The sequence below is a fragment of the Sphingomonas floccifaciens genome (assembly GCF_042681125.1).
GTDB classification, from domain to species: domain Bacteria; phylum Pseudomonadota; class Alphaproteobacteria; order Sphingomonadales; family Sphingomonadaceae; genus Sphingomonas; species Sphingomonas floccifaciens.
Window position 1 is genome coordinate 281,007 of record NZ_JBHUFC010000002.1, and the last position, 57,671, is coordinate 338,677.

Here is a 57,671-nt window from a genome sequence, read left to right on the forward strand (position 1 = left end):
GCGCTGGTCGGTGCTGGGGCAATTGGTGACGCCGTGGGACAGCTTTACGCTCGATTCGACGATCTTCGCCCACCGCGGTACGCGCTACATCGCCTGGGCGCAGCAGGAGCCGGGGATCGCGACCAATTCGAACCTTTATCTCGCACCGCTGGCGACGCCGACGACGTTGGGCGCGAAGCCCGCGCGACTGACCGTGCCGACGCTGCCGTGGGAAGTGCAGGGGTTCAAGGTCGCGGAAGGACCGGCGCCGCTGATCCGCAACGGCCGCGTGTTCCTGACCTACTCCGCCAGTGCGACCGATGCGCGCTATTGCATGGGGATGCTGACCGCGCGCGACGACGCCGACCTGATGGACCCGGCAGTGTGGGTGAAGTCACCCGAGCCGGTGTTCCGCAGCGCGTCGGAACGCGGCATCTATGGCCCCGGCCACAACAGCTTCACCACCGACGCGCAGGGGCGGGACGTACTGGTCTATCATGCGCGCGACTATAAGAAGATTACTGGCGATCCGCTCTACGATCCCAACCGGCATACGCGGGTGCAGCGGCTGCGCTGGCGGTCGGATGGGACGCCGGACTTCGGCTTGCCCGCGGCGAATGGGTACGTGGTGATCTAGACACCGAAGGGGTCGCTTCACCCACAACCGTTCGCCCTGAGCGAAGTCGAAGGGCGGCTCTCCGCAAGGTGCTTCGACTGCGCTCACGAACGAAGGAGCGAAGATGTCGGCCTATCCGGCTCAGAACCGAAAGCTGATCCAGCCCGCCAGGAAGTCCGAACTTCGATAGCCCGCCTTCGTCAGCGACGGGCCGGCGGCGAGATGCTCGTAGCGGCCGGTGACCGACAGGCGCGGGGTCAGTGTCCACACCGCCTGCAACCGGGTCACATCGGCGATCTTGGCGTCGGGGACGCGCTGGGTTCCGGCAAAGGGCTGGCCGTTCGCGCGATAGACGGCGTCGCGTACGTCGTCGCGCCATGTCAGCATATATTCGGCGGTTACCCGCAGGTTCGACGCCGGCGACACGGTCACGTTCGGCGCGATGGCGATCAGGTTCGAGGGCGTCAGGAACAGCTGGTAGCTGTAATAGATGTTGTTGCCGAACGGCGCATAGGCGTTGCGCAGCTTGCCGTCGCCATATCCGCCGCCGCCGCTGGCATAGTTGAGGTGAACGCCGACGCGGGGGCCGCGCGGGGAGGGGCCGACGCGGTAGGTCTGGGCGAGAAAAACCTGCCACGCGTCGATCCGCTGGCCGATATAATAGCCCCATTGGTGGTTGACCGACCAGTCGACCGTCCACCGCCCGGCATCGCCCCACAGCCGCGTGCCGAGGTAGAAACGCTCCGCCGGCCCGATCCGGCCACCCCACGCGCCGACATCATTGCGGCGGCGCCAGAAGAAGGGGTCGAAATAGAGCTTCGACCCGCCCAGCCACGTCGACGGCACGACGAAGCCCGCGGTCATCCCCGAGAAGCGCCGGGCGGGGTCGATGACGTCGTCATCGGTGCCCAGATCGCCATATTGAGTCGGCTTCAGGTCGAACACGTCGATCCGCACCGTCCGCCCGCGCGCCCAGGCCCGCCAGCCGTTCAGCGTGTAGCGGATCGTATTGTTGTCGCGCGACGAGACGAGCAGGTTCGGCCCGTCCGCGAACTCCTGCCGGCCATAGCGGCCGCCGATTGCGACGGTGCCGATCGTTCCCGCCGCCTCGACGAAGCTCTGCTGTAAGACGACGTCGTTGCGTAGCGTCGCGGCAGGGGCGCCGAGCTGGACCCCGGAGATGCCGCCATGCGCCAGCTCGACGAACCCGCGCAGATGCGGGCCGACATGCACGTCGGCGGCGGCGACCAGACGGTTGATGTCTTGCCGCTGCGCCGGCCCCTCGCGAAGGTTGGGATTGGTCGTATGATTGACGCGCAACCGGACCTCGCCGGACAGGGTGACGTAGACGTCCCCGTCGCTGTCGATCGGCAGGAATTTCAGCCGATCTAGAAAATCGTCGCGGTTCTTCGGATCGCGCATCTTCCGCCAATCCTCGGCCCAGCGCGACAGATTATAGCCCGCGACCGTCGCCCCGTCGCCGTTGGCGGCGGCGGGATAGCCGATGACGGACGGCGTGGCGGGGGCAGGAACTTCCTTGCGTTCCGACGGCGGCGCGGTCTGGGCCGTGGCGGGCAGGGCAATGGTACAGGCCAGGAGGGGGAGGGCGGCGCGGATCATGCCGGGCTTATACAGGCGGTCGGTAATTCGGTGTATGTGTTGGGGCGGGGGGATGGGCTGCTGCGTTAAAACGCTGAAAGATAACGCTAATCTGATTTATGGTTGCGCCAAGCGACAAGACGGTTCAGCAATTTGCAAGGCTGCGTCAGGACCGCATCACACTGAGAATGTGCCACTTTTCGCACAGTCGCGAGGCGCCAAACCAGGATTCATCCGGCCGGAACCACCCTGTCCTTCTTCGCAGGCCGGAGCCGTCGCAATCAACGTCCTAGAGCTTGAAGCGATCAGCTTTGATCACTCCCGTTCGCCCTGAGCGAAGTCGAAGGGCAGCCCTCCACCAAGTGCTTCGACTTCGCTCAGCACGAACGGTTGAACGAAGCTGATCGAAATCGACTCTAACGCCCCCCAACGCTCCGGCCTGCGCCGGAGCACGGCTATGCATCAATTTAGTCGAAGCAGACGCCAGAAGGCCATCCGGAGCCTTCAGAAACGTAAACCGCCGCCCGGTCGCCCGGACGGCGGCTTTCAAAACAGGAAATGCTATGCCGTCGTACGTGACCGGTTGCGCCGGTCCCGCCATCCGCCTTGGCATCTCCCGGCGTTGCTCGCGCAACGCCGGGGTGCCCGCTTATTCCTGGTTCAGATACTCGCCGGCATCCGCATCGGTGCCCGAACCGCTGGGGACGACCGCCGCCAGCGGATCGTCGCCGGTGCCGACCTCTTCGCGCGGCGAACGGGCGGCTTCCGCTGCACGCTCTTCCGCGGCCGACTGCGGAACCATCGCCGCAGCGAGGGCACGCTGCTGCGCACGCAGCGCCGCGTCGCGCGACGTGGCCGCCACGCGCAGGCGGTTCATGCCCGCACCGGTACCCGCCGGGATCAGGCGGCCGACGATGACGTTCTCCTTCAGACCGTTCAGCGAGTCGATCTTGCCCTGCACCGAAGCCTCGGTGAGCACACGGGTCGTCTCCTGGAACGAGGCGGCCGAGATGAAGCTGCGGGTCTGCAGCGACGCCTTGGTGATGCCGAGCAGGATCGGCTTGCCCTGTGCGCGCGCCTGCTTCTTGTCGAGCTTGGCGTTCGCTTCGTCCATCTCGTCACGATCGACCTGCTCGCCGGCCAGCAGCGTGGTGTCGCCGCCGTCGGTGATCTCGACCTTCTGCAGCATCTGGCGAACGATCACCTCGATGTGCTTGTCGTTGATCTTCACGCCCTGGAGTCGATAGACTTCCTGGATTTCGCTGACCAGATATTCGGCCAACGGCTCGATGCCGAGCACTTCCAGGATGTCGTGCGGATCGGGCGAGCCGCCGATTAGGTTGTCGCCACGCTTGACGTAGTCGCCTTCCTGAACGTCGATCACCTTCGACTTCGGGATGAGGTACTCGACCACATCGCCGCCGTCCTCCGGCATGATCCCGATCTTGCGCTTCGCCTTATAGTCCTTGCCGAACACGACACGGCCCGAGACCTTCGCGATGATCGCGTTTTCCTTGGGCTTGCGCGCCTCGAACAGCTCGGCGACGCGCGGCAGACCGCCGGTGATGTCGCGGGTCTTGGCGGACTCGCGAGCGACACGGGCCAGAACGTCGCCGGCCTGGACGGTCGCATTGTCCTCGACCGACAGCACGGCACCCGGTGCCAGCATGTAGCGCGATCCTTCGCCTTCGCCTTCGCCGGTCAGGGTCAGGCGGGGACGCAGGTCCTCCTTCGTCTTGGACGAGGTGGCGCGATACTCGATGACGACGCGCTGGGTGATACCCGTCGCTTCGTCGGCCTGTTCGGTCATCGTCTTGTTGTCGATCAGGTCCTGGTACTTAACGGTACCGCCCGTCTCGGTGATGACCGGCATGGTGAACGGATCCCATTCCGCCATGCGATCGCCCTTCGACACGATGTGGCCGTCGTCGAACAGGACGTACGCACCGTACGGCACGCGGTCGGAAGACAGTTCGCGACCGTCCATGTCCTTGATGACGATCTCGCCCGAGCGGCCGAGCACCACGCGACGGCCACGCTGGTCGACGATGACGCGCAGGTCGCGGAACTCGACCGTACCGTCGGCATGCGCCTCCAGGTTCGACGTCTCGTTCAGCTGTGCCGCACCACCGATGTGGAAGGTACGCATGGTCAGCTGCGTGCCCGGCTCACCGATCGACTGCGCCGCGATGACGCCGACCGCTTCGCCGATGTTCACCGGCGTACCGCGGGCGAGGTCACGGCCGTAGCACTTGCCGCAGACGCCGACCTTGGCTTCGCAGACCAGCGGGCTGCGGATCTTCATGCCCTGGACGCCCAGCGCTTCGATCTGCGCGACCATCGGTTCGTCGAGCAGCGTGCCCGCCGGGATGACGACCTTGCCGTCCTTGTCGACCACGTCCTCGCCGGTGGTCCGGCCAAGGATACGCTCGCCGAGCGACGCGATGGTCGCGCCGCCCTGAACGATGGCCTTCATCTCGAGCATGCGCTCGGTACCGCAATCCTCCTCCATCACGACGCAATCCTGCGACACGTCGACGAGGCGGCGGGTGAGGTAACCCGAGTTGGCGGTCTTCAGCGCGGTGTCCGCGAGGCCCTTACGAGCGCCGTGGGTCGAGTTGAAGTATTCGAGGACGGTCAGACCTTCCTTGAAGTTCGAGATGATCGGCGTTTCGATGATCTCGCCCGACGGCTTGGCCATCAGGCCGCGCATGCCGGCCAGCTGCTTGATCTGGGCCTGCGAACCACGGGCACCGGAGTGGGCCATCATATAGATCGAGTTGATCGGCTTCTCACGGCCGGTCTCCTCGTCGCGCTTCACCGCCTTGATCTCGTCCATCATGGCCGACGCCACCTGGTCGCCGCAACGGCTCCAGGCGTCGATGACCTTATTGTACTTCTCCTGCTGCGTGATCAGGCCGTCCTGATACTGCTGCTCGAAGTCCTTCACGAGTGCCTTGGTCTCGTCGACCATGCCGGTCTTGGCGTCCGGGATGATCATGTCGTCCTTGCCGAACGAGATGCCGGCCTTGAACGCGTGACGGAAGCCCAGCGCCATGATGGCGTCGGCGAACAGCACCGTCTCCTTCTGACCGGTATGACGATAGACCTCGTCGATGACGTCGGTGACGTCCTTCTTGGTCAGCAGACGGTTGACGGTTTCGAAGGGCACCTTGTGGCTCTTCGGCAACGTCTCGCCGAGCAACATGCGGCCCGGGGTCGTCTCGAAGCGAACCATGCGCTCCACGCCATTCTCATCGACCTGCGGAACACGGCTGGTGATCTTGGTGTGCAGCGTCACGGCACCGGCGTGGAGCGCCTGGTGGACTTCGGTCATGTCCGACAGGAGCATGCCTTCGCCCGGCTCGCCGGTCTTTTCCATCGACAGATAGTAGAGACCCAGCACCATGTCCTGCGACGGCACGATGATCGGCTTGCCGTTGGCGGGCGACAGGATGTTGTTGGTCGACATCATCAGGACGCGCGCTTCCAGCTGCGCCTCGAGGCTCAGCGGAACGTGGACGGCCATCTGGTCGCCGTCGAAGTCGGCGTTGAACGCCGAGCAGACCAGCGGGTGCAGCTGGATCGCCTTGCCCTCGATGAGAACCGGCTCGAACGCCTGGATGCCCAGACGGTGAAGTGTCGGTGCACGGTTCAGCAGAACCGGGTGCTCGCGGATCACTTCGTCCAGGATGTCCCAAACTTCCTTGCGCTCCTTCTCGACCCACTTCTTCGCCTGCTTCAGCGTCATGCTGAGGCCCTTGGCGTCGAGGCGGGCGTAGATGAACGGCTTGAACAGCTCGAGCGCCATCTTCTTCGGCAAGCCGCACTGGTGCAGCTTGAGTTCCGGACCGGTCACGATGACCGAACGGCCCGAATAGTCGACGCGCTTGCCGAGAAGGTTCTGACGGAAGCGGCCCTGCTTGCCCTTCAGCATGTCGCTGAGCGACTTCAGCGGACGCTTGTTGGCGCCCGTGATCGTGCGGCCGCGACGACCGTTGTCGAACAGCGCGTCGACGGCTTCCTGCAACATGCGCTTTTCGTTGCGGACGATGATGTCCGGCGCACGCAGCTCCATGAGGCGCTTCAGGCGGTTGTTGCGGTTGATGACGCGGCGATACAGGTCGTTCAGGTCCGATGTCGCGAAGCGGCCGCCGTCCAGCGGCACGAGCGGACGCAGCTCGGGCGGGATGACCGGCACGACGTCCAGGATCATCCATTCCGGACGGTTGCCCGATTCCAGGAAGCTCTCGACGACTTTGAGGCGCTTGATGATCTTCTTGGGCTTCAGCTCCGACTTGGTCGTCGCCAGCTCCTCGAGCAGATCACGCTTCTCGCCCTCGAGGTCGAGATCCATGAGCATGATCTTGACCGCTTCCGCGCCGATCCCGGCGGTGAAGGCGTCCTCGCCATACTGGTCCTGCGCTTCGAGGAGCTCGTCCTCGGTCATCAGCTGGTACTTCTCCAGCGGCGTCAGGCCCGGCTCGGTGACGATGTAGCTCTCGAAATACAGCACGCGCTCGAGCTGCTTGAGCTGCATATCGAGCAGCAGGCCGATGCGCGACGGCAGCGACTTCAGGAACCAGATGTGCGCTACGGGCGCGGCGAGCTCGATGTGGCCCATCCGCTCGCGGCGGACCTTCGACACGGTGACTTCGACACCGCACTTTTCGCAGACGATGCCCTTGTACTTCATGCGCTTGTACTTGCCGCACAGGCACTCGTAATCCTTGATCGGACCGAAGATGCGCGCGCAGAACAGGCCGTCACGTTCCGGCTTGAACGTGCGATAGTTGATCGTCTCAGGCTTCTTGATTTCGCCGAACGACCACGAGCGGATGCGATCAGGCGACGCGATGCCGATCTGGATCTGGTCGAAGGTTTCCGGCTTCGCGAGCGGATTGGCGAAATTGGTCAGTTCGTTCATGGGGTCGAACCCTTCCTTGAAATCTCTTCTCCTCTCCCATCGGGAGAGGAAGGGGCCCGCCGGCGAAGCCGGTGGGAAGGTGAGGGCGATCGTACGGCGTCACCCTCACCCTTCCGCCGCTCTTGCGAGCGGCTCCCTCCCTCTCCCGACGGGAGAGGGAAGGGGGCGATCACATCATTCAGCCGCCTCGGCCAGCGGCTCGCCGTCCTCGTCCAGCTCCTGGTTCTTGAGCTCGACGTTCAGGCCCAGCGAGCGCATTTCCTTGACGAGCACGTTGAAGCTCTCCGGAATGCCGGCCTCGAAGGTGTCGTCGCCCTTGACGATCGCTTCGTAGACCTTGGTGCGGCCGACGACGTCGTCCGACTTCACCGTCAGCATTTCCTGCAAGGTATACGCCGCGCCGTAGGCCTGGAGTGCCCAGACCTCCATTTCGCCGAAGCGCTGGCCGCCGAACTGCGCCTTGCCGCCCAGCGGCTGCTGGGTGACGAGGCTGTACGGCCCGATCGAACGCGCGTGGATCTTGTCGTCGACCAGGTGGTGCAGCTTCAGCATGTAGATGATGCCGACGGTCACCTTGCGGTCGAACGCGTCGCCGGTGCGGCCGTCGTACAGCGTCGACTGACCCGACGTGTCGAGACCCGCCAGCTCCAGCATCTCTGACACGTCGCTTTCGCGCGCACCGTCGAACACCGGGGTGCCCATCGGAACGCCCGTGCGGATGTTGTGGACCAGCTCGGCGACCTGCTCCGGCGTCCGCGACTGGATGTCGTCGGCATAATGGTCGCCGTAGATCTCGACCAGGCGATCCTTGACCGCGGCCGGCATTTCGCCCGCCTTGGCGTCCGGGTTCGCCTCGCGCCAGTCTTCCAGTGCCGACGCGACCTGCATACCCAGGTTACGTGCGGCCCAGCCGAGGTGCGTTTCGAAGATCTGCCCGACGTTCATGCGCGACGGCACGCCCAGCGGGTTGAGCACCAGGTCGACCGGCGTCCCGTCGGCGAGGAACGGCATGTCCTCGGCCGGCAGGATGCGTGAGATGACGCCCTTGTTGCCGTGACGGCCGGCCATCTTGTCGCCCGGCTGCAGCTTGCGCTTCACCGCGACGAAGACCTTGACCATCTTGAGCACGCCCGGCGGCAACTCGTCGCCACGCTCCAGCTTCTCGCGGCGATCCTCGAACTTCTCGCGGATACGCTTGGCGGCTTCGTCATACTGCTGCTTGACGGCTTCCAGGTTCGCCTGGACGGCGTCGTCGGCAACGGCGAACTTCCACCATTCGTGGCGATCGACGCTGTCGAGCAGATCCTGATCGATCACTGCGCCCTTCTTCAGGCCCTTCGGCACGGCGGTCGCGGTCTGGCCGAGCAGCATGTCGCGCAGGCGCGACCAGGTTGCACGGTTCAGGATGGTGCGCTCGTCGTCCGAGTCCTTCTTAAGGCGCTCGATTTCCTCGCGTTCGATCGCCAGCGCGCGCTCGTCCTTGTCGATACCGTGACGGTTGAACACGCGCACATCGACGATCGTGCCCGACACGCCCGGCGGCAGGCGAAGCGAAGTGTCGCGGACGTCCGAGGCCTTTTCACCGAAGATGGCGCGGAGCAGCTTCTCTTCCGGCGTCATCGGGCTCTCGCCCTTCGGCGTGATCTTGCCGACCAGGATGTCGCCCGGCTCGACCTCGGCACCGACATAGACGATGCCCGCCTCGTCGAGGTTACGCAGCGCTTCCTCGCCGACGTTCGGAATGTCGCGGGTGATGTCCTCCGGCCCCAGCTTCGTGTCGCGGGCCATCACTTCGAACTCATCGATGTGGATCGACGTGAACACGTCGTCCTTCACGATCCGCTCGGAGATCAGGATCGAGTCTTCGTAGTTGTAGCCGTTCCAGGGCATGAACGCGACGAGCGCGTTGCGGCCGAGCGCGAGCTCGCCGAACTCGGTCGACGGACCGTCGGCCAGCACGTCGCCGACGTTGACCACGTCGCCGACCTTCACCAGCGGACGCTGGTTGATGCAGGTCGACTGGTTGGAGCGCTGGAACTTCATCAGCGTGTAGATGTCGACGCCCGATTCATTGGCATCGACGTCACCGGTCGCGCGGATGACGATACGGCTGGCATCGACCTGGTCGACGATGCCGGCCCGACGCGCCGAGATCGCGGCACCCGAGTCACGGGCGACGGTCTCTTCCATTCCGGTGCCGACGAACGGCGCCTCGGCACGCACCAGCGGTACGGCCTGACGCTGCATGTTCGAGCCCATCAGCGCGCGGTTGGCGTCGTCGTTTTCCAAGAACGGAATGAGCGACGCGGCGACCGACACGAGCTGCTTCGGCGAGACGTCCATCAGCGTGATGGTTTCCGGCAGCGCCATCAGGAATTCGCCAGCCTGACGGGCCGAGACGAGCTCTTCGGTGAAGCGGTTGCCCTCGTCGACTTCGGCCGAGGCCTGCGCGATCGTGTGCTTGGCCTCTTCCATCGCCGACAGGTACACGACCTCGTCGGTGACCACGCCGTCGATGACCTTGCGATACGGCGTCTCGATGAAGCCGTACTTGTTGACGCGGCTGAACGAGGCGAGGCTGTTGATCAGACCGATGTTCGGGCCTTCCGGCGTTTCGATCGGGCAGATACGGCCATAATGGGTCGGGTGAACGTCGCGGACTTCGAAGCCCGCACGCTCACGCGTCAGACCGCCCGGCCCGAGGGCCGAGACGCGACGCTTGTGAGTCACTTCGGAGAGCGGGTTGGTCTGGTCCATGAACTGCGACAGCTGCGACGAGCCGAAGAATTCGCGCACCGCGGCGACCGCCGGCTTCGCGTTGATCAGGTCGTTCGGCATGACGGTCGACACGTCGACCGACGACATGCGCTCCTTGACCGCACGCTCCATGCGCAGCAGGCCGACGCGATACTGGTTCTCCAGCAGCTCGCCCACCGAACGCACGCGACGGTTGCCCAGGTTGTCGATGTCGTCGACTTCGCCCTTGCCGTCCTTCAGATCCACCAGCGTCTTGACGACGGCCAGGATGTCCTCGGTGCGCAGCGTGGTGTGCGTGTCCGGCGCATCGAGGTCGAGGCGCATGTTCAGCTTCACGCGGCCCACGGCCGACAGGTCGTAGCGCTCCGGATCGAAGAACAGGCCGGCGAACAGCGACTCCGCCGTCTCCAGCGTCGGCGGCTCGCCAGGGCGCATGACGCGGTAGATGTCGCTGAGCGCCTGCTGGCGCTCCTCGGCCTTGTCCGCCTTCAGCGTGTTGCGGATCCACGGACCCGTCGAGATGTGGTCGATGTCGAGCAGTTCGATCCGCTCGATGCCCGCCTTGTCGAGCAGTTCGAGGTTCTCGGCCGACACTTCGTCACCGGCTTCGATATAGATCTCGCCGGTCTTCTCGTTGATCAGGTCGTACGCCGAATAGCGGCCGAAGATTTCCTCGGTCGGGATCAGCAGATCGGTCAGACCGTCCTTCGCCGCCTTGTTGGCAGCGCGCGGGCTGATCTTCTGGCCGGCCGGGAACACGATCTCGCCCGACTTGGCGTCGACGATGTCGAACATCGGCTTGGCGCCGCGCCAGTTTTCCGGCGCGAACGGGATCTGCCAGCCACCCTGACCGCGGACGAAGGTCACGCGGTTGTAGAAGTGGTTGAGGATCTCTTCCGAATTCAGGCCGAGCGCATAGAGCAGCGTGGTGACCGGAAGCTTGCGCTTGCGGTCGATACGGACGTTGACGATGTCCTTGGCGTCGAACTCGAAGTCGAGCCACGAACCACGATAGGGGATGACGCGCGCGGCGAAGAGGTACTTGCCGCTGGCGTGGGTCTTGCCGCGGTCATGGTCGAACAGCACGCCCGGTGAGCGGTGCATCTGGCTGACGATGACGCGCTCGGTACCGTTGATGAAGAAGGTGCCGTTTTCCGTCATCAGGGGCATGTCGCCCATGTAGACGTCCTGCTCCTTGATATCGATGACCGACTTGGCTTCGGTATCGGGATCGACCTCGAACGCGGTCAGGCGCAGCGTGACGCGCATCGGGGCAGCATAGGTAATGCCACGCTGACGGCATTCCTCAACGTCGAACTTCGGGTCTTCGAGGACATAGTCGTCGAAGTCGAGATAGGCGGTGCCGGCGAAGTCCTGGATCGGGAAGACGCTGCGCAGCGTCTTTTCGAGGCCCGAGACATGGCCCGTGCTCTTGTCGGAGCGCAGGAACTGTTCGTAGCTTTCGCGCTGAACCTCGATCAGGTTCGGCATCTGCACCACTTCGTGGATGTCGCCGAACACCTTGCGGATGCGGCGCTTGGTCGTGCCGCCGGTCGCGATCGCTTTGGTTGCCATGTCTGTGTCTTGCCTCGTCAGCCGTCAATTGCCCCGGTGGAACCCGCGGGGCGCGGACGCAGCAAAGGACGCATAAAAGGCCGCACGATAACCTCCTCGGAAATCGGCAGCCTCGAAGCGTCCTCTGTCAGAACCAAGCAGTTCCCATTCGTACGAAGCGCTGCGCGACGGCGCCCCATGTCCCGAAACTGTGGTAGGACACGGCATATAGGCTGACCGCCCGTCATAGTCAAATTCGCCGTTAACAACGGCCTGTCGATGAAATTGCACGTCTCGTCGTTAAAAATAACCGTTTCGGGGCCGGAATCGTCTCACCGCTCATTGAGCATGCGATATGAAAACGGAAAGCACCCCCGCTCGCCGCGCGGCCTGGCTGTTCCTCGCAGCCCCTGCGCTCCTTGTCACGCCTGCCCAAGCGCAGGATGCGACCACCCAGGCGCCGACGCCCCCTCCGCCGGTCACGACGACAGTGCCGCAGGCCGATGCGCCTGCGCCGCAGTCGAGTACGACGACCGTTCGCGGGACCGATCCCGCGTCGCGCACGACGATCGCGCCCGGTGCCGCCGATGTGGTCGACGATGCCCGCGTCGCCGCCCGTCCAGAACGCCGCGCCGCCGCTCCGCGCGAGGTGACGCGCCGGACGACGACCGTAACGCGCACGAGCGCCCCCGCTGCGGCTACGACCGCCGCTACGGCGACTGCGCCCGCCGCCACTACGCCGGTCGCGCCCGCCGCTGCTCCGGCGGCGCAGCCCGAGGCCGCGACCCCCGCTTCACCCGCGGCAGAGGCTCCTGCCGCTACCACGTCCGAGACGACCACGACACAGACGACGCCGGACGACGGCGCGCCGCTGTGGCCGCTGGCCGCGATCGCTGCGGTGATCGTCGCCATCGGCGCTTTCTTCCTGATGCGCGGTCGCAAGCGCGATGCCTATGAGGAAGAGGTCTATTACGAAGAGCCAGCCCATGCCGAGCCGGTCGCTGTCGTTGAGCCGACGGTCGTCGACCGCGCGCCTGTCGCGGCATCCGCCGCCGTCGCTCCTCTGGCGGCGGCGCCGATCGCGGCCGCCGCGATGTCGCGCCATGACGAGCATCGGAGCGACGAGCCCGTCGCGGCGGGCCTCGCCGAAGACGCGACCGTCACCGACGCCCCGGCTGAGGATGTTGTGGCGCTGACCGCCGGAACGCCGGCGGTTCGCGATCGCCCATGGCTCGAACTCGCGATGCGTCCGGTCCGTGCCGGCACCAGCGCGGACGAAGCGATGGTCGAGATCGAACTGACCGTCGCCAATTCCGGCAGCGTCGCGGCACGGGACGTTCGCGTCTCGACCTTCATGCTGACCGACGCCCATGCCAGCGAAATGGAAAATATGCTGGTCGATACGCCCGCCGATGCTGCGATCGACCCGGTGACGATCGAACCCGGCGAGGGCACCCGCATCGATGCGACGTTGGCGGCATTGAAAGCCGACCTGGGCGGGGAAGGGCGCTTTACGCCGGTCGTCGTCGCCGATGCGCGCTATCGCCTCCCGGACGGCAGCGAGGGGCGCACGTCCGCCTCGTTCGTGGTTGGCGTGTCGGATGAGGAAGGCGGCACGCTGATACCGATCGACCTCGCCGACCGGGTGATGCGCGATGACGTCGAGGCTCGTTTGCACGGGGCGCCTGAGCACGCCTGATCTATCTCAGAATATCTTGATCGCGCCCGTCTCCACTTCGGTGGGGGCGGGCTTTTTTTTCGCACAAAGGCACGAAGACACGAAGTGCAAGTTGCGAAGGCGCGATGCGCGCTCCCGGAAATCCGTTCGCCCTGAGCTTGTCGAAGGGCTGCCCTTTTACCCCGGGTGAAAAGAAGGACGGTGCTTCGACAAGCTCAGCACGAACGGAAGGAGAGGCAACCGTCATGCCTTCGTGCCTTCGTGTGAAACCAAAAGCCTCCCCTCATGCCGCCCAAAGCGCAACTCGTGCCGCCACCCATTGCCGCGGCCCGGCACCCCCGCTTAGCATCGCCGCCATTCCTCCCACGGAGCGCCTCATGACGAAGCTGATCCTTCTCGCCGCCGCCGCCCTCGCCATCACGCCGCTTGCCGCGCAGCAGGCCGCGCCCGCCGGCGACATTCCGCCGAAGTACGAAGTGCCGAAGACCAATTACGACTACGACAAGCGCGAGGTGATGATCCCGATGCGCGACGGGACGAAGCTTTACACCGTCATCGTCGTGCCGAAGGGCGCGAAGAACGCGCCGATCGTGCTCACCCGCACGCCCTACAATGCCGCGGGCCGCGCCAACCGGATGGACAGCCCGAAGATGTTGTCCGCCCTGCCGCTCGCCGACGAGATCTTCGTGAAGGACGGCTATATCCGCGTCTATCAGGACATCCGCGGTAAATATGGGTCGGAAGGGGATTATGTCGTGACGCGCCCCGTCATTGGGCCGCTCAATCCGACCAAATTCGATCACACGACCGATGCGTACGACACGATCGATTGGCTGGTGAACACGGCGAACCTGCCCGAGAGCAATGGCCGCGTCGGTATGATCGGGTCGTCCTATGAAGGCTTCACCGTCGTCATGGCGATGCTAAAACCGCACCCCGCGCTGAAGGTCGCCGCGCCCGAAAGCCCGATGATTGACGGCTGGATGGGCGACGACTGGTTTCACCACGGCGCCTTCCGCCTGGCGAACATCGCCTGGCTCGGCGGGCAGACCGGGTTCAAGGGCAGCGGCAAGGCGCCGCCGACCGGCGGTTACGACGATTACGAGAATTTCCGCACCGGCTCGGCGGGCGACTGGGCGAAGAAGGCCGGGTACGACCTTCTCCCCTATTGGCAGCGGATGCAGGCCCATCCGTCCTACGACGCCTTCTGGCAGGGTCAGGCGCTCGACAAGCTGGTCGCGGCCAACCCGTCCAACGTGCCGACGATCTGGGAACAAGGTCTGTGGGATCAGGAGGACATGTACGGCGCGATCCGGACGTGGGAAGCGCTGAAGGCCAAGGGCAAGACCGGCAACAACTTCCTCGTCATGGGGCCGTGGCGCCACAGCCAGATCAACCGCGAGGGGCGCGAGCTCGGGCCGTTCAAATGGGACGGCGACACCGCCGCGCAGTTCCGCGAGGACATGGTCCTGCCACTGTTCAACCAGTATCTGAAGGACGGTCCCCCCGCGAACCTGCCGCAGGTCGCGATCTACAATACCGGCGAGAACCACTGGGACCGGCTGAGCACCTGGCCGCTGGCGTGCGAGACGGGGTGCGCCGCACCGCTCAAGCCCATCTACCTCCAAGCCGGCGGCAAGCTCGGCTGGGAAAAGGGCGGGGCAGGGGGCGACGCCTATGTCTCCGATCCCGCCAAGCCCGTCCCGCACCTGTCGCGCCCGGTCAATTTCGGGGACGGCCGCTGGGGCGACTGGCTGGTCAGCGACCAGCGCCATGTCGACGGACGCCCGGACGTCATGACCTATCAGACCGACGTGCTGACCGCGCCCGTCCGCGTGTCGGGCGCACCGTTCGCGGAAATCTTCGCCAAGACGACCGGAACCGATGGCGACTTCATCATCAAGGTGATCGACGTGTATCCGGACGAGGTCGCGACCGATCCCAAGATGGGCGGCTACCAACTCGCCATTTCGCAGGACATCTTCCGCGGCCGCTACCGCGACAGCTTCGAGAAGCCGACCGCGATTCCCGCCGGCAAGGTCCAGAAATACCGCTTCCGCCTGCCGACGGTGAACCATGTCTTCCAGCCCGGCCACCGCATCATGGTGCAGGTCCAGTCGAGCCAGTTCCCGCTCTACGACCGCAACCCGCAGACGTTCGTGCCGAACATCTTCCTGGCCAAGCCGGGCGACTACAAGGCGGCGACGGTAACGCTCCAGCGCGGCGGCGCGGATGCGAGTGCGGTGTGGCTGCCGGTGGTGGAGCGGGCGGCCGGCGATCAGCGTTAGCTGATCGCGGACTCGCCGCGTCGGGCAGCGGTGCGGCGCAAGCCGCTCCGTTTGACGACGCGGCGGCGATTGTCGACATCTAAGAAGACGCGCAATTTGCGTGCCGGGGGTGGCGCATCACCCCCGTCGTTCCTATCTTCAACTCATCACCGGCTTGGTTTTTCCGTAGGCGCCGGTGACTGAGAGACGATCCGCGCTTTCGCTTACGCCGCGAAGGTTGTCATTTTGGACCTCAACTATCTTCTCTCGCGCCACCAGATCTCGCTGATGCGCGCCGACGCCGCGACCACGCGTGAAGCGCGATATTCGCACACCGGGATGGCGCATCGCTACGCCGACGCGATCCGATCGGCACAGATGACGCTCGGCGCCAGCGGCGCCGTGCTCGAGGCACGCTGAGCGTGTCGGCCGTCACCATCCTCCCCGCGTCCGGCGAACTCTCGCCATCGCCCGCCAAGCGGTTCCGTCGCTCTTTCTCGGCACGCCCGGATGCGCCGGATGTCGTTGCGCGTCAGGCGAAGGTTACTTTGCTGGCTTTCCGCGCGCATCCCACCCGTGAAGATGCGGTCGCCTTCCTTAATGTTGAGCACGCAGAACTTGGCGGACGTCCGATCGATATCGGCGGGCGCGATGACGCGGGTTTTGCCTTGGTCGAAGCGATGATCGGCCGGACTGTCATCGTCGTACCTGGTCGGTAATCACGCGGCATTGAGGCCTGGTTGTCTGCGTCGGCCCAGGCCAAAGCCTTAGCCATTCAAGTCTGTAGGTGGTTGAGTCTCCGACGTCAGCGGAGACGTGAGTTAAGCGCGGTTGTGTCGGCGCGCCGGCGACCTCGTCGCGATGTAGCGCGGTGCGCCTTTCAGGGGTAGCCTGCCCCTGTTGCAACGATACTGATCCAGATCATAGTCGACGCATGGCTATCTTCACACCTTCGTGTCCGGAATGCGGTACACCTGTGTCCTTCAGTCGAGTCCACTTGCGGCGGGTCAACAGACCCTTCGCGTGTCGCAAATGCGGTTCGAACTGCTGATCCCAAAGAACCTTTGGATCCCCCTGAGCGGGTTGACCGCATACTGGTTGCTCGAAAGGAGCGTCAGCTCGACGGAAGGAACGGCGCTGCTGATCGGAGCCATTCTCGTGGCCATATTGATCCTGTCCCGACTGTTCCTCCTGCCCCAAAGGGTGCGGACCGACGCAGACACGCAGACGGGGTAAGTGCTCTGGGGGCCGGATCATCGGCGACGGCCCGCTTACTCTCAGACATTGACCTCGCCGCCACATCGTCCGACAGGCGCAAACATGATCCCGTCGAACGCCAACCTCACCGCCGATCGCCCCAGCTTCGTCACGCATCTCGAATGCGGGCTGACCGGGGAGCGCTACGACGCCGACACGCTGCAAGGGCTCAGCCGCGTCGGGCGGCCGCTGCTGGTCCGCTACGATCTCGAGGGTGTCGCGGCGGCGATGACGAAGGAGGCGCTGGCGGCGCGTCCGGCGGATCTGTGGAAGTATCGCGAGCTGCTGCCGATCCGCAGCTCCGAACACATCGTCAGCCTGGGCGAGACGGCGACCCCGCTCGTCACGCTTGACCGGGTGGGAGCCGCTCGCGGCGCCCGCGCGCCGATCGTGAAGGACGAGGGGCGCCTGCCGACCGGCAGCTTCAAGGCGCGCGGCCTCGTCATGGCGATCAGCATGGCGAAGGCGCTGGGTGTGCGGACGATCGCGATGCCGACCAACGGCAATGCGGGGGCGGCAGCGGCGGCCTATGCGGCGCGCGCGGGCATCGAGGCGGTGATCCTCTGCCCCGACGACACGCCCGAGATCAACGTGCGCGAGATCGCGGCACAGGGCGCGCGCGTCTACCGGGTCAACGGCCTGATCGACGAATGCGGCGCGATCGTCGGCGCGGCATGCAAGGCGAATGGCTGGTTCGACCTGTCGACGCTGAAGGAGCCCTATCGGATCGAGGGCAAGAAGACGATGGGGCTGGAACTGGCCGAACAGCTGGGCTGGACGCTGCCCGACGCGATCTTCTACCCGACCGGTGGCGGCACCGGGCTGATCGGTATGTGGAAGGCGTTCGACGAACTGGAGCGCATCGGCTTCATCGGACCCGAGCGCCCGCGCATGTATGCGGTGCAGGCCGAAGGCTGCGCGCCAATGGTCCGCGCGTTCGAGGCGGGGGAGCGCCATGCCGAGCGCTGGGAGGATGCGCATACCGTCGCCGCTGGCATCCGCGTGCCCAAGGCGGTCGGGGATTTCCTGATCCTCGACGCCGTGCGCGAGAGCAACGGCGCGGCGCTGGCGGTGAGCGACGACGCGCTGCTCGCTGCGGTCGAGGAGGCGGCCGGGGACGGGTTGCTGCTGTGTCCGGAGGGCGGGGCGACGCTGGCCGCCTATGACCGTGCGTTGGCCGATGGGATGGTCGGTCGCGACGAGCGGGTCGTGTTGTTTAACTGCGCGACCGGCCTGAAATATCCGATGCCCGACAAGTCCCGGACGCTCGACCGTCACGGCGAAATCGATCTCGCGAGCCTGTGATGCGTGCAGCCCGGATTCAGCCACACAACCGTAGCGCGCGCGGCGTGAAGACCCTGCTTCTCGCTACGACCCTGCTCGCGATGGGAAGTGCGCCGGCTATGGCGCAGACCACGCCCGCCCAGACGTTGCCCGGCGCCGATCGTTTCGAATTGCCGCCGGGGAACAGCCAGGCGACGCCGACGCCCAGCCCGACGCCGACCGCTACTCCCAGCGCGTCCACGCCGCCGCCGGTCGTCCGCACGGTGCCGGTCCCGACGCCGACCGCGGCGGCGACGCTACAGCCGCGCCCGACGCCCGTGCCGGCTGCGACGCCGACGCCGCGCCCGACTGCGACGGCAGCACCGGTCGTGGCGCCGACGACTGCGGTGCCGCCGACACCGACCGCGACACCTGCACCGACCCTTGCGCCCGTCCCGGGCATCACGTCGACGCCGCTCCCCACGCCGACACCGACGGAAACCGCGACGCCCGTATCAGCCTCGACGCCAACGGCGGGGCCGCCTGTCTGGTTGCTGTGGCTGTTCGGCCTGGGGGGGGCCGGCGTGGTCGCCTATGCGGTGCTCGCTTGGCGCCGGCGCTCGGCCGCGGCCGTGGATGTGATTTACGGATCGGCGCCACCGCCTGCGCCGGAGGGCGTACCGCACCCGGAGCCGCAGCCGCAGCCACAAGCGCCCGCCGTTTCGGCAACCGCACCGTCCGACGCCACACCTGCGGCTGCCGACGCCCTGACCCTCGATTTCCACCCGCAGCGACTATGGACGCGCGGGCCGGACGCCCATCTCGCCTTCGACCTGATGCTGACCAATGCCGGTACCGCGCCGTTATCCGGCGTCCGCCCTGTCGTCACGCTGGCGAGCGCCGGTCCGGAGACGGAGAGAGAATTGACGGACTTCACCGCGCAGATCGCGTCGCTGCCTGGTGGCAAGCCGTTCGACCTCGGGGCCGGTGAAACCCGCAAAATCGCCGGCGAACTCGTGCTGCCGGGTGATGCGATGCATGTGACCACGGCGGCGGACCGGGAAATGATCGTGCCGATCGCGATGGTCGGTGCCACCTGGCGGAGCGGCCTGTCGGTCGCGTCGGCGACGGAAGCGTTCGTGGTCGGCCCCGGCGATCCGTCGTCGCCCAAGCTAGGGCCGGTCTGGGTCGACCGACCCGGCCAGACCTTCGCCCGCCTCGACGCGCGCCGGCTCAGCCAGCGCTGATCGCACGGCCGATGCGGACGAGGACACCCGTCGGGTCGCTGACCGCGAATTCATAGGTGCCCCACGGCATGGCTTGCGGCGTACCGGGCTGAATGATCAGCTCGCGCACCTGCGCGGCGACCGCGTCGACATCCTCGACATAGAGCGGTTTCCGACCGATCTGCACCATCGTGACGGGGCCGATTTTGGTTCGTGGCGAGGAGCGAGGAAGGAACGGGGCTTAGCTAGGCAAAAGAAAAGGGCGACCCGCGTGTTGGCGGGCCGCCCTTTGTCTTGTGCTGGCCGCCACGGGCAATGCCCCTGACGTCGGACATCGGCGGAGCCGATGCCGGCCGGCCTTGCCGGGGGCGGGCCGGAATGGCCCGGCTCCCCGACTGCGGCTTACTTCAGCTCGACGGTCGCGCCGGCTTCTTCCAGCTGCTTCTTGATCTTCTCGGCCTCGTCCTTGCTCACGCCTTCCTTGACGGGCTTCGGGGTCGATTCGACCAGCGTCTTCGCTTCGGTCAGGCCCAGGCCGGTGATGGCGCGGACTTCCTTGATGACGTTGATCTTCTTGCCACCGTCGCCGGTCAGGATCACGTCGAACTCGGTCTTCTCTTCAGCAGCCGGGGCAGCAGCGCCGCCGCCAGCAGCCGGAGCCGCAACCGCAGCAGCGGCCGAGACGCCCCACTTCTCTTCGAGCAGCTTCGAGAGCTCAGCGGCCTCGAGGACGGTCAGTTCGCTCAGCTGGTCAACCAGCGCGTTCAGATCAGCCATTATAATACTCCAGTATCAGATCGGGTTGTAAGTAGTTGAGACGAGGCGATTATGCCGCGTCCTTTTCCGCATAAGCTGCCAGCACGCGGGCGAGCTGCGCCGCCGGTGCCTGGGTGATGGTGGCGATCTTCGTGGCGGGTGCCACGATGAGGCCGACCAGCTTCGCGCGCAGCTCGTCCAGCGACGGCAGCGAGGCGAGAGCCTTCACACCTTCCGCGTCGAGAATCTGGCTCCCCATCGCGCCGCCGACGATTTCGAACTTGTCGTTCGTCTTCGCGAAATCGACGGCTGCCTTGGCAGCCGCGACCGGATCGGCGGAGGTGGCGAGCCCGACCGGACCGGTCAGCAGGTCGGAAAGACCCGCATAATCCGTGCCCTCGAGCGCGATCTTGGCAAGCTTGTTCTTGGAGACCTTGTAGGTCGCGCCGGCGTCGCGCATCTTCCCGCGCAGAACGGTCGACTGTGCGACCGTCAGCCCCAGGTTGCGGGTCACGACGACCACACCCACCTGCGAGAAATTGCTCTTCAGATCGGCGACGGCCTGGGTCTTCTGCGAACGATCCATGCCATTCTCCTCAAATTAGGCCGAACCCCCTTGCAAGAGGCGCAGCCCGGTTACGTGCCCGCGCGTCCGAGGACACGCAGACGGTTCAGTCCGTTGAGGGGGAAGGATCGTGGGAAAAGCGTGCGCGATGGCGACCCGCTTGCCCGACCCGAGCCGCGGACATGCCGCGACTGGAGAAAATCTGTTCCCCGTCTCGGCAGGGCATTAAGGTCGGGCAAACCCCGGCCACCTGCTGTCTCGGACGGCGTATATGCGATAACGGGACGAGCCCGGTCACATACGACGGCTGCCCCCTAGCGGATTGTGGGGGCATGTCAATGGCGCGGACGCCCGCGGATCGATCAAACGGTCGTCGGCATCACCGGGCGCGAGGCGGCGGTCGCTTCTTCGCGTTCGATCCGGCGGCGCGTGGTGCGCTCGGCGCTGACGGCCATCGCCTCGAATGCGGCGACCGAACGCAGCGCGCGGTCGCGGACGTTGTCCAGTTCGGCCGCATCGGCATCGGCCTGCGCACGGTCGGCCTGGGCTCGGAAATAGGCGGCGTCATGGGCCATCGTCGGGTCCTTTGCTTGGGCGAAGGGAATGCCCGGCCCGCGTCGGCGACGCGAGCCGGGAAGGGCGGCGTCAGTCGACCGGCTGGAGGTTCACCGCGCTGGTCTTGCCGCGGCGATCGGTTTCCAGTTCGTAGCTGACGCGCTGGTCCTGCGTCAGCGTCGCCATGCCGGCACGCTCGACGGCGCTGATGTGGACGAAGGCGTCGCCGCCGCCGCTTTCCGGCGCGATGAAGCCATAGCCCTTGGTTTCGTTGAAGAATTTTACGGTGCCGGTGATCGACATGGGGATACTCCTTATTCGTGTGCGGCACCCTCCAAAGCGGCGATGCCGGCTGTAGGGCAGACAGAAGGAGCAAAGGGGCCGCAAAGCGCCGAAGACCGTCGATGTGCGACTGTAGCGGATGCAATGTGGGGAAGGCGGAGCTGTTCCGCAAGGGGACCCGTCTGGAGGCGGGGAGCGGCTTGGCTGAGAGCGCTAGGAGGGAGGGATCCAGAGAAGGCGCGAAGGCGTCAAGAAAGAGGCTGAATCACGCGGAGACGCGGAGACGCGGAGGTGTTTCACTCGCTGCGTCAGCAGGCTTTTCGGCAAACCGGGCCGCACGCAGCAAACTCCGTCAGAGCCGAAGCGCAACCCCGCTTCATGCATCTCCGCGTCTTCGCGTCTCCGCGGAAACCTCCTTCGCGCCTTTGCGCCCTCCCTGAAATTACTTCTCTTCGGAAACCGTACCCGACTGGTTTGCCGCAGGCGCGGTGTCCTCATCGCGGTTGACGCGCGAGGTCATGCCCGTCGCGTCGGCATCCGCCTGGATCTGCTCGCGCTCGTCGACGGTCGGCTCGGGCTCGTCGGTCAGATTGGTGGCTGTGGCTTCCGGCACGTTCATCGTGACCGGCGCTTCGGGCACGTTCATCGCCTCGTTCGTGACGTCCAGCATCTCGGTCCCGTTCTCTTCCGGTGCCGGGGCGGCGTCGTCGTTCGACGAACAGGCTGCGAGCAGCGCTAGCGCGGCGAGGGCGGGCAAGGTCTTCTTCATGGCGTAATCCTCTTAGTCGGCCATCGCCGGTGCGGCGGCTTGGATTTGCGAGCGCTTCTCGATCTTGGCGGCGAGTTCGCCGTCCCAGCTATACGGATCGGCGCGGAAGTTCATCGTGCCGTTGGCCGATGCAAAAGCGGTCCAGTAAAGCAGATAGACCGTCGCCGGCGTCGGCAGCTGCGCCCGCGTCGTCTTGCCGCTGGCGATCTGCGCGTCGATCGCCTCGGGCGTCCACTGCGCCGACCCGCGCAGCAACAGCCGGGCGAGGTCGGCGGGCTTTTCCAGCCGGACGCAGCCGTGGCTGGCCAGGCGATCAAAACTCGCGAACTTCGCCTGGGCGGGCGTGTCGTGGAGGTAGACGGCGTAGGGATTATCGAAGTCGAACTTGTAGCGGCCCAGTGCCGACAACGGCCCGGCCTGTTGCTGCAATCTCTTGTTCGGTCCCTCGCCGATCACGCGGAAGCCGTTGGCTTTGAGATAACCCGCTCCTTTCGGAAACAGCTCGCGCGCGGCGATGCCGGTCGGCACGTTCCACGGCGGGTTGAGCACGACCGAATGGATCGACGATTGCAGCATCGGCGTCTGGTCGCCTGGGCGCCCCGTCACGCCCTTCATCGACATGATCGGCTGGTCGCCCTCGAACACCGTCACCAGTGCGGCGGCGATGTTGACCTGGATGCGGTTCTTGTCGAGCTCGCGCGGAATCCAGCGCCAACGCTCCATATTCGCCATGATCTGCGCGACGCGGTCGGCGGCCGAGACGTTCAGCGCGGCCAGCGTCTGCGTGGATACGGTGCCCGCGGGATTAAGGCCGAAGCGGCGCTGTGCGCGCTGGACAGCAGCCTTGAGCTCGCCGTCGAAGGTATCGCCCATCCGCTCGACCTGGCTGTCCTCGACCGCCAGACGCTGGCGCAGCGCCCGCACGCGGGGGCCTTTCGCGCCGACGACCAGATCCGGCCCCGCCGCCAACCGCGGCCAGCCGCCTGCCGTCTCGATCGCGCGATACGCCTTCAATCCGTCCTTCAGTCCGTCATAGCCCGAATAGGGCGGCGGCAACGCACGCGCCCAGCGGGCGAGGCCGTTCTTTGCGACCGCATCGGCAAAGCTCGGCAGCGGGTCCCAATATTGCGGCCGCAGGCCCCAATCCTCCTTGAAGTCCGCTTCGGCCAGCCGCCCGGTACGCACCGCGCGAGCATAGTCGAGCGCGGCGCGGACCAGCGTGTCGTTGTCGGTCGCGGTCACCTTTGCCGCCGCCGCGTCGTGGCGCAGGCCGTGTTCGATCCGACCCGCCTCGATGATCGCGACCAGCTGGCGGGCCTGCTCGTCGGTCAGGCGGGGCAGCGGAACGGCGGCGGCAACAGGCGCGACCGGGGTCGATTGGGCGCCGGTCGTCGCGGGTGCGGCCTGCGACGGCGGAATCTGCGTGGGCTGAATCGTCGTCGGCGGCGCCTGCTGCGCCAGCACCGGCGACGCGATCGTCGCCAGCAGGGTGGATCGGAACAATAAGCTACGCATGGATCCTGGTCGCCTGGGGGGGGAGGAACGGGACGCCCTATTTAGGGGAGGGGAGGGGGCGGTTTCAAAGGAAAACGCGACGTCACGCGCTAAATCGGTGATCGCGCCGCATCGCCGGTTCGCCCGGGTAGCGAGCCCGAAGCCGAATTTGCCCGGCCCCAAGCGGTTCTTGGCATTGCCGCGCGTGCCCGGTCGCGCCATCTTGGGCGCATGCAGACTACGCAAGACACGCTATCGCTGATCGGGAACACGCCCCTCGTCCGCCTGAAGGGGCCGAGCGAGGCGACCGGATGCGACATCTTCGGCAAGTGCGAGTTCGCCAACCCCGGCGCATCGGTCAAGGACCGCGCCGCGCTCTCCATCGTCGAGGATGCGGAGAGCCGCGGACTGATCGCGCCCGGCGGGACGATCGTCGAGGGGACCGCCGGCAACACGGGCATCGGTCTTGCGCTGGTCGCCAATGCCAAGGGCTATCGGACGATCATCGTCATGCCCGAGACGCAGAGCCGCGAGAAGATGGATACGCTGCGTGCTCTGGGCGCCGAACTCGTGCTGGTCCCGGCCGCGCCCTATTCGAACCCCGGCCATTTCGTCCACACCAGCCGGCGCATCGCGGAGGAAACGCCGAACGCGATCTGGGCGAACCAGTTCGACAATATCGCCAATCGCCGTGCGCATATCGTCGGGACGGCGGAGGAGATCTGGCAGCAGATGGACGGCCGGATCGACGGCTTCACCTGCGCCGCCGGCACCGGCGGGACGATCGCCGGCGTCGGCCTCGGCCTGAAGGAGAAGGACGAGAGCGTGACGATCGCGCTCAGCGATCCGCACGGGGCGGCGCTGTACGACTATTATGCGCATGGCGAACTTCGGTCCGAAGGCTCGTCGGTCGCGGAAGGGATCGGGCAGGGGCGCATCACGGCGAATCTGGAAGGCGCGCCGATCGACACCCAATATCGGATCAGTGACGAGGAAGGCCTTGAATGGGTCCGCCGACTGCTGGCGGAGGAAGGGCTGTGCCTCGGGCTGTCGTCGGGCATCAACGTCGCCGGCGCGGTGCGGCTGGCGCGCGAACTGGGTCCGGGCAAGCGCATCGCGACGATCCTGTGTGACACCGGATTCCGTTATCTTTCGACCCTCTACAACCCGCAGTGGCTCGCCGAAAAAGGGCTTTCCGACCGCATTGCGCAGGTTAACGGTTCGTCGACGGATACCAACGGCTCGACATCGAGCTAATTTTAAGTTACATTTCTGCCACAGTGACGAAGACGAAGACTTCCACGACGACGGCACAAGACTCGCAGACGGTGCAGCGCGTCCGTGTCGCCATGACCGGTCTGGCGGCGGTGATCCTGTTCATCGGCCTCGCCAGCGCTGTGTTCAACTATGCCAGCCGTGAGCCGGCGTTGACCGCGGTCGGCGTCGCCAAGCCCGAGATCGTGGCGAACATCACCGAGACCGCGCTGAGCAACGCCGCAGCCAACGAACCGCTGGCCGACCTAGGCATCGCGCCGGGACCGGCGACGACGGCTGCGGTCGGGAATAGTATCGACGCCAAGTAAAGGATGGGCGGGGGCGGCCTGCTCGGACTCGAAACGACAGCTAACCGATCGAGCAATGTCCGTTCTTCCATGTCATCCCGGACTTGATCCTGGATCCAGAGCCCAACGCCGCGTCGCCCGTGACTCTGGATCCCGGATCAAGTCCGGGATGACGGTTGTTTGAGGCGCCTTCGTGACGTTCTCGTGCATATCGGGTCAGCTTGGATCATCACGCGTTGCCCGATCCGTTTGCCCAGCGCGAAGTGCATTGGGTAAGCCGGATTAGCCGCTGGGCGCCCTGTCGCTTTGATGAGCGCCGGACAGGCTTAGCGAGCAGATGATAGGGAAATCCCCCCGCCTTGAAGCCATGCTGTGCTCCGGCGAGGACCGGAGGGTTGGCGACCGAAGGCTCTCGACCGCCACAGCCTCCGCCGGCGCACGGGATTATGCCGGGCGGCCCAATCAAACCCCGGCCTACAGCCCCCGCCGCCGCCGCTCGCGCAGGCTCGTCATTCGCGTCGGCAGGATCGCCATCACCGCGTCGCGCTCAGCCTCGCCGACCGCGGTCCAGCGGGTGATTTCGTCGCCGGTCCGCCCGCAGCCGATGCACCAGCCCGTCGCCGCGTCTAGCCGGCAGACGTTGACGCACGGGCTCGGCACCCGGACGGGCTCGACATATTCGAACAGGCTGTCGTCCATCGCCGCGATTGCGCCGGGTCAGGCGCCCAGCTTGATGTCCAGAAACGACGGGATCGGGCCGTTCCAGCCGACATCGGGGCCGTCGTCGTAGCCATTGCGCGAGCGGCGGTCGTCGCGACGCGGCTCGCGGTCGGCGCGGACAGGCCGCTCTTCGCGGACAGGGCGTTCGTCCCGGGCCGGACGCGCCGAGCGGGGCGCGCGATCGTCACGCGGTGCCCGCTCCTCGCGCGTCGGCCGGGCTTCGGCCGTATCGCGGCGACCGCGCCGCGGACGCTCTTCGCGCGGCGCTTCCTCGCGCGCGGGCGGCGCGGCGTCGATCGACACCTCTTCGCGCGGGATGGTCTGGCCGGTCAGCTTCTCGATATTCTCGATATTCTCGGCGTCGTCCGCGGTGACGAAGGTATAGGCGCTGCCCGTCGCGCCCGCTCGGCCGGTGCGGCCGATGCGGTGGACATAGTCGTCCGGATGCCAGGGCGCATCGAAGTTGTAGACGTGGCTCACGCCCTTGATGTCGAGCCCGCGTGCGGCGACGTCGGAGGCGACCAGGATATTGATCTCGCCCGACTTGAACAGCGCCAGTTCGGCCAGGCGCTGCGGCTGTTCCATGTCGCCGTGGATCTCGCCCGACTTGAAGCCGTAGCGGCGCAGCGATTTGTTCAGTTCGCGGACCGTGGTCTTGCGGTTGCAGAAGATGATCGCGGTCTTCACATCGTCGCGGGTCAGCAGCGTACGGAGCACCTCGCGCTTGCGGTCGGCGCGGACGGGGACCAGCTTTTGCGTGATGTTGAGGTTGGTCGACGCCGGGCGCGACACCTCGATCTGCTTGGGGTTCGACAGGAAGCGGTCGGCCAGCTTCTTGATCGGCGGCGGCATGGTCGCCGAAAACAGCAGGGTCTGGCGCGTCTTGGGCAGCTTGGTGCAGATTTCCTCGATATCGGGGATGAACCCCATGTCGAGCATCCGGTCCGCCTCATCGATGACCAACAGTTCGCAGCCGGTCAGCAGGATCTTGCCGCGCTGGAACAGGTCCATCAGCCGGCCCGGCGTCGCGATCAGCACGTCGACGCCCTTTTCCAGCGCCTTCACCTGATCGCCCATCTGCACGCCGCCGATCAGCAGGGCCATGCTGAGCTTGTGGTTGACGCCGTATTTCTCAAAATTTTCGGCGACCTGCGCGGCGAGTTCGCGCGTCGGCTCCAGGATCAGGCTGCGCGGCATCCGCGCGCGGCTGCGGCCCTGGGCCAGGATGTCGATCATCGGCAACACGAAACTGGCGGTCTTGCCGGTGCCGGTCTGCGCGATCCCGATCAGGTCGCGCATCATCAGCACGCTGGGGATGGCCGCGGCCTGGATCGGAGTCGGGTCGCTATAGCCCGATGCTTCCACTGCACGCAGCAGTTCGTCTGATAAGCCGAGATCGGCGAAGCTCATGCGGTTGTCCGGATTAAGAAGGCCGCGAAAGCCGCGCGCCCGACACGTCGCCCCGCGCTTGCGGATCGGCGCGCAAAAGTCAAGGTCGCGCGCTCGCGATCACCGTTTCGCGACGAGGGTGCGGAACGCCTTGATCCGGCATTCGCCGCCCGCGCGCGACCGGAACGCATCGCGCGATGCACAGGCTTTTCCGTCCGGCGTCATCCGCACGTAAAAGCCCGAATAGAAATCGAGCGCGCGGCAATCCTTGTCCAGCTTGGCGCGGATTCGCGCGCCGCCGTTCATGATCAGGTCGACGCTGTCACTGCCGGGCAGGGCGGCCGCGGCGATGTCGATCAGGGCGACGCACTTGCCCGCCTTCTTTTCCGCCCATTGCACGGTCGCGGGGGGGCGGGCGAGGCCGATCGCGCTCCCGCGCGGCGTCGACATACGCGGCACGCGGATGATCATCCGTTGCTGGATCGTCACGGTGGTCGTCGTCATCCGCCCTTGCGCGGGGCCACGCGAATCCCGCTGCTGCGCCTGGGCGGTCAGCGCGGGCAGGGCTATGGCCACGGCGAGGATTGGCAGGCGGGCGACAGGCATGGTCGGTTGCGCGAATGGCCCCGTATCGTTGAACCGCCGATGAATTGGCGACGTCGTATGTGCCATGCTAACGGCCGCGCGATGACCTCGCCAGATACGGAACGCTTTATCGCCGACGTCCTGTCCCGGATCGGGGCACGCGGCGTGACGACCGCGCACGACGACCTCGCGCCATGGCTGAGCGACTGGCGCGGACGGTATCACGGCGCGGCCTGCGCGCTGCTGTCGCCCGCGTCGACGGAAGACGTCGTTGCGATCGTCGAGGAATCACGCCGCCATCGCGTCGCGCTGGTGCCGCAGGGGGGCAATACGTCGATGGTCGGCGGCGCGACGCCCGACCAGGACGGCCGCGCCGCCATCCTGTCGCTGCGGCGGTTGAACCGGATTCGCGATCTGTCGGCCGACGCCGGAACCGCGATCGCGGAAGCCGGCGTGATCCTGAGCGATCTGCACGATGCCGCCGCCGGCATCGGTTGCCGCTTTCCCCTGACGCTCGGCGCGCGGGGGTCGGCGACGATCGGCGGCCTGATCTCGACCAACGCGGGCGGGACGCAGGTGCTGCGGTTCGGCACGATGCGCGCGCTGGTTGCGGGCGTGGAGGCGGTCCTGCCCGATGGTCAGGTCTATCGCGGCCTCGCACCGCTCAAGAAGGACAATCGCGGCTACAGCATCGACCAGCTGCTGATCGGCGCGGAAGGGACGTTGGGCGTAGTTACCGCGGCGACGCTGCGGCTCGTGCCCGCCATCGTCGATCGCGGCGTCGCCTGGGTCGGGTTGGAATCGCCGCATGCGGCGCTGGCCCTGTTGCGCCGGCTGGAACGCGCGACCGACCGGATCGAAAGCTTCGAGATCATCCCCGGCGACAGCCTGGCGCTCGTGCTCGACCATATCCCCGGCACCCGCGCGCCGCTCGCCGGGCGTCACGCCTGGCATGTCCTGATCGAGGCGGTCGTCACCGATACAAGCGGCGAGGCGCCGGCGCGGTTGCTCGAACGGCTGCTCGCCGATGCGCTGGGCGACGGGGTCGGCGACGATGCGGTGGTGGCGGCGAGCGAAGCGCAGGCCGAGGCGATGTGGCGCATCCGCGATTCGCTGTCGGAAGCCGAGCGCGCCGCGGGACCGGCTGTCCAGCACGACATCTCCGTCCCCGTCGCATCGATGCCCGACTTCATGATCGACGGTGTCGCGGCGATGGAGCGTGCCTGGCCCGGCACCCATGCCACCGCCTTCGGCCATCTCGGCGACGGCAACGTCCATTTCCACGTCCGCGCGCCGGCGGGCGTCGACCGCGACGCCTGGTATGCGACCGACGCGCATCGCATCACCGCCATGGTCCATGACCTGGTCGTCGCGGCGGGTGGATCGATCTCCGCCGAACATGGCATCGGTCAGATGAAGCGCGACGAACTTGCCCGGTTGGGCGACCCCGCGCGCCTGGCTGCCCTCAGGGCGATCAAGTCCGCCTTCGACCCGCTCGGGTTGTTCAATCCCGGCAAGCTGGTCCCGCTTGCGCCGTCCGCTGACGCTCCATAAGCTGACCCAGGTGACCAGCCGCAAAGGAATGCCCATGCGCAGCACCATCGCCCGCACCGATCGTTACGCTCGCGGGTCGATCGTCTTCCACTGGCTGATCGCGGCGGCGATCATCGTCAATCTGTGGCTGGGTATCGCGCATGATTCGCTGCCGAAGGGCTGGGCGGTTATGCCGCTGCACAAGTCGATCGGCATCACGGTGCTGGTGTTGACGATCGCGCGGCTCGCCTGGCGTCTCGGTCATCGTCCGCCGCCGCTCGACCGGACGATGCCGGCGTGGGAGCGGGCCGCGGCCAACGCCTCGCACTGGGCGCTTTATGCCTTGTCGATCCTTGTGCCGCTGTCGGGCTGGGCGATGGTGTCGGGCAGCACGGTGCGGCGTCCGCTCGACTGGTTCGGGCTGTTTCCCATTCCCTATCTGCCGGTCTCGCCCGCGGTGGGCGGAGCGGCGCATGAGGGGCATGAGATCCTCGGCTATGCGATGCTGGCGCTGGTCGTCCTGCATGTCGTGGCCGCGCTTCGCCACCATCTGATCCTGCGCGATTCGACGCTCGTGCGGATGCTGCCGATCCTGCGGGTGCCGACGCCGCGTTAAGGCATCGGAAAATACCGTAAATTTGTCCCTTGAAAGCCGTTTGCACCCGACATACATTGCTTGTGCAAGGCTTCGTGTCCCCCCTTTCGCGGGGCTTTGCGGCACGCCTTCGGGTGTGTCTCCTCCCTGAACCTTGGCCACCTCGGGGCTTGCCTCGAGGTGGTTTTTTTATGTCCGCGGCCGGTTATTCGGCGGCGAAGGCGGTCGGCATCGCCTCGTCGGCCAGTGCGTCGATGACGTCCCGCACGAACCGGGCCACCGCATCGAACCCCGGACCCGGCTGATCCAATTGCGCGTCCAGATACAGCGCGCGGTCGATCTCCAGCTGGATCGCGTGGATGCCGCGGCCGGGCGCCGCGTGCCGCTCCAGCACATGGCCGCCGGCATAGGGCGTGTTGAGCGCAACGGCGTAGCCCGCCCGCTTGGCACAACCTTCGATCCGCGCGACGAATCGCGCGGCGCTGGTTCGGGCGAAGCGGTCGCCGATCACGATCCGCGCCGGATCGGCCCCCGCCAGCGACGGCATCGAATGCAGGTCGAGCAGGATGGCCACGCCGAACCGCGCCCGCGCCGCGGCCAGCGTCTCGGCCAGCGCTGCATGATAGGGGCGATGGTCGGCGTGGATGCGCGCGGCGACATCGTCGGCGCTCCACGATCGCGCCCAGATCTCGGTCCCCGCCGCCGCGCGGCGCGGGATGAGGCCCAGCCCGCCGCGTACCCGGCTCGACAGTTGCGGCATGCCGAAGCGCGCCGCGCCATCGTCGACGCGCGGGTCGCGGTCGCGCTCGCTGCGATTCAGGTCGATCCACGCCCGCGCTTTACGCGCAACGATCAGCGTCTCGTCCGCGCGCGCCGCCAGCGCCAGCATATCGACGTGCCGATCCTCCAGCGGGCGCAATTGCGCCGCCGGGACCCGCAGACGCGCCAGCAAGGCCGGCGGATAGTCGCGCCCGGCGTGCGGGACCGACACCACCACCGGGCTGGTCGGGGGCAGGGGGCCGAGGCGGTCGAAACTGGGCTGCACGTCACGGAGGCTAGGGGGCTGTGCCATTCGGGGCAAGCTTGCGACGAACGGATTGCGCAAAACCGTGGCGCGGCGTCTGGAATTTCTTAAAGCCTTGGCGGATAGATACGGCCGCGACGACGCGGCGCGACGGATTTTGAAAGAATGGCGATGATACGGATCCTGCTGGCCGAGGACGACGACGTGATGCGCGAGTATCTGACGCGCGCGCTCGAACGCTCGGGCTATGCCGTGACGTCGGTCGACCGCGGCACCGCGGCGCTTCCGTTGCTGGAGCGTGAGACGTTCGACCTGTTGCTGACCGACATCGTCATGCCGGAGATGGACGGCATCGAATTGGCGCAGCGCTGTGCCGATATCGCGCCCGATACCCGCGTCATGTTCATCACCGGCTTCGCGGCCGTGACGCTGAAGGCGGGCAAGGCGATGCCGCAGGCGCGCGTGCTGTCGAAGCCGTTCCACCTGCGCGACCTGGTGCTGGAGGTCGACCGCATGTTCGAGGTCGGCAATGCGAGCGGCCACATCTGATTTTTTCCGCAAACGCGCTTGCACCGATCCGATTCGCCGGGTAGAGGCGCGCTTCCCGCAAGGGGTGTGGGCGTGTAGCTCAGTGGTAGAGCACTGTGTTGACATCGCAGGGGTCGCAAGTTCAATCCTTGCCACGCCCACCATTTTCAAAAGGCCTTGGATCGCTGCCGCGTTCCGGGGCCTTTTTGCTTTGGCCCTTCGGCGAGACGGGCGGGTCGTCTGAGTTCCCGCGGTCGCGATGATCGGCGACTTCGGCTATCGCACACCCCAAGGCGGCGTTGGTGCAGAGGATGGACAGGATGGCGACGATATCTCCCGAGGGCGAAGGCGGACCGTCATCTGTCGGGGCGCAGACCCTGATCCGCGGGCTCGACCTGATCGAGCAGGCCGTGCGTGAGCCGATGCGGATGGTCGAGCTGGTCGAGCGGTCGGGGCTGACGCGCAGTACAGCCAATCGCCTCATCACCGCGCTCGTCCGTCGCGGATTCCTGGCGCATGGCCCGGGCGGGCGCATCCGGGGCGGGCCGGAGCTGATCCGGCTGGGGATGATCGCGCAGGATCGCTACGACCTGGTCACCGTCGCGCGGCCGTTCCTGGCCGACCTGTCCGCGGAAACCGGGCTGTCGTCGTTCCTGGGGCAGCGCGACGGCGATTATTCGGTCCACCTCCACCGCGCGCAGGGCCGCGAGCGGGTGATCGTCGCGACGCCGGTCGGGACGCGGCGCAAGCTGGTCGAGACGAGCATGGGCAAGGCGCTGCTGTTCGACGAACCCGCCGACGCGCGTCGGCGCCTGATCGCGGCTGCGGGCGAGACGATCGACGCCGCCGACTTCGACCGCCGCCTGACCGACGACATCGCGCGGGGGGCGGTGATCCACGAAGGTCCACCGCCCGACCGCATCCGCGCGGTCGCCGCGCCGGTCCGGAACGCCGCGGGCGTGATCGTCGGCGCGGTCAGCATGGCGACCGCGGCGCAATATCTGGAAACCGAGCAATTGGAACCGATGAGCGGCGCGATCCGCGATACGGCGCGCGCGATCAGCGAGGCGCTGGGCTGGGAAGCGTAGCGCAGCCCTAGCGCCCGCTCGCCCCGCCATATTTGTCGAGCCGCCGCCGCCCGACGAGCATCCCGCGTTCCAGCCGGGCGCACAGGGCTGCGTAATAGTCTGTGAGGAATCCGAAATCGTCGCCGTCGTCGGCCAGGCCGGCCTTGCGCCGGATCGCGCCGGCGACGGTCGCCACCGCGTCCTCGCGGCCGGTGCGCAGCACGTCCTCCAGCGTCTGCAATTCGTAGATGCCGTAGAGGTCGAGCGCCGCGTCGGTGAAGACACGGCGCGGGCGCGCGCGATCGACGGCGGTCAGGTCCGCGCCCAGCTTGCCGCGTGCGTCGTTTACGACCCAGGTGCCGGCGATGAAGTCCCCGACGCGCAGGCGGTCGCGATTGAACAGCGGGAACAGGAAGAAGATACCGGTCCACAGGAGCGCGCAAACGATCAGGAACCCGTCCGCCGCCCCCTGGGACGCGCGTTCGGCGAGAAACGACAGCGGCAGGAATATCTCGATCTCGCGCAGCGCATTGCGGGCGATCACTGCCGCGCCGGTCAGTCGTCCGCCGTCCCGCGCGATGACACGCAGCTTCATCAACCGCTTCCCCGGCGTCGCCCCGCGCCGGCCCATCTCGAACAAAGTGAACCAGCCGTTGCGCAGGACGAACAGGCCGATGAGCCACAGCATCGCCGTCAGCTCGACCTGACGCTTGTCGCCTGCGAGATATAACAGCAGGAACGTGATCGCGACCATCACGACGATGATCGCCACCCAGTCGAGCACAAAGGCGGTCGCGCGCGCGCTGGCGGTGCCGAGTTCGATGCGCAGGTCGACGCCCTCCGGCGTGACGAAGCTGCGCGTCATCGATCGCGGCGACTTCGGTTCCCGCCCGCGTCGCGCCCGGCGCATCATGCCGCGCCCGTCCGGCGTGGCAGGTAGAGATAGGCGAGCCATCCGGCCAGCGCCGCCCCGCCGATGCCGAAGCGCAAGGCATCGCTGACGACCGTCTGGCGCCCGATCCCCTCCAATATGCCGGCGACCAGCAACATGCAGACCGCGCCGGCCATCACGGTCGCGGCCTCGCGCCCGGCGGTCACCGCCGCTTCGCTGCGCGCCTCACGGCCCGGGAAGGCGACCGCCGACCCGATCCGCGTCCCCGCCGCCGCGGCCAGCGCCACCGCCAGCAACTCGGTCGTGCCGTGGATCGTCAGCCATCCGGCGAAGTTCACGCCCAGCCCTTTGTCGGCAAACACCGCGATCATCGCCCCCAGCGACAGGCCATTGTATATGACGAGCAGCAACGTCGGCACGGCAAAGGCGAAGCCGAGTGCGAAGGCGAAGATCGCGACCTGGCTGTTGTGCGTGTACAGCGCCGTGGCGAACGCCGCCAGCGCGCCTTCGCCGCCCGTGTCGTACAGCGTGTTGCGCAGGCTCTCCGCGCTCGCGGTCGGCGTCCGCCCGCCGGCGAGGTCTTCGGGGATCAGCGCGTAGAACCAGGCGGGGTCGCTATGGACCAGGAAATAACCGGCGAGCGTTCCCGCCACCATCAGCGCGATGCAGAAGACCGTCTCGCGCCACAGGCTGCGTGCCGCACGCGGCCAGCCGGTGGCGAAGAATGCCCCCAACTGCCGCCAGGGCGAGGTCTGCACGCCGTAGAGCTGGAAATAGGCGCGGGTGCACAGCCGTTCGAGATAGGTCGCCAGCGCCCGGTCGAGCGAGGTCTCGCGCACTACCGACAGCGAGGAGAGCGTCGTGCGATAGAGGAGCGGCAGAGCCAGGATATCCTCGTCGTCGAGCGCCCCGACCGATCGCTTCTCCATCCGCGTGATGATGCGTTCGAGCCGGTCCCAATCGCCCTCATGCGCGGCGCGGAAGCGGCTGGCGTTGACCAGCGGGGCGGCGGGTAGGATTTCGGTCACAGCAGGTTCCGCCGCTTGAGGTCGACATAGCCCTCGACGAGCCGCGTCGCGACCTCGTCATGGCCGCTTTCGATGACGTGCGCGCCCAGGTGGCGCAGCCGGGTCAGCACCATCAACCGGTCGCGCAGCAGCGCCGAGGCGGTGACCGCGCGGGTCACGTCTTCCGCCGTCTCCGGCGCGCGGTCGAGGATGGTCTCCAGTTCGTCGTCGCGCAGCACGACTACGAGCAACAAGTGGGTGCGCAACAGGCGGGCGGCGGCGCGCACCATGAATTCCGCCGAAGTCAGGTCGGTGAATTCGGTGAACAGCACGATCATCGACCGCCGGGTCAGCGTCGCCGCGAGATTGGTCAGCGCGAAGGTGTAGTTCGTCTCCTCCCCGCTGTAATCGATCCGGGCCGCCAGCCGCTGGAGCGCGGGTAAGGCGGCCGGACCGGACACGAGCCCGCTGGAGATACGTGGCCGCGAATCAAAGGCATGGAGCGCGACGCGGTCGCCCAGTTTCAGGGCGATCCAGCCGGTCAGCAGCATCGCGGATACGATGCGGTCGAGCCGACTCAGCCCCGCGATCGGCTCCGACATCTGTCGCCCGGCGTCGATGGCGAAGACGATCTGGCTGTTGCGCTCGGCGCGGAATTCCTTCGCATGCAGCTTGGTGTGGCGGGCGGACTGTTTCCAGTCGATCGCGCGGCGGTCCATGCCGCTGCGGAACTCGGTCAGCGCATCGAAGTCGGCGCCGTCGCCACGATCGATCTGCGCCATCAGCCCCTGGAGCGCGTGGCGCTGGAACAGCTGCGCGCCGCGATCGTGGACGAGGGTCAGGTCGGGGACGATCGCCGACGTCGCGTCCAGCGCGATATCCCGCTGCTTCCAAGCCAGCCCGAACGGCCCGGACCAGCGCAGCCACAACCGGTCGAGCCGCGCCGTCCCGCGCCGCACCGCACGATACGGAATGGCGAAGCGGCCGTGCCCGTCCGTCAGGTCGATCGCCGTGACGTCGGCATCGGCCGGCACGATCAGGCCGTTGCCGCCGATCGCTACGTCGACACGGGCGGGGGCATGGCCGGCGATGCTCAGGTCCAGCACCGCGTCGACCCCGGTCCCGACCCCGGCGGACGACGGCAGCGTCAGCGTCGCGTCGGCCTGCTGCGGGCGGCTCCCCCGCACCGCATCGATCGCGGTCAGCACCAGCACCGCGACCGGCCAGGCAAGCGCCGCATACCAGCGCGCCGACGCGGCCAGCGCGACCAGCAGCACCACCGGCAGGCCGGCGAGTGTCAGCAGGATCGCGGTGCGGGTGGGGTAGATCACGGACGTATCAGCGCGGCGCGTCGATCGTTTCGATGATGCTCGCGACGACATCGTCGATCTGGCGCCCGTCGATCTCGGCCGCAGGCGACAGGATCAGCCGGTGGCGCAGCAGGGCGGGGGCCAGCGCCTTCACATCGTCGGGGATCACGAATTCGCGCCCGTCGATCGCCGCCCGCGCCCGCGCCGCACCCGCCAGCATCACGCCCGCGCGCGGCGACGCACCGCTTTCCAGGTCGGCGACGCCGCGGGTCGCGCGGATCAGCTGCAGGATATAGTCGGTCACCTCGTCGACCAGCCGCACGCCCGCGACCGTCTCGACCGCCGCCGACAGCTTCGTCGCATCGGCGACCGGGGTAACGCCCCAATCCTCGGGCGCCATCGCGGCACCGCGCGCACCATGGCGGGCGATGATGCGGCGTTCCTCCTCGGCCGATGGATAGTCGACCGTCTGCTTGAACAGGAAACGGTCGAGCTGTGCTTCGGGCAGGGGATAGACGCCTTGCTGCTCGATCGGGTTCTGCGTCGCGATGACGGTGAAGCGGTCGCTGAGCGGCAGGCTGGTGCCGTCGATGGTCACGGTGCGCTCCTGCATCGCCTCCAGCAATGCGGCCTGAGTCTTTGGCGGGGTGCGGTTGATCTCGTCGGCGAGCAGCAGTTCGGTGAAGATCGGACCGCGGGTCAGCGTGAAGCTGCTCGTCTGGAAGTTGAACAGGTTCGCGCCGATGATGTCGCCGGGCATCAGGTCGGGGGTGAACTGGATGCGGCCGAAATCGGTCCCGAGCGCGCGCGCGAAGCTCGCCGCCAGAAGCGTCTTGGCGGTGCCCGGCGGCCCTTCGAGTAGGACGTGCCCGCCGGAGAACAGCGCGATCAGCATCAGCTCGATCGTCGCGTCCTGACCGACGACGGCGCGGGCGACTTCGCGCCGGATATCTTCGGCCAGCGCCTGGACGTGGGTAACGCTCACCTGTGTCTCCTCGTGATGCCTGCTTGCCAGCGGTGCAGCGCCAGGGCGGCCTGCAACACGCTGCGGCGATCGGTCGCGCTCTCCGCGTCGCTCGCCAGTTCGGAAAAGCGCCGGCCGTGGCCGAGCGTGTCGAGATAGGCGGTCAGCGCCGTGTCCTTCAGCCGCGCGGGTGCGCCGAAGATGCGCGCCGCCCGGTCGCGGATGGCCGCGGCATAGCGCCCGCCCATCCGTGCCTCGCGCCCTGCCCGGCGGACCAGGCCGGCGCTGTTGTCGAGCAGGGCGGTCTTGCCATAGGCGATCGCGCGCGGGCGGGGGACGACGGGACCGAAGCGGCCCAGCGCGTTCAACCCGACCAGCAGCAGCGCGGCGGCGATCGTCAGCGTGACGCTGAGGAACGGCGGCTCGAACGCCAGTTTGAGCGGACTGCGGCTGCGCCCGAGGCCGTTGAACGTCACATCGAACGCGATGCCGCGATCCTTGCGCGGGTCCAGCGCGTCGAACAGCGCCAGCGCCGCGCGGGCCTGGCCGATGTCCTTCATGCCCAGATTGTCGATTAAGTCGGGCTCCGCCAACACGAACCGCGGCGCATCGCCCAGCCGCGCGAGCACGATGCCTCCGTTGCCATCGGTGATCAACGGGATCAGCCGGGGCACCTGCCCCATCTCGTCCTCGGTCACCTCGCCGTCCTCATTCTCGTCGGCGGGCGAGATCGTAAAACTCGCGTCGGTGATGACCTGCAACACCCGCGGCGCGCGGAACGCGACCGCCGCCGGCAGCGCGACGTTGGTCAGCATCATCCCGCCGCTCTTCACCCGACGCATCTGGAACCGCGTGCCCGGCGCCAGCACGCCGATCGGCTCCGAAAGCGGCAGCAGGCCCTTGCGGCGCACCCAGTCCGACCGGTCGGGATCGGCTTCGGTCTGCCACTTGGGCAGGACGAACAGGGTCGGCTTATAGTCGCGCCCCGCGACCGCGGCGGAGATGTTGACGCTGGCGCGCTCGGGCGTGGCGATCAGCAGGTCGGGGGTGCCGAATAGCCGTGTGTCGCGGACGATGCGCGGATTGCGGCCGGTCGCCTGCGCCAGCTCGACGATCGCGCGATATCCGGTCGCGGCGTTCGACAGGGCATGGCCGCCGCCGTCGCGCCCCGAGCGGAGGTCGGGGGCATAGGCGCCCATGATCAGCGTGCCGATGAAGCCGCCGATGCCGATCACCAGCAGGATGACGACGGTCCGCGCGCGGAACAGAGTGTCGGCGGGGCCGCTCATGCCTTCCACGCCTTTGGCACCGCAAAGGCGGCATAGGCCGCGCGGCAACGCTGCCAATCGCCGGCGTCCACTGCCGCGCCGCCGAACAGGCTGCGCTCGACGACTGCGGCGAGGTCGCCGAACAGCGTGCGCGGTGCCTCCGGGATGCCGGGCGCGCGCGCGATGTCGCGGCTGGTAAGCGCGGGGCGGACGAGGTGCGGGCGGCGGCGGGCGATATCCTCGACGCTGCGCAGCAGGATATGGTGGACCGCCTCGGCAAAGCGGCCGTCCGCTGCCAGCCGGTCGGCCTCCTCCAGCCAGCGCCGGGCGGGCGCCGCCTCGACCGACCAGTCGCCGGGGGTTGTATCTTCGTCGAGTGCCGCGACGGCCTGACGGCGGCGCCACGTCGGCATCCGCCACTCGCCGTTCCGCACCCGGTCGACGACGACGCGCAGGATCAGAAGCGCCAGCACCGCGATCATCGCCCACAGTACGATCCGCGCATAGGGCGCCTCGGGCATCATGTCGGTCAGCCAGCGGAACATGCGCCCGATCGGCGACAAAGCCCAGCGGAACCACTCGCCCAATGTCTTCACCCATTCGGGCGTCGGCGGCGGTCCGGCGGCAGGCAGCAGGTCGAACTGGATATCACGCCCCTCGCGCAGCGCACGATGCGCCGCCGCCAGCCGCTCGTCCGTCCCGCCCCCTGCCATGGTCGCCTGCCAATCCCCCGTTGCGCCCACGTTACGACCCCACGCGCGCCGCGACAATGTTCCCGATCCCCCGGCCGCGTGACAAGACCGGCGATGTGCGCCATCTGGGCCGGACAGTCGTGGGGATTGTAACGATGAGCTATAGCGACCGCGCGCCACCATTGGCGATCGGGACGGTGATGGGCCGTGCGTTCGGGGTGATGACGGGCAATCCGATGACCGTGTTCGCAATCGCCTTCCTGCTGGGGGCCGTGCCGCAGCAGGTGATGAGTCAATTGTTGATGGTCCGGATCGGGCCGGATGCGGCGGCGCAGTCCGGCTTCGTCGCGCTGATGGTGCTCAATTTCATCGTCTATGCGATCTGCACCGCCCTGGCGCTCGCCGCGCTGGTCCGCACGACCGGCGCTTTCGTCCAGGGGCGGACGATCGGTCTGGGCGAGAGCCTGAGCGGCGGGCTCGTCAAGCTGCTGCCGCTGATCGGCGTCGCCATTCTCTACACCATCGGCATCGCGGTCGGCTGGGTGTTTCTGATCGTGCCGGGGATCATCGTTCTGGTGACGTGGATCGTCACCATTCCGGCGCTGGTCGAGGAGGATCGCGGCGTGTTCGCCGCCTTCGGACGCAGCCGCGAACTGACCCGCGGCGTGCGCTGGACGATCTTCTTCCTCGTCGTCATCGTCCTCATCCTGTCGTGGCTCGCCTCCGCACTGGGAGCGGTGCCGACGGTGATCCTGAACGGCGGGCTGACCGGTCTCAAACCGACGCCGGTCACCGTCGTCACCGCGCTGATCACCAGCACGCTGACGACCGCGCTGTGGTCGACGGTCGTGACCAGCCTCTTCTTCACGTTGCGGGAGGCGCGGGAGGGGCCGCAGACCGAGCAGCTGGCCGACGTGTTCGCATGACCGGCGCGACGGCACCGACCGCACCGGGGCGGTCGTGGTACGCCCTCGTCACCGATCCGCGCCATCGTCTGGCCGTCCTGGCGATCGTCGCGGTGGCGGCCCGCGCCCTGTCGTTCGGCAACCCGATGGTTCATGTCGACGAGCAATTCTATTTCCTCGCCGCAAGCCGGATGTGGGACGGCGCGCTGCCGTTCGTCGATGTGTGGGACAGGAAACCGATCGGGCTGTTCCTGCTCTACGCCCCGGCCGCCGCGCTGCCGCTGCCTTGGGGGACGTTCGCCTATCAGGCGATGGCGCTGGGCTTCGTCGTCGCGACCGCGATGCTCGTCGCGCGACTGGCGGTGCTGGCGGGCTGGGCGCGGGGAGCGACCTTTGCCGGCATCGCCTATATCCTCTGGCTCAACCCGATGGGCGGGGTGGGGGGGCAGTCCCCGGTCTTATACAATCTTTCGATGACCGCCGCGGCGCTGCTGACCGCGACCGCCAGCGGGCCGCACCGCCGCTGGCGCGGGCTGGCCGCGCTCGCGCTGGTCGGCCTCAGCCTGCAGATCAAATACAGCGTCGTCTTCGAAGGCATGGCGTTCGGCCTGTGGCTGCTGTGGGGCGAATGGCGCGCCACGCGCTCGCCCCTGCGCTTCGTTGGCTATGGCGTGGCGCTGGTACTGGTCGCCATCCTGCCGACCGCCGCGGCCTATGCGACCTATGCCGCGCTCGGCCACGGTGAGGCGTTCGTCTACGCCAACTTCACCTCGATCCTCGCGCGCAAGCCCGACCCTTTCGGGAACGCGATCGGTCATCTGGAGGGGCTGGCGCTCATGCTGTCGCCGCTCGTCGCAATGGCGTTCGGATCGCGCCGCGCGGGCGAGGGCGGCGACGCGGACGTGCGGCGGCTACTGTTCCTCTGGTTCGCGGTGAACCTGGCCGGCATCCTCGCCTTCGGTGGCTGGTACGAACATTACGGCCTGCCCGCAGCCGCCCCCGGCGCGGCCTGTTCCGCCGGGTTTCTGGGCGCGCGGCATTGGCGCGGGCGGGCGACGCCGGCGATCCTGGGCATCGTCGCGCTGCTCGGGCTGGGCACCGTCATCGTCAATCGGGTCAAGCGCGGCGGCCCGGGCCAGCTCGCCGCGCTGACCGCCGCGGTCGGGCAGGGGCCGGGATGCCTCTATGTGTTCTCGGGTCCGTCGATCGTCTATCGCACGACCGGACGCTGCACGCTGACCGCCTACATCTTCCCCCCGCACATGGAGGAGATCCGCGAGCGCGGGGCGATCGGCGTCGACCAGATCGGCGAAGTCCGCCGCATCTTCGCCCAGCGCCCGGCCGTGGTCGTGATGCGCCGCCCCTATCCCGGCGAGCAGACCGAGATCCAGGGTGTCGCCATCGACGAGCTGATGCGCGGCTATCGCCGCCGCACGACGCTGCCGATCGGCAACCTGCCCGTCATGGTATACGAACGCCGATAAACCGTTCAGCCTGCCGACAGTCCGCGCGTGGCCAGATGTCGTCACGATAACGAAATGACAGGGAGGACGGACATGAAGATCGGACTGGCGATCGCCGCTACGCTCGGCACGGCAAGCGCGGCGGTGGCGGGCGGGCCGGCGATGACGGGGTTTCACCAATTCGCCGCCCGCGGTGACCTGGTCGAAATCCGCAAGCCGCTGTGGATGGACGGCAAGCTGCGCGTTGGCTCTGCGACCGGCACCGTCAAACGCCGCGCGATGGGCCAGGAGCGGACGTTGGCGTCGCCCTACACCGACTATAGCGCCGTCGCCCGTTACGGCCGCGTCACCTTCTCCGTCACCGGGGCCGAAGTCGGCGGCACGCTGTCGGGCGAATGTAGCTATGGTCGCACCGAACGCAGGATGTCGGACGGACGCGTGACATCGTCGCAGCCGGTCGCGCCGCTCGGCTTCACCTGCGAATTCCAGCGCGACGGCCGCCCGAGCGGCCGCCTGTGGCTCGCCGCCGATCTCCAGCCCGAACGCCTGGTCCAGCCCACGGTCCGCATCGGCGAGGTGGAGGTGGGCGGCACCCGGCTGCGGCTGCGGTCGGCGCATGACATGGGGAAGGGCAAGGTGCCCGTCGAAACCCCGATCGGCTATTGGCTGGACGACCAGCAGGGCCTGCCCGTCGCCGCGCTCGACACCAACGGCCTGACTCGCGCGCGGCTGGCGTTGCCGAGGGACCCGGCGCAGCGCGATGCGGCGCTGGCGGCGGGTCTTGCCATCGCGACCTTCTGGGACCCCGGCGACACCGACGACTGATTAGAGCGGGTTGTGATCATACGGAGGCATCGTGATTGCCCTGTCGTGTTCGTCCGGCAAGGAGCGAGGTGCAGCAGGTAGCGGCGCTACCTGCAAGGCTCGCGACGCCGCCGGCGGGCGCGAGAGGGCAACCGCAGAGCGGCGGGCCGATTTTCGCCCAGGGCGGCGTCGCTCGTCGGTCACGATGCAATAGCATCGCTCCGCTCCTCGCTTCTTGCCCTGAACCAAAATCGGCTCCGTCACGATACCTCCGTATGATCACAACCCGCTCTAGAAGCTCGCGTCGTCCACCATGTCGAATTCGCGCACGCCGCGCCGCCGCCGTGCCGCCTCGACACGGGTGCGCAGTTCCTCGCGGCGCGCGCGGGCGCGGTGGACATCGCGCATCACCAGCGGCTGCGCTCGCGTCGTCTCGTCGGATGTCGTCAGCGTCACCGTGCCGATGTCCGCCATCTGGTTGATCAGGCTGAAGTCGATCCGCACGTCCTTGACCCGGTACAGTTCGACCTCGTCGATCGACTTGTTGATCAGGCCGCGGTGCAGGATCAGCCGGTCGGCGGTCAGCTCATATTTAGTCGATCGGTCCTCGATCCAGCGCAAGCCGATGATGACGAGTGCGATCGCGGTAAGGATCAGCGGCAGCGCAGGGTTGACGGTTTCCGTCGTCCCACTGGCGATGACCGCGCCGATCGGTCCGGCCACCAGGAGCAATATCGTTCCCCAGCCCGCCAGCGTGCCCCGCAGCCACCCGCTCGTCGACGAGCGGAAGATATCGATCGTCTGCGCCATTCGGCCCTCCCTTGATGTCAGCTATAGGCAGGGCCGCGCCGGCTGCAAATGGGTTGGCGATGAGCGGCGGGCGGTTGTCCGATGCCTTTGCTTTCCCGAAAACGATGGTGAAAGGGGAAAAAAGATCGCTTCTCACAACTTACCGACGCCGATGTCGTGAGAACCATATCACTGGGCGTTAAGGTCCGCGCAGGTATCATCATATCGAGTTCGCAGCATCGGAATCGGCAGTTTGTTGGGGTGTCCGCAACGGGAGCAGAAGCTGGATGGGGGTGGCTTCCCCCGTCATCGTCACAGCTGCGCCTATGTCTCGCTGGTCATGGACGGGGGCTATCGCGAGCGGGGATCGATGGGCCGCTGGTCGATCGAACCCGGTCAGCTGGTTGCGCACGCCAGCTTCGAAGCCCATGACAATCTGGTCGCGGAGTCGGGCGCATGGGTGCTCAACATAGCTGTGCCGCCTTACGCGATCCTACCCCCGGTCTTCACCGTAGACGATCCCGATGCGATCATCGCGGCGGCGCATTCCGGTCTACCCGTCGCATCCCTTCTCCGGCCGGTGGCCGTGGTGCCGCCAGACGAGGACGATTGGGCCGACGTGCTTGCCGCCGACCTACGGCGCGAGCCGATCTCAATCACCGAATGGGCGCGTAAGGCTGGGTTCGATCGGGCAAAGGTCAGCCGCGGATTCCACGCCGCGTTCGGTGTCACGCCTGCCCGATATCGGCTAGAGAACCAGACGTTGCGCGCCATGCGGCTGATCGCTTCGACGGCAGAGCCGCTGGCAGCAATCGCTGCCACCTGCGGTTTTGCCGATCAGGCGCATCTCAACCGGGCCGTTCGATCGATATCCAGCCACACGCCGCGAAGCTGGCGGATCAAATCCATTCAAGATCGCGCGGTGGAAGGCCGTTACGAGGCTGCCCGGTTACAACGAGATCGATAGGTGCCCGTGTTCCTGCCAGTCCTTCTGTTCGCCGCCCAGGCTGTTCCCCACGCCGCACCGGCCTCCGCCACCACGCCTTCCGCCAAGCGGGAGCTAAGGACGGCGGTAGGGGCGATCTTGCGCGGACAGGGAGGCGCCGCGCGATCAACGCTGCAATCGATCGACCCGGCGGCCCTTGACGCCAAGGACCGGACATTCCGCGACTGTGCACTCTCGCGCTTGGACGTCACTGCACCGCTACCCCCTTTGTCCGAAGTGCCGGCGGTCAACAGCTTCGTGCGCGATCTCCTGACCCTCTACCGGACCTATTGGCGCGCTAGCGCCCTTGATGGAACGAGCCGGCCCGCAGCGGAGAAGAGGCTGGTCGCCGGGCTGGGAAAGCTGCTCGGTCGCCCCGTCGCCGACGTCCCGGCTGCGGAACCGCTGATCGCGGCCAGATTGAAGGCCGCCGGCCTCTTTTCGCAAGAAGGGCGGACCGGCGTCTTCCATGATCTGATGATCTGGAGCCGCGAGACGCAACAGATCGAGACAGTCGCATTGCCGGAAGGCGGCAACGCGACGCAGGTCAATTATCTCGACGGCTTTATCAGCCGGGGATGGAGCAGTTACCTCAGCTGTAACCGCACTGGCACCGGAGGCTGGACCACTGGCGCCGGCCTGTTCGTCATCGTGCCGAGCTACGATAGCCTGACGGACGAGAACTTTCGGGTCAACTTCCTCGCCCATGAGAGCCAGCATTATGCCGACAAGAAGCGTTTCGGCGACATCCCCTCGTGGCGGCTCGAATACCGGGCCAAGCTGGTCGAGGTCGCCTATGCGGAAACGACGATCGGCAAGGTGTTGGACAATTTCGCCAGCAATCAGGGCGATGATCCCGCCGATCCGCACAGCTACGCCAACAAGCGGATGCTGAAGGCGCTCGAAGATCGGCTTGGCGTTACGTCGGTCGTGGAGCTTCACGCGACCCCGCTGGACCGCCTTCATGCGGCAGCGGTCGCGGCCCTGACGGCGGACAGCGCTGCCCTCGACGCGGAGCGACACCCCTCCCGCAAACCATAGCTGGTCTGATCTTCCTAGAAGGGCCAGCGAGACGGCCGAAGCGTTCTCGTTTCCCGTGGTGGTAGGGAACGTGAGAATGGCCGCAGGCTTGGTCAGTTCGAATGGTCGGTGGCCGCCAGGACAATGCCGGTAAAACGTCGACAAACCGACTTGCAGAATCTTTGCGATCTTCGCCGGCTTGTCGCCGGCCGCGAGTAGTTGTGGGCGGTGTCGATTTTGTCCGGCGTCATCGCGACCTTCCGTCCCCCTCCGCTACCGCCTTTTGCCCGAACTGCGGCCAAGCCGGCGATCGTCCGCTCCTTGATCAACTCGCGTTCCATTTCCGCGACCGACGCCAGGATGTGAAACAGAAGTCGCCCGGACGGTGTCGCGGTGTCGAAGCCATCGGTCAGCGAGCGGAAGTCGACCTTCCGAGCGGATAGCCGCTTGGTCCTTGGCACGACGGATGAGGACTACCGCGCCGCAGGTTTGAAGCCACCCCGCAGGCACAAGCAGAAGTTGGACAAGGGCAGTACGGTCAGCTGAAACTCGGGCGACTTTTCCCGAAAACGAGCGGCCCGCGAGACGGCCAGGGCATTCCCATTGGGATGGTGTTTTGGGAATGTTTCGGGGTGAAAAAGCATATCAGCTCGTCGATTCACGTTCGCGCTGCGACAAGCTTTATTTGACGCCGTATCGAGCCTTGATCGCAGCGCGTGTAGCATCGTCTGCCAGAGGTACGCCGACCTGACTGCCAAAAATTTGAACGCCTGTATCGATCGTCTGCACGCGATCAATCAGCATCTTGAATGGAGTCAGCTCAAGCTGTCCCGCCGTCACTGCCTGGCGAATGACAGGCAGATACTCCCGCATCATCGCAATATCGGAGTGCTGAACAACAGACCACATCACGGTTTCGAGCCTTTTTCCAACCAGATCTCGGCCTACATAGCGACCATGTTGACGAAAAATCGCCTGAATCGCTAGTTGGTTCTCATGATCCAATGGTGCCTGCTTGCTCCAATCGACCGGTGGTTGCGCTCGGTATTTTTGATCTCGATCGCCGATTTCCATAATCTTGATGACAAGTTCTTTGCTAACGCGATTTTTTGTAGCGTAAGCAGCAGGATCAAAAGCTGCGCGCGCGCTAGTTGTCGACTCGCAGCCAGCTTGAAACGGCAACACTATTGCCGGTACGATTCTTTCGAACGCTCCCGGCCCCATCGCTCCAAGATACTCGCAGATTGCTCTAGGATCGGATTGGATTCCTGCTGTCAAAACACGTCCGATCATATCATCGGACTCGTTAAGCATCACAAAGGCGGAAGCCACATTCCAGTAATCTGCAGCATTTAAGCGGCTCGCATCGCCCTCGGTGGCTGCCCGCGTTTCAGCTAGGATAGCCGTCGCCGCTTTAAACTTCGCATCCGTTACCCCATCACGCTTTGTCGGCGTGTAAATAACGATCTGCTTTCCCAGCGAAATATCAATATTATTGCCGCTTTGTGCAGAAGCGACCGCAGGTACGAGGGCAGACATAGAAAACATCAACAAAACGAAGCGCATAGTTTTCCTACCCCAATTCATCAGATGCTATGCTGCACCTGCCATACGGTCAATCCTACGGCCGACTTTGGAAGCAGACCTTCTTCCCGAAAACGAACGGCCATCGAGACGGCACGGCCGTTCTCGGGATCGATCGCGTTTTGGGAGAGATCGCCGCTCTCAAAACTAGCTTAGGCGAGAACAGGTTCGGTCGCGGGAATTCGCTTTGGTGCCTCAAACGCTACTTTGAAGGAAGTGTAGCTGTCCAAGCCTGCAAAGCGGCAGTGTCCCTCATGTCCCCCTTGAACCGATACTTCGGGATCGCTGGGACATTTGATCCTCGCGGGCGGCCGCGCCAAACCTTCATTGGCATGTAGACTGTCGCAAGCCCACTGGGCAGGGCATCGTCCCTCAATTCCATGTATAGGGTATCGGCGTTGGTTTCTTGCCCGACTTGGACGGCACCGAGCCGCTTCCAAAGATCGACCGCATCGAGGCAAGCTGAGGCGCAGGCTGCGTCGGTCAGAACATAGACGGGCTTCGATCGCCGAGGCGGTGCAACAGCCTTGATCGGCTGACGATCATTCGCCTCACGCAAAAGCTTTTGCCCTGACGCTAGGGCCTTCTTCATACTAGCAATTCGTTGTTCAAGTCGCCCCCGGCGATCCAGTGTATCGGCGCTGGTCGGTATTCGACCGAGGTCGCCCTCAAGAATAGCAATGTTTGCCGGTGACACCCGCCAGTCGACGCCAACACTTTCTGGTGGCAGTGCGTCCACCACGTCCTGTCCCCATATTGCCGCGGCTATACGCTGCGCCCAGATCCCAGAGCCGCCTCCGTTGCCTCGCAGGTCGAATACGATCCGGGGGGCAGCCGCCAAGGCAGCCCGATCGCGATTCATGTCTGATATCAGAGACGAGAGTGCCGCTTCGGTTGCCTTGTTCGCATCACCGTAGAAGGTTGGAAACGCGTACCACTGCGTACCGTCAGTTAACTCTCGAACGCCAATTTCCTGATCGGTCGACGACGCTGCCGCTGTTTTGCGATAATCCGCAAGCTCCTTGCTCGATATCGCACGCCATTCGAGCGAGGTGTCTATCGGCCGGCCGTTCATTGAAAAGCGGCAGCGGGAAGGCTGGGAAATAAAGGGATTACCCGAATCTACCAAAAGCATCGGGGCCGCAGACAGTCGATCAGCAGCTAGGAACCAGCGACCCCGGAATGGCGCCAGGTTTCGCAGTGCGAGCTTCTCTGCCGTGATACCATCGCATGAAATCAGCTCGGCACCCAACGGAACTCTGGCGGCATCTGCGCTGACTCGAATAACTTGCCGGCCGCGTCCATCGTACCCGGTCATGATGCCTGCCCACCGGGAAGGAATAGCAGGTGCGGATTGCGCCGGAACATAGGCCACATGGCCGTCATCGAAGGATGCGGCATATTCACGCATCGCCCAATAGTAGCCTGCGTAATCATGAACCTTGCTGGCTCGGTTACGTGCTCGCGCCAGTCCCCGATCATTCCGAGCACTGAAACCAGGGTCGAGCGTGTTGGCTGGGCCGGGATGATTTTCCTGCACCAGGTCGTGGAACGCCTGTGCGTCGTTCCGAAGAACCGCCGCCCAATCTTTTGCTTGATTGCCGTGTGCTGCGCTACAGGTTGCCTCCGCTATCAGTGCCATGCCGATAAAGTAGGAAATGTGTAGTCGCATTATGCCCCCAATGCGTGAGATTCTGGGGTGAAGTATGTCATGATCGGCTGAAGCATCAAAATCACTGACCTTTAAGACGCTTACGGCGACCCGCGACGTTCGTGCGTCCGGAAACGAACACTAAAGGCCATTTCCCGGTTGGGAACCAATTACGGGAATCCCACCGCGCCTACCAAGCTGACGGCCGCCCCCTAGCTCACTTTCCCGAAACCTGTTCCCGATTGCATTTTCCCGAAACGGCCCATGACGACGGGGAAACGGGAATTTACGGTGCAGTCCGCCAGCCCACGGCCCCCGCCGCCCGCATCCGCCGCGCTACCTCGGCGGCGATCTTGTCCTCGGTCGCCTTGCGCTGCTCGGGCGTCATCGCCTCGATCGCCTCTTCGGTCAGGTCCATCGACTCCAGCACGTCGCGCCGCGCGCGTTCGGCCGGGGTCATCGACGCTTCCTTGCGAAAGGCGGCCAGTGCGTTGCGCAGCTTGGTGTCGGCGTCGAGCGCGCGGCGATCGGTTGGTGGCGGCGCCTTCGCCGGGGAAGGCGTGCCGGTGCTTGCGATCAGCGCCCCGAAGTCCGTGCTGTCGGACCCGGTCGTCACGGTATCGATCGAGCGCCGTCCGATCCCGCCAAGATCGTTCCCGATTGCCCCGATCATGTCGCGCTCCTCCAAGCCCTAGTCGAAGAACATAATTCAGGTTGATTAACGAAAACCTGCCGTCACGGCGTGGCATCGCCCGCACCCCGGACGGTCGCCGTCGCCTCCAGCGTCCGTCCGTCCGCCAGCCCGAGCGTGACGATCGTCTCGTCGCCCGACTTCAGCGCCGGGTCCATGTCGAACAGCATCACGTGCCGCCCGCCCGGCGCGAAGGTCGCCGCGGCATTGGCCGACACCGCGACCCGGTCGAGCGCGGCCATCGTCGTCGCGCCGTGACCGCCGGCCATGGTCTCGTGCAGTTCGGCCCGCTTCGCCGCCGGGGTCTTCACCGATACCAGCGTGATCGCGCCGCTGCCCGCCGCGAGCGTGAAATAGGCTGCCCCCGGCCGCCCCGGCACGGCGGGCAGGCGGATCCAGGCATATTTCACCGCCGGCTCCGCCGGTGTCGGCTGACATGCCGCCAGCATGACGCACAGCGCCGCCACGATCGGTAGCCGCATGCAACCCACTCCCAATTCGAGAAATACGGCGACTTTCCTAAGCGGCGTGCGGCTCTTGCGGCAAGGCCGACCCCACCTATATCGCGCCGGTAACGATTGGTTCCCACGTCGCCTGATTTCGGGGCGAGGGAATGTTTTCAATGACTTGGAAACCTGGGGGTACAGGCAGAAGACTATGGCAAAAGTAATCGGTATCGATCTGGGCACGACCAACAGCTGCGTCGCCGTCATGGAAGGCGGCAAGCCGAAGGTCATCGAGAATGCGGAAGGCGCGCGTACCACGCCGTCGATCGTCGCCTTCGCCAAGGACGGCGAGCGGCTGATCGGCCAGCCCGCGAAGCGCCAGGCGGTGACCAATCCCGACAACACCATCTTCGCGGTGAAGCGCCTGATCGGCCGCCGCTTCGACGATCCGGTCACCAAGAAGGACACCGAGCTGGTCCCGTACACGATCGTGCGCGGCGGCAACGGTGACGCGTGGGTCAAGGCGGGCGGCGAGGATTACAGCCCCTCGCAGATCAGCGCCTTCACGCTCCAGAAGATGAAGGAAACCGCCGAGAGCTATCTGGGCGAGACGGTGACCCAGGCGGTCATCACGGTTCCCGCCTACTTCAACGACGCCCAGCGCCAGGCGACCAAGGACGCCGGCAAGATCGCAGGGCTCGAAGTGCTGCGCATCATCAACGAGCCGACCGCGGCGGCGCTCGCCTATGGCCTCGACAAGAACGAGAACAAGACGATCGCGGTCTACGACCTCGGCGGCGGTACGTTCGACATCTCGATCCTCGAAGTCGGCGACGGCGTGTTCGAGGTGAAGGCGACCAACGGCGACACCTTCCTGGGCGGCGAGGACTTCGACGCGAAGCTGGTCCAGTATCTGGCCGACGGCTTCAAGAAGGATGAGGGCATCGACCTCACCAAGGACAAGCTGGCGCTCCAGCGTCTGAAGGAAGCGGCGGAGAAGGCGAAGATCGAGCTGTCGTCGGCAGCGTCGACCGAAGTCAATCTGCCCTTCATCACCGCCGACCAGAATGGTCCGAAGCATCTGGTCAAGGCGATCACCCGCGCCGATCTGGAGCGCTTGGTCGACGACCTGATCCAGCGCACGCTGGAGCCGCTCAAGAAGGCGATGGCCGACGCGGGCCTGAAGAACGACAACATCGACGAAGTCGTGATGGTCGGCGGCATGACCCGCATGCCCAAGGTCCGTCAGGTCGTGAAGGACTTCTTCGGCAAGGAACCGCATGTCGGCGTGAACCCGGACGAGGTCGTCGCGATCGGCGCCGCCATCCAGGCGGGCGTGCTGCAAGGCGACGTCAAGGACGTGCTGCTGCTCGACGTAACGCCGCTGTCGCTGGGCATCGAGACGCTGGGTGGCGTGTTCACCCGCATGATCGATCGCAACACGACGATCCCGACCAAGAAGTCGCAGACCTATTCGACCGCGGACGACAACCAGCAGGCCGTCACCATCCGCGTGTTCCAGGGCGAGCGCGAAATGGCGGCGGACAACAAGCTGCTCGGCCAGTTCGACCTGGTCGGCATCCCGCCCGCACCGCGCGGCGTGCCGCAGATCGAAGTCACCTTCGACATCGACGCCAACGGCCTGGTCAACGTGTCGGCCAAGGACAAGGGCACCGGCAAGGAACAGCAGATCCGCATCCAGGCCTCGGGCGGTCTGTCGGACGCCGACATCGACCAGATGGTCCGCGATGCCGAGAAGTTCGCCGACGAGGACAAGAAGCGTCGCGAGGGCGCCGAGGCGAAGAACAACGCCGAGAGCCTGATCCACACCACGGAACGCCAGTTGGCGGAACATGGCGACAAGGTCGACGCGTCGCTGAAGTCGGAGATCGAGGGCGCGATCGCCGAGGCGAAGTCGGCCGTCGAGTCGAACGATGCCGAGGCGATGAAGACCAAGGCCGAAGCGCTGGCTCAGGTCGCAATGAAGCTCGGCCAGGCGATCTACGAAAAGCAGCAGCAGGCAGACGCCTCGCCTGCGGCCGATGCTGGTGCCGAAGCGCCGAAGGAAGACGTCGTCGACGCCGAATTCTCGGAAGTGGACGACAACCAGAAGGCGTAAGGCTATGATATTTCACCGTCAGTTCGGCCATGGACCCGTGCGCGACCGTCGTCGCAGACTGGTCGGCAGCCGGGCTGGCGGTGGAATTTCTCTGTGCACACGCGCGAAGATCGATAAGTTTGCCCGAGTAAATTGGGGCGGGGGCCCGGCATGAGTACCGAAATCGACTATTACGAGCTGCTCGAATGCAGCCGCGACGCCGATGATGCGACGATCAAGTCGTCGTATCGCAAGCTCGCGATGAAGTACCATCCCGACAAGAACGGCGGGTGCAAGGATCACGAGGCGAAGTTCAAGGCGATCAGCGAAGCCTATGACTGCCTGAAGGACCCGCAGAAGCGTGCGGCCTATGATCGCTTCGGCCATGCGGCGTTCCAGAACGGCGGGGGCGGCCACGGCGGCAACCCGTTCGGCGGTGGCGCCGATTTCGGCGGCTTTTCCGACATCTTCGAAAGCGTGTTCGGCGAATTCATGGGCGGCAACCGCGGCGGCGGGCGCCCGCAGCAGCGTCGCGGCGCCGACCTGCGCTACGACCTGGAAATCACGCTGGAAGAGGCGTTCCACGGCAAGGACACCGAGATCACGGTCGACGTGTCGAGCGCGTGCGAAACCTGCAGCGGATCGGGCGCGGCGCCCGGCACCGGGACGCGCGACTGCACGGTGTGCCACGGTCACGGCAAGGTCCGGTCGCAGCAGGGACCGTTCGTGTTCGAACGCGCCTGTCCGGGCTGCAACGGGGCAGGCCAGATCATCGCAGACCCGTGCACGCGCTGCCGCGGTGAGGGGCGTATCGACAAGACCAAGACGCTGGCGGTCAATATCCCGGCCGGCGTCGACGAGGGCACCCGCATCCGCCTGAACGGCGAAGGCGAGGCCGGCCAGCGCGGCGCACCGGCGGGCGACCTCTACATCTTCCTCCACGTCAGGAAGCATGCGCTGTTCGAGCGCGAGGGCACGACCCTCTATGCCCGTGCACCGATCAGCTTCACGACCGCCGCGCTGGGTGGTGAGATCGAGATTCCCGGCCCGGACGGAAAGCCGAACACCATCCGCATCGCGGCAGGCACTCAATCCGGCCGCGAAGTCCGCCAGCGCGGGGCCGGTATGCCGGTGTTGCAGGGCCGCGGTCGCGGCGACTTGGTCGTGCGCATCGAGGTCGAAACCCCGACCCGCCTCTCCGCCCGCCAGCGCGAACTGCTGGAAGCCTTCCGTGAGACTGAAACGGGTGACGAATGCCCCGAGAGCCAGGGTTTCTTCGCCAAGATCAAGGCGGCTCTGGGATAGGCTAGGCCAACTGACCAGGTGTTCCGGGGCCTAGTTTGGCGGTGTGCTCCCGCGTTCGCGAAGATCTCTGCGAGATTTCCTGCATAGGACCAAAACCCACCAGTGTTCCCGCGCAGGCGGGAACCCAGGGTCATGCAGTACAACAGGGGCGGCGCTCGTGACTCTGGGCTCCCGCCTTCGCGGGAGCACCGATTGGAGGTACGCACGTGTCTCGCCTTTGCCGAAGCACGCACGATGTGCGGCGCGTACCGACCGCCTCGATTCGAATTAACTCCGCCCCGACCCCAGCAGCGTCTCCAGCCCCCGCCGGAGATTCGCGGCGGTATAGGGCTTCTGCAACACCGGCGTGCCCTCGAGTTCCGGCGGCAAGCGCAGCTGCTCGCCGTAACCGGTCGCGAACAGGAACGGGATGCCGCGGCTTTTCAGCATCTCGGCGACCGGCAGGCTGGTTTCGTTGCCCAGATTGACGTCGAGCACCGCCAGCGTCAGCGTGTTCTCCACGATCTCGTCGAAGGCGGCTGCCGTGGACGCCGCGGTCACCACGCGCGATGCGCCCAGCGACGACAAGATATCCTCCGCATCCATCGCGATGATCAGGCTGTCTTCGACGAGCAGGACCGTACCGTCGATCAGCGATCGCTGCGCCGGCTTGCTGCCCTTGGCCGCGTCGCTGACCGCCACCGGCGTGCTCACCGGTTCGGGCGCGACACCGTCGACGACGATATGCTGCGCCGGCACGCAGAAATCCGCCTCCAGCCCGGTGACGGCGTAGCGCACTTCGGCCTTGCCGCGCAGATCATAGGGGATGGAGCGCTGAATGATCGTGGTGCCGAAACCCTGGCGGGTCGGGGCCTGGACGGCGGGGCCGCCCATCTCCCGCCAACGGATGCGCAGGTCGTTCTCCTCATCGAGCGACAACTCGATCCGCACGTCACCGCTATCCGACAGCGCGCCATATTTCGCCGAGTTGGTCATCAACTCGTGGAAGACCAGCGCCAGGGTCGAAAACGCGGCCGGGCGCAACAGGACGGCCGGTCCGACCGTCGTCACGCGGCCCGCCTTGCCACCGAGATAGGCCGACGCCTCGGTCTCGATCAGCCGGCCGAGCGGGGCGGGGGACCAATTGTCCTGTGTGATCTGGTCGTGCGCGCGTGCCAGCGCCTCGATCCGCCCTTCGAGCATGCGGACATAGTCCTGCACGCTGCCCGTCCCGCGGTTCGACTGGCGCACCAGCCCGCGGATCAGCGACAGGATGTTGCGGACGCGGTGGTTGAGCTCCGCGATCAGCAGTTCCTGCCGCTCCGACGCGCGCTTGCGCTCCTCCTGCGCATCGTCGGACAGGCGCAGCACGACCTCGATCAGCGAGGCGCGCAGCATCTCCGCGACGCGGACCTCGGCCTCGGTGAAGGGCTCGGAGCGGTGGCGGACTTCCTGGGTCCAGGCCTCGAAGCTCTTGCGCGGGCTGAGGCGCGCGCCATTCGGGCCCCAGCTCGCCGGCTTCTGCGGATCGCCGCCCCAGGTCACCGTGCGCACGCGCTCCTGCCGGAACAGCAGCACATAATCGCGCGGCGACCGCGATATCGGAATGGCCAGCACGCCCGATCCGGTCGCGGCATAGGCCTCCGCCGACGGTAGCACGCCGGCCAGATGATCGGTCGCGAAGACGCGGCCCGACGCCATGCCGTTCAGCCGCCGCACGATCGCCGGAAAGGCAGACGTCGGCGGCGTGATCCCGCTCGAGGCGACACGCCCGTCGACCCAGATGCCGATGCCGTCGCACGGCACCGTCTGGCTCAGCATCTCGCCCAGCCATTCGGGCCGGTCGAGCAGCGACGCATCGCCCGCGACGGCCGCCAGCAGCCGATCCGACGTGGCACGCGCGGATTGCTCATATGCCGCCAGCGCCTTGCGTTCGCGCGATTCGAGCTTGAAGGCGAACATCGCGCCGAACAGCTCGGCGATCGACCGCCGCTCGAAATCGGGCGTGCGCGCCCCGGAATAATGGTGGCAGGCGAACAGCCCCCACAATTTCCCCTCGACGATGATCGAGATCGACAGCGATGCCGACACGCCCATGTTGCGGAGATATTCGATATGGATCGGCGACACCGCACGCAGTGTCGAGAGCGACAGGTCGAGCGGCGCCCCGGTTTCGTCGCGCTGGGGTATGATCGGCGCAGGGCTGGCGGTCACGTCGGCGATGATGCGGAACGGCGTGCGCAGATAGAGTTTGCGCGCCTGCGCCGGAATATCGCTCGCCGGATAGCGTAGGTCGAGGAAGCTGCCGATCCCCGAGCGCGTGGATTCGGCGACGACGATCCCCGATCCGTCAGTGTCGAACTGATAGACCATGACCCGGTCGAAACCGGTGATCGCCCGCACCTGTCGCGCGCCCTCGCGAAGGAATGCGCTTAGTTCCGCGGTCTCGTCGAGCCGTGCCATCATGGCGCGGATCGTCCCGGCCGGGTCGGACGTCGGCGTCGCCGCGCTCGGTTCGCCCTCGATCACGATCGTGCCGTCGACCATATGGACCGCGAAGTCGAAACGCGCGTCCTCGCCGTCGCGCAGCGGCAGGCCGAACATGCGTTCGACCGCGTCGCTGCCGCGCAACATCGTCAGTCGGTTGCGCAGGACGTGGACGGTTTCGGCCGAAAGATACTCGGCGAGCGGTGCGCCCAGCAGGTCGTCGGCAGCGATGCCGAGGACGTCGACGACATTGGCCGATGCCCGATTGACCAGCCAGTCGGGTGAGACCGCGATCAGGAAGCCGAACGGCTGGACGCCGCCGAGCTCGTGGATCGGCTCACGGTCGCAGTTCGTCAGGTCGACGTCGAAATCCGGTTCAGCCAATCTCTCTCACTCTCGCGCCCACGTCCGCCCGGAGGTCTCGAACGACGCAAAAACGGCGCGTGCGGTCCCGATCGCTTGGGTAAATGCGTCGTGACCATAGAGCAGGGAATCGATGATCGCCAGCAATTTGGGCCAGTTTCCTGATGCTTGATCTGCCGCAAGATAGGTGCGGGGCAAACCATCTGCCACCTGCCTTGCAAGCATGCGCCCGCCGAGGCGCGAGCCTTCGACGACATAGAGCGCGCCGAGGAGGGCGGGGACGGTGGGTAGGGCGGGCACCGGGACGGGCGGCGGAGGAGCGCGGCCGAGCAGGCGCAAGTCATCGACGATACGGTCTGCGCGGCGGCGGTCGTTCCAATCCGGGACGATTGCCGCCGCATCGGCTGCGTCCAGCGCCGCCTCCAGCGGCAGCAGGGCTGCGGCATGGGCCGACAGGAAGTCGGCATAGCCACCGGCATCGGTCAGATCGAAGCGGCCGAACAGGGTGTCCAGCCGCTCGTGTTCGTCACGCGTGCCCTCGCGCAGCCGCCGGTGGCTTTCCTTCAAGCGAACACGCGGTCGAAAATCGTATCGACGTGGCGCAGGTGGTAATCGAGGTCGAACTTTTCCGCGATCGCCTCAGGCGGCAGGGCGGCGGTGACTTCGGGATCGTTCTGGAGCAGTTCGAGCAGCGACAGCTCGCCGTCCGATTCCCAAACCTTCATCGCGTTGCGCTGGACGAGGCGATAGCTGTCCTCGCGACTGACGCCCGCCTGAGTCAGCGCCAGCAACACGCGTTGCGAGTGAACGAGGCCGCCCATGCGGTCGAGGTTCTTCTGCATGCGCTTCGGGTAGACGACCAGCTTGTCGACCACGCCGGTCAGGCGGGCGAGCGCAAAGTCGAGCGTGATCGTCGCATCGGGACCGATGTAGCGTTCGACCGACGAATGGCTGATGTCGCGCTCATGCCACAGAGCGACGTTTTCGAGCGCGGGCGTGACATAGCCGCGGACCATGCGGGCGAGACCGGTCAGATTCTCGGTCAGCACCGGGTTGCGCTTGTGCGGCATCGCCGACGAGCCCTTTTGACCCGGCGAGAAATATTCCTCCGCCTCCAGCACTTCGGTGCGCTGCAAATGGCGGACTTCGGTCGCGAGCCGCTCGATCGAGCCGGCGATCACGCCCAAAGTCGCGAAGAACATCGCGTGGCGGTCGCGCGGAATGACCTGGGTGGACACGGGCTCGACGGTCAGGCCGAGCTTGTCGGCGACATAGGCCTCCACCCGCGGGTCGATGTTGGCGAAGGTACCGACCGCGCCCGAGATCGCGCAGGTGGCGACGTCGGCGCGGGCGGCGAGAAGGCGGGTCTTGGCGCGCGCGAACTCGGCATAGGCTTGCGCCAGCTTCAGGCCGAAGGTCACCGGCTCGGCATGGATGCCATGGCTGCGGCCGATCGTCGGAGTCAGCTTGTGCTCATAGGCGCGGCGCTTGATGGCCTCTAGCAGTGCGTCGATGTCGGCCAGCAGCAGGTCGCTGGCCCGCGCGAGTTGCACCGCCAGGCAGGTGTCGAGCACGTCCGACGACGTCATGCCCTGATGCATGAAGCGCGCTTCGTCGCCGACCTGCTCCGCGACCCAGGTCAGGAAGGCGATGACATCGTGCTTGGTCACCGCCTCGATCGCGTCGATCGCGGCGACGTCGATCTGCGGCTTGGTCGCCCACCAGTCCCACAGCGCCTTTGCCGCCGACTGCGGCACCGTGCCCAGATCGGCCAGCGCCTGAGTCGCATGCGCCTCAATCTCGAACCAGATCGCGAAGCGGGCCTCGGGCGACCAGATTGCGGTCATGTCGGGGCGCGAATAGCGGGGAATCATGCGAACCTCTTGGGTGGGAAGGGCGGGACGAGCCGGGCGTTAGCAGGGACGAGCTGTGTCCGACAAACCTAAAATTCCGGGAACTGTATCCTAAATACATCGGTTGAAGCGTGGTAATTCTGAAAAGCTTCAGTGACCGGCTGGTCGAGAAACGATCGGTCCAGGTCCGAACAAAACAGGAGATATTCCGATGCTCAAGACTGTTCTTCTTGCGAGTGTCATGACAATCGCAGTGCCGGCAATGGCGCAGGACATGCCGCAGCAGACGCCGCCGGCTACGACAACTGCCCCCACCACGGTGCAGCCGGGCTCAGTCACCCCGCAGTCGGCGCCGACAACGCAGGCGGCGACCATTCCGGGTGCCCCGACGACCGACCCCGCTGCCACACAGCAGGCGACGGCGCCGGCCGATGACCCGGCGGCAACGCCGGCTGCTCCGGCAGAGGTGACGGCACCGGCGCAGACCGCAACCGCCACCCCGGAGGCTAGTGCCGGTGCGACAGGGGCGACGCAGATCGCGCAGGTCGTGAGCACCGAGTTTCCGACC

The 57,671-nt window shown here is 66.3% G+C and carries 50 protein-coding genes and 1 tRNA gene (2 of these 51 cut by a window edge); 22 read left to right on the plus strand and 29 right to left on the minus strand.

The window, feature by feature from the left end; all coding sequences use genetic code 11:
• Window positions 1-616, plus strand: the 3' portion of a protein-coding gene (locus ACFSC3_RS04205) for a glycoside hydrolase family 43 protein (protein WP_380939055.1). The gene continues 425 nt to the left of window position 1, outside the view; only the last 616 of its 1,041 coding nucleotides appear in the window; its start codon lies off the left edge, out of view; its stop codon occupies window positions 614-616.
• 120 nt (window positions 617-736) lie between these two features.
• Here the strand turns inward: ACFSC3_RS04205 and ACFSC3_RS04210 are convergent, their stop codons facing one another.
• The 3 genes from ACFSC3_RS04210 to rpoB all read right to left on the minus strand — a co-directional run bounded on the left by ACFSC3_RS04210 (window position 737) and on the right by rpoB (window position 11,453).
• Window positions 737-2,215, minus strand: a complete 1,479-nt coding sequence (locus ACFSC3_RS04210; RefSeq protein WP_380939057.1) for an alginate export family protein — start codon at window positions 2,213-2,215, stop codon at window positions 737-739.
• 628 nt (window positions 2,216-2,843) lie between these two features.
• Window positions 2,844-7,121, minus strand: coding sequence for a DNA-directed RNA polymerase subunit beta' (gene rpoC / locus ACFSC3_RS04215; RefSeq protein ID WP_380939059.1), 4,278 nt, complete (start codon window positions 7,119-7,121; stop codon window positions 2,844-2,846).
• 174 nt (window positions 7,122-7,295) lie between these two features.
• Window positions 7,296-11,453 (minus strand): DNA-directed RNA polymerase subunit beta, encoded by a 4,158-nt coding sequence (rpoB, locus tag ACFSC3_RS04220; protein ID WP_380939061.1) that lies wholly within the window; start codon window positions 11,451-11,453, stop codon window positions 7,296-7,298.
• 334 nt (window positions 11,454-11,787) lie between these two features.
• Here rpoB and ACFSC3_RS04225 point away from each other — a divergent pair, with 334 nt between their 5' ends.
• From ACFSC3_RS04225 to ACFSC3_RS04250, 6 genes are all read left to right on the plus strand, one after another.
• Entirely contained in the window at window positions 11,788-13,131 is a 1,344-nt protein-coding gene (locus tag ACFSC3_RS04225; protein ID WP_380939063.1) for a hypothetical protein, read from the plus strand.
• A gap of 356 nt (window positions 13,132-13,487) precedes the next feature.
• The gene (locus ACFSC3_RS04230) at window positions 13,488-15,398 is read left to right on the plus strand and encodes a CocE/NonD family hydrolase (RefSeq protein ID WP_380939065.1); all 1,911 of its coding nucleotides are present in this window, start codon (window positions 13,488-13,490) and stop codon (window positions 15,396-15,398) included.
• Window positions 15,399-15,623: 225 nt separating this feature from the next.
• The gene (locus tag ACFSC3_RS04235; protein WP_380939067.1) at window positions 15,624-15,797 is read left to right on the plus strand and encodes a hypothetical protein; all 174 of its coding nucleotides are present in this window, start codon (window positions 15,624-15,626) and stop codon (window positions 15,795-15,797) included.
• 2 nt (window positions 15,798-15,799) lie between these two features.
• Window positions 15,800-16,096 (plus strand): hypothetical protein, encoded by a 297-nt coding sequence (locus tag ACFSC3_RS04240; protein WP_380939069.1) that lies wholly within the window; start codon window positions 15,800-15,802, stop codon window positions 16,094-16,096.
• Between the two features lie 601 nt (window positions 16,097-16,697).
• Window positions 16,698-17,939, plus strand: a complete 1,242-nt coding sequence (locus tag ACFSC3_RS04245) for a threonine synthase (protein ID WP_380939070.1) — start codon at window positions 16,698-16,700, stop codon at window positions 17,937-17,939.
• A 44-nt stretch (window positions 17,940-17,983) separates the two neighbouring features.
• Complete coding sequence (locus ACFSC3_RS04250; protein WP_380939071.1) at window positions 17,984-19,144, plus strand: hypothetical protein; 1,161 nt, start codon at window positions 17,984-17,986, stop codon at window positions 19,142-19,144.
• Here the strand turns inward: ACFSC3_RS04250 and ACFSC3_RS04255 are convergent.
• The 7 genes from ACFSC3_RS04255 to ACFSC3_RS04285 form a co-directional block, all read right to left on the minus strand.
• Window positions 19,131-19,313, minus strand: a complete 183-nt coding sequence (locus ACFSC3_RS04255; RefSeq protein WP_380939072.1) for a VOC family protein — start codon at window positions 19,311-19,313, stop codon at window positions 19,131-19,133. The genes ACFSC3_RS04250 and ACFSC3_RS04255 overlap by 14 nt on opposite strands.
• 212 nt (window positions 19,314-19,525) lie before the next feature.
• Window positions 19,526-19,900 carry a 50S ribosomal protein L7/L12 gene (rplL, locus tag ACFSC3_RS04260; protein ID WP_380939074.1) on the minus strand — a complete coding sequence of 125 codons (375 nt, stop codon included), beginning with the start codon at window positions 19,898-19,900 and terminating at the stop codon, window positions 19,526-19,528.
• Window positions 19,901-19,949: 49 nt separating this feature from the next.
• The gene (gene rplJ / locus ACFSC3_RS04265; protein WP_380939076.1) at window positions 19,950-20,465 is read right to left on the minus strand and encodes a 50S ribosomal protein L10; all 516 of its coding nucleotides are present in this window, start codon (window positions 20,463-20,465) and stop codon (window positions 19,950-19,952) included.
• Between the two features lie 341 nt (window positions 20,466-20,806).
• Entirely contained in the window at window positions 20,807-21,019 is a 213-nt protein-coding gene (locus ACFSC3_RS04270) for a hypothetical protein (RefSeq protein ID WP_380939078.1), read from the minus strand.
• Window positions 21,020-21,089: 70 nt separating this feature from the next.
• A complete protein-coding gene (locus tag ACFSC3_RS04275) occupies window positions 21,090-21,302 on the minus strand; it encodes a cold-shock protein (protein ID WP_380939080.1) in 213 nt (70 codons plus the stop codon).
• Between the two features lie 421 nt (window positions 21,303-21,723).
• Entirely contained in the window at window positions 21,724-22,050 is a 327-nt protein-coding gene (locus ACFSC3_RS04280; protein ID WP_380939082.1) for a hypothetical protein, read from the minus strand.
• Window positions 22,051-22,062: 12 nt separating this feature from the next.
• Window positions 22,063-23,553, minus strand: coding sequence for a L,D-transpeptidase family protein (locus tag ACFSC3_RS04285; protein ID WP_380939084.1), 1,491 nt, complete (start codon window positions 23,551-23,553; stop codon window positions 22,063-22,065).
• A gap of 222 nt (window positions 23,554-23,775) precedes the next feature.
• On the opposite strand from ACFSC3_RS04285, the gene ACFSC3_RS04290 reads away from it, so the two are divergent.
• The gene (locus ACFSC3_RS04290; protein ID WP_380939086.1) at window positions 23,776-24,801 is read left to right on the plus strand and encodes a cysteine synthase A; all 1,026 of its coding nucleotides are present in this window, start codon (window positions 23,776-23,778) and stop codon (window positions 24,799-24,801) included.
• Between the two features lie 23 nt (window positions 24,802-24,824).
• Window positions 24,825-25,127, plus strand: a complete 303-nt coding sequence (locus tag ACFSC3_RS04295; RefSeq protein WP_380939088.1) for a hypothetical protein — start codon at window positions 24,825-24,827, stop codon at window positions 25,125-25,127.
• Window positions 25,128-25,580: 453 nt separating this feature from the next.
• Here the strand turns inward: ACFSC3_RS04295 and ACFSC3_RS04300 are convergent, their stop codons facing one another.
• The 3 genes from ACFSC3_RS04300 to ACFSC3_RS04310 form a co-directional block, all read right to left on the minus strand.
• Complete coding sequence (locus ACFSC3_RS04300; RefSeq protein ID WP_380939090.1) at window positions 25,581-25,805, minus strand: DUF1289 domain-containing protein; 225 nt, start codon at window positions 25,803-25,805, stop codon at window positions 25,581-25,583.
• Between the two features lie 18 nt (window positions 25,806-25,823).
• Window positions 25,824-27,236, minus strand: coding sequence for a DEAD/DEAH box helicase (locus tag ACFSC3_RS04305; protein ID WP_380939092.1), 1,413 nt, complete (start codon window positions 27,234-27,236; stop codon window positions 25,824-25,826).
• A gap of 99 nt (window positions 27,237-27,335) precedes the next feature.
• Entirely contained in the window at window positions 27,336-27,821 is a 486-nt protein-coding gene (locus ACFSC3_RS04310) for a hypothetical protein (protein WP_380939094.1), read from the minus strand.
• An 81-nt stretch (window positions 27,822-27,902) separates the two neighbouring features.
• Between ACFSC3_RS04310 and ACFSC3_RS04315 the strand changes: the two genes are divergently transcribed.
• Complete coding sequence (locus tag ACFSC3_RS04315) at window positions 27,903-29,354, plus strand: FAD-binding oxidoreductase (RefSeq protein WP_380939096.1); 1,452 nt, start codon at window positions 27,903-27,905, stop codon at window positions 29,352-29,354.
• A gap of 34 nt (window positions 29,355-29,388) precedes the next feature.
• Entirely contained in the window at window positions 29,389-29,949 is a 561-nt protein-coding gene (locus ACFSC3_RS04320) for a cytochrome b (protein WP_380939098.1), read from the plus strand.
• Window positions 29,950-30,133: 184 nt separating this feature from the next.
• On the opposite strand, the gene ACFSC3_RS04325 is transcribed toward ACFSC3_RS04320, so the two are convergent.
• Window positions 30,134-31,000: an N-formylglutamate amidohydrolase gene (locus ACFSC3_RS04325; protein WP_380939100.1), complete on the minus strand. Its 867-nt coding sequence runs from the start codon at window positions 30,998-31,000 to the stop codon at window positions 30,134-30,136.
• Between the two features lie 123 nt (window positions 31,001-31,123).
• On the opposite strand from ACFSC3_RS04325, the gene cpdR reads away from it, so the two are divergent.
• The 3 genes from cpdR to ACFSC3_RS04340 all read left to right on the plus strand — a co-directional run bounded on the left by cpdR (window position 31,124) and on the right by ACFSC3_RS04340 (window position 32,568).
• The gene (gene cpdR / locus ACFSC3_RS04330) at window positions 31,124-31,501 is read left to right on the plus strand and encodes a cell cycle two-component system response regulator CpdR (protein ID WP_380939664.1); all 378 of its coding nucleotides are present in this window, start codon (window positions 31,124-31,126) and stop codon (window positions 31,499-31,501) included.
• A 68-nt stretch (window positions 31,502-31,569) separates the two neighbouring features.
• A tRNA-Val gene (locus ACFSC3_RS04335) sits at window positions 31,570-31,644 on the plus strand.
• 156 nt (window positions 31,645-31,800) lie between these two features.
• Window positions 31,801-32,568 carry an IclR family transcriptional regulator gene (locus ACFSC3_RS04340; RefSeq protein WP_380939102.1) on the plus strand — a complete coding sequence of 256 codons (768 nt, stop codon included), beginning with the start codon at window positions 31,801-31,803 and terminating at the stop codon, window positions 32,566-32,568.
• Window positions 32,569-32,575: 7 nt separating this feature from the next.
• Here ACFSC3_RS04340 and ACFSC3_RS04345 read toward each other — a convergent pair whose 3' ends face one another.
• Genes ACFSC3_RS04345 through ACFSC3_RS04370 form a run of 6 tightly spaced genes read right to left on the minus strand, consistent with a single transcriptional unit; the run spans window position 32,576 to window position 38,731 of the window.
• Window positions 32,576-33,412: an RDD family protein gene (locus tag ACFSC3_RS04345; protein ID WP_380939104.1), complete on the minus strand. Its 837-nt coding sequence runs from the start codon at window positions 33,410-33,412 to the stop codon at window positions 32,576-32,578.
• A gap of 44 nt (window positions 33,413-33,456) precedes the next feature.
• On the minus strand, window positions 33,457-34,467 hold the full coding sequence (locus tag ACFSC3_RS04350; RefSeq protein ID WP_380939106.1) for a stage II sporulation protein M: 1,011 nt from the start codon (window positions 34,465-34,467) through the stop codon (window positions 33,457-33,459).
• Window positions 34,464-35,777, minus strand: a complete 1,314-nt coding sequence (locus ACFSC3_RS04355) for a DUF58 domain-containing protein (RefSeq protein WP_380939108.1) — start codon at window positions 35,775-35,777, stop codon at window positions 34,464-34,466. Before ACFSC3_RS04355 ends, ACFSC3_RS04350 begins: the two co-directional genes overlap by 4 nt.
• Window positions 35,778-35,784: 7 nt before the next feature.
• On the minus strand, window positions 35,785-36,741 hold the full coding sequence (locus ACFSC3_RS04360) for an AAA family ATPase (RefSeq protein WP_380939110.1): 957 nt from the start codon (window positions 36,739-36,741) through the stop codon (window positions 35,785-35,787).
• A complete protein-coding gene (locus tag ACFSC3_RS04365; RefSeq protein WP_380939112.1) occupies window positions 36,738-38,009 on the minus strand; it encodes a hypothetical protein in 1,272 nt (423 codons plus the stop codon). The genes ACFSC3_RS04360 and ACFSC3_RS04365 overlap by 4 nt, the downstream gene beginning before the upstream one ends.
• Entirely contained in the window at window positions 38,006-38,731 is a 726-nt protein-coding gene (locus ACFSC3_RS04370; protein ID WP_380939114.1) for a DUF4129 domain-containing protein, read from the minus strand. The genes ACFSC3_RS04365 and ACFSC3_RS04370 overlap by 4 nt, the downstream gene beginning before the upstream one ends.
• Before the next feature lie 104 nt (window positions 38,732-38,835).
• Between ACFSC3_RS04370 and ACFSC3_RS04375 the strand changes: the two genes are divergently transcribed.
• From ACFSC3_RS04375 to ACFSC3_RS04385, 3 genes are all read left to right on the plus strand, one after another.
• Complete coding sequence (locus ACFSC3_RS04375) at window positions 38,836-39,606, plus strand: hypothetical protein (RefSeq protein ID WP_380939116.1); 771 nt, start codon at window positions 38,836-38,838, stop codon at window positions 39,604-39,606.
• Window positions 39,603-41,069 carry a hypothetical protein gene (locus ACFSC3_RS04380; RefSeq protein WP_380939118.1) on the plus strand — a complete coding sequence of 489 codons (1,467 nt, stop codon included), beginning with the start codon at window positions 39,603-39,605 and terminating at the stop codon, window positions 41,067-41,069. Before ACFSC3_RS04375 ends, ACFSC3_RS04380 begins: the two co-directional genes overlap by 4 nt.
• 72 nt (window positions 41,070-41,141) lie before the next feature.
• Window positions 41,142-41,873 (plus strand): hypothetical protein, encoded by a 732-nt coding sequence (locus ACFSC3_RS04385; protein ID WP_380939120.1) that lies wholly within the window; start codon window positions 41,142-41,144, stop codon window positions 41,871-41,873.
• A 270-nt stretch (window positions 41,874-42,143) separates the two neighbouring features.
• On the opposite strand, the gene ACFSC3_RS04390 is transcribed toward ACFSC3_RS04385, so the two are convergent.
• Window positions 42,144-42,662, minus strand: coding sequence for a PH domain-containing protein (locus tag ACFSC3_RS04390; protein WP_380939122.1), 519 nt, complete (start codon window positions 42,660-42,662; stop codon window positions 42,144-42,146).
• A gap of 319 nt (window positions 42,663-42,981) precedes the next feature.
• Here ACFSC3_RS04390 and ACFSC3_RS04395 point away from each other — a divergent pair, with 319 nt between their 5' ends.
• The gene (locus tag ACFSC3_RS04395) at window positions 42,982-43,608 is read left to right on the plus strand and encodes a helix-turn-helix domain-containing protein (protein WP_380939124.1); all 627 of its coding nucleotides are present in this window, start codon (window positions 42,982-42,984) and stop codon (window positions 43,606-43,608) included.
• A gap of 219 nt (window positions 43,609-43,827) precedes the next feature.
• Window positions 43,828-44,667 carry a hypothetical protein gene (locus ACFSC3_RS04400; RefSeq protein WP_380939126.1) on the plus strand — a complete coding sequence of 280 codons (840 nt, stop codon included), beginning with the start codon at window positions 43,828-43,830 and terminating at the stop codon, window positions 44,665-44,667.
• A gap of 92 nt (window positions 44,668-44,759) precedes the next feature.
• Here ACFSC3_RS04400 and ACFSC3_RS04405 read toward each other — a convergent pair whose 3' ends face one another.
• The 5 genes from ACFSC3_RS04405 to ACFSC3_RS04425 form a co-directional block, all read right to left on the minus strand.
• Window positions 44,760-45,107: a recombinase family protein gene (locus tag ACFSC3_RS04405; protein ID WP_380939128.1), complete on the minus strand. Its 348-nt coding sequence runs from the start codon at window positions 45,105-45,107 to the stop codon at window positions 44,760-44,762.
• A 220-nt stretch (window positions 45,108-45,327) separates the two neighbouring features.
• On the minus strand, window positions 45,328-46,212 hold the full coding sequence (locus tag ACFSC3_RS04410; protein ID WP_380939130.1) for a DUF6624 domain-containing protein: 885 nt from the start codon (window positions 46,210-46,212) through the stop codon (window positions 45,328-45,330).
• A 220-nt stretch (window positions 46,213-46,432) separates the two neighbouring features.
• Entirely contained in the window at window positions 46,433-47,872 is a 1,440-nt protein-coding gene (locus ACFSC3_RS04415) for a S41 family peptidase (protein WP_380939132.1), read from the minus strand.
• A gap of 295 nt (window positions 47,873-48,167) precedes the next feature.
• Window positions 48,168-48,554, minus strand: a complete 387-nt coding sequence (locus ACFSC3_RS04420) for a hypothetical protein (protein WP_380939134.1) — start codon at window positions 48,552-48,554, stop codon at window positions 48,168-48,170.
• A 62-nt stretch (window positions 48,555-48,616) separates the two neighbouring features.
• Entirely contained in the window at window positions 48,617-49,054 is a 438-nt protein-coding gene (locus tag ACFSC3_RS04425) for a copper chaperone PCu(A)C (RefSeq protein WP_380939136.1), read from the minus strand.
• Between the two features lie 175 nt (window positions 49,055-49,229).
• On the opposite strand from ACFSC3_RS04425, the gene dnaK reads away from it, so the two are divergent.
• Together dnaK and dnaJ are read left to right on the plus strand one after the other, a co-directional pair.
• Complete coding sequence (gene dnaK, locus ACFSC3_RS04430; RefSeq protein WP_380939138.1) at window positions 49,230-51,137, plus strand: molecular chaperone DnaK; 1,908 nt, start codon at window positions 49,230-49,232, stop codon at window positions 51,135-51,137.
• A 150-nt stretch (window positions 51,138-51,287) separates the two neighbouring features.
• On the plus strand, window positions 51,288-52,421 hold the full coding sequence (gene dnaJ, locus ACFSC3_RS04435) for a molecular chaperone DnaJ (protein ID WP_380939140.1): 1,134 nt from the start codon (window positions 51,288-51,290) through the stop codon (window positions 52,419-52,421).
• A gap of 267 nt (window positions 52,422-52,688) precedes the next feature.
• Here dnaJ and ACFSC3_RS04440 read toward each other — a convergent pair whose 3' ends face one another.
• The 3 genes from ACFSC3_RS04440 to purB are packed head-to-tail and all read right to left on the minus strand — an operon-like array spanning window position 52,689 to window position 57,124.
• Window positions 52,689-55,271: an HWE histidine kinase domain-containing protein gene (locus ACFSC3_RS04440; RefSeq protein ID WP_380939142.1), complete on the minus strand. Its 2,583-nt coding sequence runs from the start codon at window positions 55,269-55,271 to the stop codon at window positions 52,689-52,691.
• 6 nt (window positions 55,272-55,277) lie between these two features.
• The gene (locus ACFSC3_RS04445; protein WP_380939144.1) at window positions 55,278-55,817 is read right to left on the minus strand and encodes a biliverdin-producing heme oxygenase; all 540 of its coding nucleotides are present in this window, start codon (window positions 55,815-55,817) and stop codon (window positions 55,278-55,280) included.
• Complete coding sequence (gene purB, locus ACFSC3_RS04450) at window positions 55,814-57,124, minus strand: adenylosuccinate lyase (RefSeq protein WP_380939146.1); 1,311 nt, start codon at window positions 57,122-57,124, stop codon at window positions 55,814-55,816. Before purB ends, ACFSC3_RS04445 begins: the two co-directional genes overlap by 4 nt.
• A gap of 190 nt (window positions 57,125-57,314) precedes the next feature.
• On the opposite strand from purB, the gene ACFSC3_RS04455 reads away from it, so the two are divergent.
• Window positions 57,315-57,671, plus strand: the 5' portion of a protein-coding gene (locus ACFSC3_RS04455) for an EF-hand domain-containing protein (RefSeq protein ID WP_380939148.1). It continues 210 nt past the right edge of the window; only the first 357 of its 567 coding nucleotides appear in the window; its start codon is at window positions 57,315-57,317; the stop codon falls past the right edge of the window.

Coding starts and splice junctions, on each gene's coding strand:
- ACFSC3_RS04210 (WP_380939057.1), bottom strand. CDS start 2,215: ATGATCCGCGCCGCCCTCCCCCTCCTGGCCTGTACCATTGCCCTGCCC.
- rpoC (WP_380939059.1), bottom strand. CDS start 7,121: ATGAACGAACTGACCAATTTCGCCAATCCGCTCGCGAAGCCGGAAACC.
- rpoB (WP_380939061.1), bottom strand. CDS start 11,453: ATGGCAACCAAAGCGATCGCGACCGGCGGCACGACCAAGCGCCGCATC.
- ACFSC3_RS04225 (WP_380939063.1), top strand. CDS start 11,788: ATGAAAACGGAAAGCACCCCCGCTCGCCGCGCGGCCTGGCTGTTCCTC.
- ACFSC3_RS04230 (WP_380939065.1), top strand. CDS start 13,488: ATGACGAAGCTGATCCTTCTCGCCGCCGCCGCCCTCGCCATCACGCCG.
- ACFSC3_RS04245 (WP_380939070.1), top strand. CDS start 16,698: ATGATCCCGTCGAACGCCAACCTCACCGCCGATCGCCCCAGCTTCGTC.
- ACFSC3_RS04255 (WP_380939072.1), bottom strand. CDS start 19,313: ATGGTGCAGATCGGTCGGAAACCGCTCTATGTCGAGGATGTCGACGCG.
- rplL (WP_380939074.1), bottom strand. CDS start 19,900: ATGGCTGATCTGAACGCGCTGGTTGACCAGCTGAGCGAACTGACCGTC.
- rplJ (WP_380939076.1), bottom strand. CDS start 20,465: ATGGATCGTTCGCAGAAGACCCAGGCCGTCGCCGATCTGAAGAGCAAT.
- ACFSC3_RS04270 (WP_380939078.1), bottom strand. CDS start 21,019: ATGGCCCATGACGCCGCCTATTTCCGAGCCCAGGCCGACCGTGCGCAG.
- ACFSC3_RS04275 (WP_380939080.1), bottom strand. CDS start 21,302: ATGTCGATCACCGGCACCGTAAAATTCTTCAACGAAACCAAGGGCTAT.
- ACFSC3_RS04280 (WP_380939082.1), bottom strand. CDS start 22,050: ATGAAGAAGACCTTGCCCGCCCTCGCCGCGCTAGCGCTGCTCGCAGCC.
- ACFSC3_RS04290 (WP_380939086.1), top strand. CDS start 23,776: ATGCAGACTACGCAAGACACGCTATCGCTGATCGGGAACACGCCCCTC.
- ACFSC3_RS04300 (WP_380939090.1), bottom strand. CDS start 25,805: ATGGACGACAGCCTGTTCGAATATGTCGAGCCCGTCCGGGTGCCGAGC.
- ACFSC3_RS04305 (WP_380939092.1), bottom strand. CDS start 27,236: ATGAGCTTCGCCGATCTCGGCTTATCAGACGAACTGCTGCGTGCAGTG.
- ACFSC3_RS04310 (WP_380939094.1), bottom strand. CDS start 27,821: ATGCCTGTCGCCCGCCTGCCAATCCTCGCCGTGGCCATAGCCCTGCCC.
- ACFSC3_RS04315 (WP_380939096.1), top strand. CDS start 27,903: ATGACCTCGCCAGATACGGAACGCTTTATCGCCGACGTCCTGTCCCGG.
- ACFSC3_RS04320 (WP_380939098.1), top strand. CDS start 29,389: ATGCGCAGCACCATCGCCCGCACCGATCGTTACGCTCGCGGGTCGATC.
- ACFSC3_RS04325 (WP_380939100.1), bottom strand. CDS start 31,000: ATGGCACAGCCCCCTAGCCTCCGTGACGTGCAGCCCAGTTTCGACCGC.
- cpdR (WP_380939664.1), top strand. CDS start 31,124: ATGATACGGATCCTGCTGGCCGAGGACGACGACGTGATGCGCGAGTAT.
- ACFSC3_RS04340 (WP_380939102.1), top strand. CDS start 31,801: ATGGCGACGATATCTCCCGAGGGCGAAGGCGGACCGTCATCTGTCGGG.
- ACFSC3_RS04345 (WP_380939104.1), bottom strand. CDS start 33,412: ATGACGCGCAGCTTCGTCACGCCGGAGGGCGTCGACCTGCGCATCGAA.
- ACFSC3_RS04365 (WP_380939112.1), bottom strand. CDS start 38,009: ATGAGCGGCCCCGCCGACACTCTGTTCCGCGCGCGGACCGTCGTCATC.
- ACFSC3_RS04375 (WP_380939116.1), top strand. CDS start 38,836: ATGAGCTATAGCGACCGCGCGCCACCATTGGCGATCGGGACGGTGATG.
- ACFSC3_RS04380 (WP_380939118.1), top strand. CDS start 39,603: ATGACCGGCGCGACGGCACCGACCGCACCGGGGCGGTCGTGGTACGCC.
- ACFSC3_RS04385 (WP_380939120.1), top strand. CDS start 41,142: ATGAAGATCGGACTGGCGATCGCCGCTACGCTCGGCACGGCAAGCGCG.
- ACFSC3_RS04390 (WP_380939122.1), bottom strand. CDS start 42,662: ATGGCGCAGACGATCGATATCTTCCGCTCGTCGACGAGCGGGTGGCTG.
- ACFSC3_RS04395 (WP_380939124.1), top strand. CDS start 42,982: ATGGACGGGGGCTATCGCGAGCGGGGATCGATGGGCCGCTGGTCGATC.
- ACFSC3_RS04410 (WP_380939130.1), bottom strand. CDS start 46,212: ATGCGCTTCGTTTTGTTGATGTTTTCTATGTCTGCCCTCGTACCTGCG.
- ACFSC3_RS04415 (WP_380939132.1), bottom strand. CDS start 47,872: ATGGCACTGATAGCGGAGGCAACCTGTAGCGCAGCACACGGCAATCAA.
- ACFSC3_RS04420 (WP_380939134.1), bottom strand. CDS start 48,554: ATGATCGGGGCAATCGGGAACGATCTTGGCGGGATCGGACGGCGCTCG.
- ACFSC3_RS04425 (WP_380939136.1), bottom strand. CDS start 49,054: ATGCGGCTACCGATCGTGGCGGCGCTGTGCGTCATGCTGGCGGCATGT.
- dnaK (WP_380939138.1), top strand. CDS start 49,230: ATGGCAAAAGTAATCGGTATCGATCTGGGCACGACCAACAGCTGCGTC.
- dnaJ (WP_380939140.1), top strand. CDS start 51,288: ATGAGTACCGAAATCGACTATTACGAGCTGCTCGAATGCAGCCGCGAC.
- purB (WP_380939146.1), bottom strand. CDS start 57,124: ATGATTCCCCGCTATTCGCGCCCCGACATGACCGCAATCTGGTCGCCC.